We start from the raw sequence: 54,777 nt of genomic DNA on the forward strand, positions 1-54,777 counted from the left end.
GGCAGGGACAATCCTGACGCCTGCAACAACGTCCGCAGCAGGCCGAACAGCGCTGGCGCAAACGCGTAGGCGCCCTGCGACAGCGCGACGATCAACGGCACTACCCGCGCCGCATCCTCTCGCGCGAACTCCGATTGCGCGATTAAAGGCGGCAGGGATGTCGCGTTGCCGATGCCCGAACCGAACAGCACCACGCCCGCCCACACGGCCCAGGCGTGGTCCGCCGCCAGCATCAGCGTCAGCGATCCTCCGATTTGCACGGCATAGGCCACGCCGGCGACCATGCGCCGGTCCGCGTCCGGCGGCATCAGCAAGCCGACCAGCGTGCGGCCCGCGATGGCGCTGGCCGTAGCCAGACCCATCGCCAGTCCCGCGGTCTGCGCGCCCAGCAGTGGAGCCAGCAGCGAAAGCAGGTGCGCAATCAGGCCGATCTGGGCGAAGAGCCCCAGCGCCATGCCTGCTGCGAGGGTGAGAAAGGCGCGGTCGCACCACAGATTTCCGACCCGGGCGGGGGGCGTTGCGCCGAGGCTTGCGGATTCCGCTGGCGCATCGCCGTCGGGCGCCTGCCCCAGTTGCTGCGGCGTCACCGCAAACACCTTGCGCGACAACACCGCGATCACCACCACCATCGCCAGACCGACCCACAGGGCCGCCTGCGCGAAGCCGGCGTGCGCAATCAGGAACACCCACAGCGGCGAGAACACGATGCCGCCGACGCTGGCGCCGTTATAGGCCATGCCCAGGGCGGCTGGCCGCCGGCGGACGAACCAGGGTGCGATCAGCGCATTCACGGCCGCCGCGCCCAGGGTGACCCAGCCCATGCCGCTGAACAACGCCGCGGCGTACAGCTGCCAAGGCGACTGCGCCACGGCCCATCCGGCCACGCCCAGCGCCAGCAGCGCCGCGCCGCCCAGGGTCGTGCGGGGGATGCCGGCCCGCCGGTACAGGCGCGGCAGGTTGGCCACGACCAGCGTGCCCGCCAGGAAGTGCAGCGTGACGGCCCCGGACACTAGCGCGACACTCCAGCCGGTGCGCTGCGCCACGGCGTGCAGGAACACGGGCGGGCCGTAAAAACCCACGCCCCAGCCGAAGACGGCCAGGATGAACGTGGCGTAAAGGACTTTCCAGCCGAAGAATGGGGGGGAGGAGGGCATGGCGCCGGATGTCTCGTTGCGATGACTCGCAGTATGCTTACGGTTTGCACACAACACTTTGGCCGATAGCGAATCATGGAATCCGAATTCGCCGACATCAACCTGTCCGCCGTGGCCGGCGCCATCGCCGATCCGGCGCGGGCGCGCATGCTTTGCCTGCTGCTGGATGGCCGGGCGCGCACCGCCACCGAGCTGGCCGCGGCCGCCGACATCGGCGCGTCCACGGCCAGCAGCCATTTCCAGCGCCTGCGCGAGCAGGGCCTGGTTGAAATGGCCGTGCAGGGCAAGCACCGCTATTACCGGCTGGCCAACGGCGAGGTCGGCCATGCGCTAGAGGCCTTGCTGGTGGTCGCCGGCGCAGAACGCGCGCCGTTCAAGCCCAGCACGCCGTCGGCTCTGCGCGAAGCCCGGACCTGCTATGACCACATGGCGGGCACGCTGGCCGTGCGCATTCACGACGCCATGGTCGCGCGCCGCTGGCTGGCGCCCGACGCACGCGACTACGTGCTTACGCCGCTGGGCGAGGCGTCGCTGGCCCAGGTAGGGGTGGACGTTGCGCGGGCGCGCCATCGACGCCGCCGCTTTGCGTGCGCCTGCCTGGACTGGAGCGAGCGCCGCTCGCATCTTGGCGGAGCCCTGGGCGCGGCGCTGCTTGATGCGCTGCTCGAGCGCGGCTGGATCAGCAAAGACCTGGATTCGCGGGCGTTGAGCGTGACGCGCAAGGGCGAGCGGCAGTTTCCCGCCTTCTTTGGCCCGGCCGGCGAGCAGCCCGCCGCGCAAAGGGACTCGCATGCCGCGGCATAGCCTTTTCCTCGCCGCAACGCCCAGCGCCCGCCACACCCTCAGGCGGCGGATCCGCACACAACCATTCGAGCCGCGAATGCGGCTTTTTTTTCGTCTTTCCGTCCTACGTGGACGATTTTCTCAACCCTGTACAGGAGGTGGCCTTGCCTACGCTGGCCTTGCACGCGTTCCGTCATGTCATGCAGATCGTGACGGAATTGCGCATCGACGTTAACCATTGTCCGCAAGAGGTGGACAAGGAACTCGATGCCATCCATAACCGTATGAATCGTCCGCTGGACCGCTTGCATGGATTGCCGGAGGTCAAGACCGACATCCCTGGCATCGTGCTTCGCTATCGCGAAGCGGACGGCGAGTATTACGTGTATGTGGTGGACGTGCGCCGCGGCAGGCTGGCGGGCTATACCGTGTTCAATCGGCTGATCGAAGTGGGCCGGCGCGCGGATCCCCACGTGCGCGCGCCGCATTCCAAATACGCTCAGCCCTACCAGGGTATGGGGCTGGCCACGGCGGTCTATCGCTGGGGGCTGGACGCGGGGCTGTGCATCATCAGCGGCGCGCGCCAGTCGGTCGGAGCGCACCGGCTCTGGATGGGTCTGGCGCGCGACTACGAGCTTGGCTACGTGGACCTGCGGGGCAAGCAATTGAGCTATCTGGGCCAGACGGTCTGTCCGGGCCTGCAGGAGGACCTGCACACGCGGATGATCCTGCTGGGCAGGGGATGGTCTTTGGCCGATTACATGAGGGCGACAGGCATGAATCCGCGCAAGGATGCGCTTTCGCAACAGGCCTTAGGGTAATCCCCGCAGAACGGCGCCGGGCGGCGTGGCGCGCCCGTCCGGTGCTTGGCTCAGGCCGCGCCAGCGTTGGCTATCCGCCGAATGGCGGATTGCTTTCCCGGTATTTGAGAAACGGGGACGCTATTCTTTTGATGCAACAGTGTTTCCAGTTTCTGCTTGAGTTACAAAACTTATCCTAATTGTCATGGAATCAGGGAGTATGCTCGACAGCAGATAGAGGACTTCCGAAGTGCATCAGAACAATTTGATCTATAAGGGATACCGGCTAACGGCCAAGGTCTCCCGGGCCGGTGGCGCTATCCAGCTTGAGGCGCAGCCCAGCGGCCCCGTCTTCACCGCATCAATCACGGTGGTTCAGGCCGGCGCCGTCCAGGAAGGCGGCGACGAATATCCGGTTCCCCAGTTTGCCGAGGGCGGCTTTGTCTACAGCCCGCGCGAAGCCGTGCATGCGGCGATCCTGCATGGGCGCGAAATCGTCGACGGCCTGACGAACACGCCGTCCTGACGCGCGTCAGGCCGAAAAGACTTCTCGCCAGTCGCGGGTCTTGGCCAGCGTCTGCACCGTGGCCGACTGCTCCAGGATGGTCACGGCCTTCTTGAATTCCTCGGCCGACGCGCCGTCTTCCAGGATGACCATGCGCGAGTTTCGCGCGTCCGCCATCTTCACGTCGGACATCTTCCCGTGGGTCTGGTAGACCTGCGTCCAGTCCATTTTCTTGCCGGCCTTCAGGGCGATCGGTTCGATGTAGGTCAGCGCAGTGCTGCCGGCCGCACGCACCGCGAACGCAAAGTCCGCCGTATGGCCGCTGCTGCCCTTGGCGCGCGCGCCCTTGACCATGCGGTTCACGCCCACGCCTTCCGCCAGCGCGCGGCCCACCTGGGCGCGGAACCGCAGCTGGCTGAACCTGGGCATCCATTTCGCGCACTGGAACGACAGCGCCATCGCCAGTTTCACCGCGTCCCAGAGCGCTTCCTGCAACTGTTCGTTCGGACCCGACGCCACGATGGCGCCAGTCCGGTCGAAGTGCGCCAGGCTGACGCCGGGCGTCTCGTTCAGGATGTCGATACGCTTGGCCGCCAGGTCGATGCCGAAGCTGGACGCGTGCATCGCGGTCTCACAGGCATCGGTCAGGTAGAACGTCGTTTCGTCGGGGTGCGCGATGAAGAAGGCGGCGTGCTGGCCGTCCAAGCCCAGCGTCATCGGCGACACCGCGCGAATGGCATGCTCGCCGGCGGGAACGACGGTCCAGCCGGAGGCTTCCAGAAAATTGCTCATAGGATTAGTTCGATTTGGCGGCCTTTGAGGGGATGCGCAAAACCGCCTGCAAGCGTCAGGTTCGCTCGCGGCAGGAAATACTGCATCAGCGCGCCGATGGTTTCCAGGGCGGGCACGATGGGCTCGGCATAGCCTTCGCCTTCGTCCACCCAGATGTGTTCGTGGCTGCGGTCCGCGAGCGGCTTGCGGAACTGCGGCCGGCCCAAGCCCACCAGGCTGGTGTGGAAGGCGTCGTCGGTATCCACGCCGAATACGCGATGCGGGCCGACGAAAAGGCTGGCGCAAAAGGCCTCGGTCAGAAAGATGGTGGCTTGGCCGTGCACCGCAGTGCGCGCGCCCCGGTAGATCGTGCGGAAGATCACGTCTTCGCGGACTTCGCCCTTGATCCGGCAGGGGCTGGTGAATTCCATCCATTGGCTGGCCGCCGCGGCGGGCTTTGGCGTCCAGAGGACCGGCTTCACGGTTTCCTTGGGTTCGGCAAGAATTTCTTGCACCTCATCAACGGTGATTAACGGTTCGAACTTATTGGCCATGGAAACTATCTAGGGTCTTGGGTGTGCGCGCGGGTAATGCTTGCGCTTTGCAGGCGCTGCGGCCTGCCTCGGGGCGGGCGCGGCACGCGCGCGCTGCACTGCGAGGGGGCGTAATCTTACAAGATGAAGGCGGCGCAGGCTTGGTTGCTGTATGGATATACAGCTGATGGCTATTGAAAGGCACGCGTCAGAGCGTAGCGGCGCCAAACGTGTCGCATTGCTTGAGGCTGCCGCTTTCCAGGCCGCGCTTGAACCACCGAACGCGCTGGGCCGACGTCCCGTGGGTGAAGGCGTCGGGCACCACGTAGCCCTGCGTTTGCTTCTGCAGGCGGTCGTCGCCGATGGCCGTGGCGGCCGCCAGCGCTTCTTCGATGTCGCCGCCTTCCAGGATGTTGCGCGCCGCGTTCGCCCGCTGGGCCCATACGCCGGCAAAGCAGTCCGCCTGCAGCTCAAGGCGCACCGACAGCGCGTTGGCCTGCGACGGATTGCGGCGGCGCAGATTGTCCACCTGATCCGAAATGCCCAGCAGATGCTGCACATGATGGCCGACTTCGTGGGCGATCACGTAGGCCTGCGCGAAATCGCCGGGGGCCTTGAAGCGGTTCTGCAATTCATCGAAGAAGGCCAGGTCGATATACACCTTGCTGTCGCCGGGGCAATAGAACGGCCCCATCGCGGCCTGGCCGGTGCCGCATGCCGTGGGGGTGGCGCCGCGGAACAGCACGAGCTTGGGCGCCGCGTACTGGCGGTTGAGTTCTTTCTGGAAAACGGCCGACCAGACGTCTTCGGTTTCGCCCAGCACCTTCGACACGAAGACGGCCTGGGGGTCATTGGCCGGCGGGCGCGTGGCGGGCGCCTCCTGCTGTTCGGTGGCGGGCCCTTCCGCCATCTGCAGGACCACATTCGGGTCCACGCCGAAATACATGGCCACCAGCGCAAGTACTATCGTACCGATGCCGATGGTGCCGCGTCCGCCGATGCGTGGGCCACTGGAACGGCGGTCTTCCACATTGTCGCTTTGGCGCGAGTTATCGAGGCGCATGTTGTTTCTCCCGGCGGTTCGGCATTACCGCCATTTTGCATCGCCGCCCTATTGAGCGGCCTTCAAGAGTGTTAGGATAAACCCATGGCCCTGTTTCTCTCCATCCATCCCGCGAATCCCCAGCCCCGCCTGCTCAAGCAGGCCGCGCAATGGCTCAACGACGGGGGCCTGGTCGCGGTGCCCACCGACTCCAGCTACGCCGTCGTCGCACGCCTTGACGACAAGAGCGCCGCCGACGGGCTGCGCCGTCTGCGCGGACTGGATGAACGCCATCACCTTACGCTGCTGTGCCGCGACCTGGCCGAAATCGGCCACTTCGCGCGCGTCGACAACAAGCAGTACCGCCTGCTCAAGGCCGCTACGCCCGGTCCCTGGACCTTCATTCTTGAAGCCACCAAGGAAGTGCCGCGGCGCGTGTCCCATCCGTCGCGCAAGACCATCGGGATCCGCGTGCCGGACAACAGCGTCATCCTGGGGTTGCTGGAGCAGGCCGGGGCGCCGTTGCTGTCCACGACGCTCATCCCCAAGGACGAAACCGAGGCGCTGAACGACGCCGAGGACATCCGCGAACGCTATGACCACGACCTGGCGGCCATCATCGACGCGGGCGCCTGCCCGCAATCGCCGACCACGGTCATCGACCTCACCGGCGATGATCCGGTTGTGGTGCGCGTCGGTCGCGGCGATCCCGCCACGCTCGGACTTGTCTGATTCCTATCTTGTCTCCGCGTTGCGTGCCGGCGTGTGCCGGCGCGCCGCTCGTCTACAATCCGGTTCGCCATGAATGACATCATCCAAACCATTGCGGTCTACGCGATACCGGTCATCTTCGCCATCACCCTGCACGAAGCCGCGCACGGCTACGTGGCGCGCATGCTGGGCGATCCGACCGCCTATCAGGCGGGCCGAGTCAGCCTGAACCCGGCGCGGCATATCGACCCGATCGGCACGCTGCTCGTGCCGGTCGCCATTCTGCTGGCCTCCAAGCTGATGGGCAGCCCCGGCATGCTGTTCGGCTGGGCCAAGCCGGTGCCGGTGGATTTCGGACGCCTGCGCCGTCCCAAGAAGGACATGGCGTGGGTGGCGCTGGCGGGGCCGGCGGCCAACCTTTTCATGGCGATCCTGTGGGCGCTGTCGCTGCGCTTGTTCATCGAAAGCGGCCTGCAGGAAAGCTTCTGGTTCGAAATGGCCGTGGCCGGCGTCAACGTCAATCTGGTGCTGATGGCGCTGAATCTGCTGCCCATCCTGCCGCTGGATGGGGGACGCATCCTTTTCAGCCTGCTGCCCAACCGCCTGGCCTGGCAGTATTCAAAAATTGAGCCGTATGGGCTGGTGATCGTCATCGTCCTGCTGGTCACCGATGTGCTTTGGCTTCTGATGCGGCCGGTGCTGGGGCTGGGGACGACGATCGTCCAGTGGTTTCTGTAGGATTTCGGCCAATATCCGTTAAACTCAGCGGTTTCACTGATTCTGGCCCTGAGGCATCCCGCCGCGGGGCGCTGGAGCCCTATATTTATGGCATCCCCTGCAACCGCCGCAGGCGTTAATTTCCAGGGCAGCATGGTGGCCCTGGTCACCCCAATGCAGCCCGATGGCAGCCTTGACTACGCTGCCTACCGGTCGTTGATCGACTGGCATGTCCAGGAAGGCACCGACGCACTTGTGGTGGTGGGCACCACCGGGGAGTCGCCCACGGTCTCCATGGAAGAGCACGCGGAACTCATCCGCGTCGCCGTCGAACACGCGGCGGGCCGCATCCCGGTCATCGCCGGCGTGGGCGCCAACTCCACCGACGAAGCCATCCACCTGACCCGCCACGCCAAGGCTGTGGGCGCGCAGGCCGGCCTGTCGGTCGTTCCGTACTACAACAAGCCCTCGCAAGAAGGCCTGTACCGCCACTTCCGCACCATCGCGGAAGCCGTCGACCTGCCCACGATCCTGTACAACGTGCCTGGCCGCACCGTTGCCGACATGAGCAACGAAACGGTCCTGCGCCTGGCGCAGGTGCCGGGCATCATCGGCATCAAGGACGCAACCGGCGACATCGCCCGCGGCGGCCTGCTGCTGCGCGAAGCGCCGGCCAGCTTCCAGGTCTTCAGCGGCGACGACCCCACCGCCGCCGCCCTGATCCTGCTGGGCGCGCGCGGCAATATTTCGGTCACCGCCAACGTAGCGCCCAAGCTCATGCGCGACCTCTGTGCCGCCGCCCTGGCCGGCAACGTGCCGAAGGTCCGTGAACTTAATGCGTTCCTGGCGCGTCTGAACAAGGCTTTGTTCGTTGAAGCCAATCCTATCCCCGTCAAGTGGGCTCTGGCCGAAATGGGCCGCAGCGCACTGGGCTACCGGCTCCCGCTGGTCGAACTGGGGGCGCAGCATCACGCAACGGTGCGCGGCGCGCTCCAGGAAACGGGACTGCTTTAAATATCGTGAGGATACGTATGAACAAACGTCATGCCGGTTTGTCGGCATTGATGTCTCTGGTGTTGTTGGCCGGCTGCTCCGAGGTCAACCAATTCCTGGGCAATGAAGAATCCGTCAATTACAAGAGCGCCGTCACGCAACGCGGGGAACCGCTGAGCATCCCGCCGGATCTCACCCAGGCCAACGCCGACCCGCGCTATCGCGCGCCGGCGTCGGGCTCCACCACCTACTCGCAGTTCCAGCAGCAGGGCCAGGCCCAGGCCACCGCCCCGAAGAGCAGCAATGTGCTTCCCGGCCGCCAGGACATGCGCGTCGAGCGCGATGGCGACCTGCGCTGGCTGGTCGTGGACCGTCCGCCCGAAGACATCTTCCCGCGCCTGGTCGACTTCTGGACCGAAAACGGCTTCACCGTGGCCAGCAACAATCCCGCCGCCGGCCTGATCGAAACGGACTGGGCCGAAAATCGCGCCAAGATCCCGGAAAGCTGGCTGCGCCAGGCGCTGGGCGCCGTGCTGGAATCGGCCTGGGATAGCGGCGAACGCGAGAAATTCCGCACCCGCGTCGAACGCGTCAACGGTCACACCGAAATCTACGTCAGCCACCGCCAGATGCTCGAGAAGCGCGTCGGCGCGGACGGCGGCCAGGTCCAATGGCAAAACGGCAAGGAAGATCCCGGCCTGAACGCCGCCATGCTCGCCCGCATGATGGTCTACCTGGGTTCCGACGTCGACAACGCCCGCAAACTGGTCCAGCAGGCTGAAGCCTCCCCGCAAAAGCCCGCCGTGCAGCAGGACGTACGCACGCAGGGCGCCGCGCTCATCGTCAGCGAACCCTTTGACCGCGCATGGCGCCGTGTTGGCGTGGCGCTGGACGGCGGCGGTTTCGCCGTCGAAGACCGCGACCGCTCCGCTGGCGACTACTTCGTGCGCTACGTCGATACCGACACGGGCGAAAAGATGGAACAGCCGGGCTTCTTCAGCCGCATGTTCTCGGGCGACAAGAAGGCCCAGGCGCCGCAGTACCGTATTCACCTCGTCAGCAGCGGCGATCAGACGACGGTTTCGGTGCTGGACGCCAATGGCGCGCCCGACAGCAGCGCCACCGCCCAGCGTCTGCTGAGCGTGCTGAAGGACAAGATGTAGTAGTCGAGGCCCGCGCTCCGGCGCGGGCTTTCCCGGTCTCGGCCGGGCTCATCGAACCAACGAAAAAGGCCCGTAAGGGCCTTTTTCATGCGCGTTCGATATCCGGGGGGCCACGGCGTCCGCCGAGCCTTCCTGGCAGACCGTGTACCCGGGGCACGCACAATAAAAAACCCTGGCATATGCCAGGGTTCTTCACGTCTTCAAGGCGGGGGTTCGTGCCTGATTGATTACGACGCGGGGGTGGTCGATCCGCCCGGGGTGGTCGAGCCGCCTCCAGGCGTGGTGCCCGGCGTGGGAGCCGGTGCAGGGGACGTGGCCGGCGGCGTGGTGGACGGTGCAGGCGTGCTGGCGCCCGGGGCGGGGGTGGTCGCGGGCGCCGGGGGCATCTTCCTTCTTGTTGCAGGCGCTGAGCGCGACGGCCAGCACCGAGGCAATAATCAAGGTTTTGCTCATCATTATTTGAACTCCTATAGATGACGACTCTTGAAACCCCGTTAGGGGAAACCAGAATTCAGGCTACAGGAAGGTTCAGCGCCATCACGTATGAAAGTTAAAAAGGTGGCATCCCAAAGGCAACAAACCTTTCAGCTTCGTGTTATGTCTTTCTTGATGTGACCCGGCTTACAGACCTGATTTCTTTCTGTGCGACACGGATACGCCCAGGTTTCCAGATACTACTCAGGCCGATAATGGATCCATCCCGCATCCAGCCAGTCGGCCAGGCACGAACGGGCATCGTCAGATAGGCGCGCGCAGGCGGGGTCGGCGCAATCCAGGCTGCGCGCATCCGCCAGCTTGCGCAAGGCGGCATCGGCGGGAACCATGGCCGTTTCGCCGTTGATGAAGAGCTGCTTGCCGCGGTACAGCATGCGGCTGCGCCGATCGAGCATCAGGCGGCCGGACGCGGGCCAGTCTTCTTCCAGGTCCACATCCATGCCCTCGGGCGCATCGAACACGCTGAGGTTGCTGGGCTCGGTCAGCCAGCAGCCCAGGAAGCGCGAGGCCAGGGCGTCGTCAAAGCGCAGCTTTTCCACCGTTTCCAGCGTGGCGGCGACCAGGCCGTCGGGCAGGGCCGCAGGCGTGTCCACGGCCGGCTGGGCCGGGTCGCGGTAGATGGCGGTCAGCTTGGGGCCGGGCAGGGCGGGTTCGCCGTAGGGGCCGCCCAGGAGGTCGACGCGCGCCATGACCTGGTCGGCGGCCGCTTCCAGCAGGCCGCGCGCCAGCGTCGCCTGCGTGGGCGCCCGGAAACCGATGGAGATGGTCATGCAGCCGTCGCCGACCGCAATGCCGTCGTGGGCGGCCTGCGGGGGCAGGTAGAGCATATCGCCCGGGACCAGCACCGCCGTTTCCTCGGGCTGGAAGTTGCTCAGGATTTTCAGCGGCAGGTCGGGCGTGAGCGACAGGTCTTTTTGGCGGCCGTAGCGCCATTCGCGTTCGCCGGCGGCCTGCAGCAGGAACACGTCGTAGCTGTCGAAGTGCGGCCCCACGCCGCCGCCGTGGCTGGCGACGCTGATCATCACATCGTCCAGGCGGGCGTCGGGAATGAATCGAAAGAGCCCCATCAGCTCGGACGCCGCGTCGCTATGCAGGTCCACGCTTTGCACCAGCAGGGTCCAGTCGCCTTCGTTGTCCTTGGGCAGGCGCGCGAAGGGGCCGTTTTCCATCTGCCATTCGCCGTTCTCGCGCCAGATCAGGCGCGACTCCACGTCGTCGCGGCGCGCCAGCTTCTTGATGGCCGCAATGGTGAGCGGCGGCTTGAAGGCGGGAATGGCCTGACGGATCAGCAGCGGCTTCTTTTGCCAGTAACGGCGCATGAAGTCGTTCGGGCTTTGGTCGCCCAGCAGCGGCAAGGGTTGGTCGAGGTTCATTGGAGGTGCTTCTTCAGGCGGTAAAGGGCATCCAGCGCTTCGCGCGGGGTGAGGCTGTCGGGGTCGATGCCGGCGAGTTCCTCGCGCAGCGTGTCCAGCGCTTCGATGGCGTCCGAGCGTTCGGCCTGGGCGTAGGCCTGGGCATCGGCTTCGGCCGCGGCCGAGAACAGGCCGAGCTGCGGCGTGGGCGCGCCCTGGGCTTCCAGGCGTTCCAGTTCGCGCGTCGCCTGGCGGATAACGGCGGCGGGTACGCCCGCGCGCTGCGCCACCTGGATCCCGTAGCTGCGGCTGGCGGGGCCCTCGCGCACTTCGTGCAGGAAGACGATGCCGCCCGCCGATTCGGCGGCGGCCAGATGGACGTTGGCCGAAGCCGGCTGTTCGGCCGGCAGGCGGGTCAGTTCAAAGTAGTGGGTGGCGAAGAGCGTCAGCGCGCGATTGTGCGACAGCAGGCGGCAGGCGATGGCCCATGCCAGCGCCAGGCCGTCGTAGGTGGACGTGCCGCGGCCGATCTCGTCCATCAGCACCAGGCTGTTGGGCGTGCTGGCCGACAGGATGGCGGCGGCCTCGGTCATCTCCATCATGAAGGTCGAGCGTCCGCCCGCCAGGTCGTCGGCGGCGCCGATGCGGGTGAAGATGCGGTCGATCCGGCCGATCCGCGCGCGCGACGCGGGTACGAAGCTGCCGATGCGGGCCAGCAGCACGATCAGCGCCACCTGCCGCATGTAGGTCGACTTACCGCCCATGTTCGGGCCGGTGATCAGCAGCATGCGCCGCGCCGGGTCCAGGCGGCAGCCATTGGGCGTGAATCGCTCGATGGCGCGCTCGACGACCGGATGGCGGCCGGCCTCGATGTCGATGTCCGCCTGCTCGGACAGTTCCGGGGCGATCCAGTCGTGGCGCTGCGCGTGCTCGGCCAGCGCGGCTAGCGTGTCCAGCTCGGCCAGCGCCGCGGCGCAGTCGGACAGCGGACGCACATGCTCGGCCAGCACGTCCAGCAATTGTTCGAACAGCCATTTTTCTCGGGCCAGCGAGCGGTCCTGGGCGGACAGCACCTTGTCTTCCCAGGTCTTGAGTTCGGGCGTGATGTAGCGTTCGGCGTTCTTGAGCGTCTGGCGGCGGCGGTAGTCTTCAGGCACCTTGGCCGTCTGGCCCTTGGTGACTTCGATGTAGAAGCCGTGCACGCGGTTGAATTCCACGCGCAGGTTGCTGATGCCGGTGCGCTCGCGCTCGCGTGCTTCCAGCTGCACCAGGAAATCGCCGCCGTCGGCGGCCAGGCCGCGTAGTTCGTCCAGTTCGGCATCAAAGCCCGCCGCCAGCACGCCGCCGTCGCGGATGGCCACGGCGGGCTCGGCCGCGATGGCGCGCACCAGCAGCGCGGCCAGGGCGGGGTCCACCGACAGGTGCGACACCAGTTCGCCGATACGGGGCGAGGCCGCCATGGGCTCGACCAGGTCGGCCAGGGCAGGCAGCGCCTGCAGCGCATCGCGCAGGCTGGCGAGTTCGCGCGGGCGCACGGAACGCAGCGCCAGGCGGGCGGCGATGCGTTCGATGTCGGGGAACGCATTGAGCGCCGTGCGCAGGGCTTCCAGCACGCCGGCCGAACCGAAGGTCTGCTCCACGTCCATGCGGCCCGCGATCAGCGCCGAGATGGCCTGCTGGCGCGCCAGCGCCTGATCGTTTTCGCGCAGGGGATGGTGCAGCCAGCGGCGCAGCAGGCGGCTGCCCATGGGCGTGCGGCAGCCGTCCAGCAGCGAGAACAGCGTGGGCGAGTCTTCGCCCGCCAGCGTCTGCGTCAGTTCCAGGTTGCGGCGCGTCACCGGGTCCAGCAGCACGTACTGGCCGGGGCGCTCGGCCGACAGGCTTTGCACGTGCGCCAACGCCTGCGACTGGGTGCGCGCGGCATAGCGCAGCAGGGCGCCCGCCGCGCAGATGCCGGCCGGCATGTCTTCGATATCGAAGCCCGCCAGGGTGTCCGTCTTGAAATGCGCCAGCAGATGCGCACGCGCGCCATCGCTTTCGAAGTGCCAGTCCGGCACCCGGGAGCGCGCGCCTTCGAACGCAAAATCGAACTCGGCGCTGTCGGCGCAGACGATCTCGGCGGGCGCGATGCGGTGCAGTTCCGATTCCAGCTGGGCGGGCGCGCATTCGGTCACGCGGAACTCGCCACTGGCCAGGTTCAGCCAGGCCAGCCCGGCGCGCGGCGCGCGGGCGTTGCCGCTGACGAACACCGCGGCCAGCGCGCGGTCCGCCTTGGCGGGCAGCAGCGCATCGTCTGTCAGGGTGCCGGGCGTCACGATGCGCACGATGCGGCGCTCGACCGGCCCCTTGGACGCGGCCGGATCGCCGATCTGCTCGCAGATGGCGATGGATTCGCCCATGGCCACCAGCCGCGCCAGGTACTGTTCCATGGCGTGTACGGGCAGGCCGGCCATCGGGATCGGCGTGCCGTTGGACGAGCCGCGCTTGGTCAGCGTCAGATTGAGCAGGCGCGCGCCGCGCTCCGCGTCTTCGTAGAACATTTCATAGAAGTCGCCCATGCGATAGAACAGCAGCAGCGGTCCGGCCTCGGCTTTGAGGCGGAGGTACTGCTGCATCATGGGAGTGTGGCCCGCGTGGGCGTCGGCGGCGGTGTTTTGCATTGCTGAATTCATGCCCGTGATTGTATCGGGGCGGGCGAGGGTTCGCCGGGCCGGGGGGCGTCGATTTTGCCCTGGCTTGTCATTTTCGGGGTCAGCGTCGCTTGGCGTGTGTTGGTTCGGACAAGTCCGATAGCAGGATGGGCAGTGGCTAATGTCGGCGCTTGCCGATGCTTCCAGCAGCGAAAATTTTCACAGTGGATTCAGACAAGGCTGATCGACAGCGCTCTTTATATTCTGGATATTCGTCGCACTACCGTTGGATCGGGCGAAATCGTGTACGACGAGTCAAGCATTGCCATTGCGCTCGCGACTGTGCAATTGGCATTGAACCCCTGTCACGGTCCTCGCGCGTGCTGAAGCGCAACCTCCGCCAAAAGACGAAATGAGAGCTCTATCTGCCATTCTGGCAATAATCGCGGTCCTGTACGGATGCTCAGATGCGCCGAGGGGGCGATGGGAAGTTACTGCGCCGGTAAAAGTCTACGCAGACGATGACGATGCTGCCCCGGTTGCCTTTTTCCTTCGACCCGGAGACAAGTGTGCCTTAAGCGAGGCTTGGGACTATGACAAGGCGTTCAGGTTTAAACGCGTCTCGTGCAGCAGGGGCGAAGGGTGGATATTGATCGACAAGGATTTCAAACTGATAGCCGCTGCGCCCTGAATAAGCTGGCAATAGGGCCGATCGAAAATCGAGTCGCGTTGGCGCCCGAGCAGCCGCCCGGCGAACCTGGCGTGATGCGCTGGTCGCTGGATTCAGGGACGATGGCCTACATGAAGTGCCGCTACCGGAACTCGCGGCATTACCTGGTCCTGGTGGCCGAAGGCGCCACGCACTGTATCGCCAGGATGGCGCCCGAGCAGCTCTTTCAGGCGTCATGTTCCGGCCCCTGAGCCTTGCTTGCAGAATCAGGCGCGTGGCCAGGAGCCTGAGCACCGAATCTGAAAGGCTTGCCCATCAGCAAGATCGGGGCGCTCTTGCACTCCTCGCTGCCGCGCGGGCACAATCGCACGTCGCGGCGCGTGTCGATGCCGCCGGAGCCACTGATCCATGCCAGATATTTCCGTTCCCGCCGTTCTGGACGCCAGCGAGCGCGTTTCCATCGCCAGTGGCGCGCACCGGGCCGAGTTCGCGCCGGGCGGGGGCGGGCGGCTGACCCGGTTGTCCACCGGCGAGCATGACTGGATCGTGCCGCTGACCGCCACGGAATGGCCGGCGGGCAAGTGGCCGCGGGCGGGGTCGTATCCTCTGGCGCCGTATTCCAACCGGATCCGCGACGGCGTGTTCACGTTCAATGGCGCCCGGCATGCGCTGCAGTCGATGCCGGGACGGCCGCAGGCGATCCATGGCGCGGGGCTGTTCCAGGCCTGGCAGGTCCGCAACCAGACCGAAGACAGCGTCGATCTGGTCCTGGACCAGCCCGCGGGCGTGCTGGGCTGGCCCTGGCCTTTCGAATGCGTGCAGCGCTGGCGCCTGGACGGGCGCGGGCTGAGTCTGGCGCTGGCCATCGTCAACCGGGGCGACACGCCGATGCCGTTTGGCCTGGGCATCCACCCGTATTTCACGGCCCAGCGCGTGACGATGCATGCGCGGCGTATTTGGCCGGCCGATGCGAATGGCCTGCCGACCGGCAGCCAGGTGACGCACGTGCGTGAACTGCGCCAGTCCGCCGAGGGCTGCGATACGTACCTGTCGCAATGGCAGGGGCGCGCGACGCTGCATTGGGCGGATGGCCACGAGCTGGCGCTGCATGCCGATCCGGCGTTCGACCATGTCGTGGTTTACACGGCGCCGGGCGCGGACTTCCTGTGTGTGGAGCCGGTGACGAATGTGGCGGACGCCTTCAACCTGGCGGCGGCCGGCGATACGCGTACCGGGATGCGGGTGCTGGAGCCCGGCGAACGCTTCAGCGCTACGACCCTGCTGGGCCTTATGCCGCGGCGGGGCGCATAAGCCTGCTGCCGGGCGGCGGCATGACGCGCGTGCGCGCGGGGCTTGGTAAGCACGGTGCGCTCCGGTGATAATCCGGTCAAACCAGAAAACCAGGAGTCGTTACGTGAAAAAGCTCAGCACCGAACAATTGCAGGCCGCGGCCGAGACGCTCCGCCGGACGCAGGCCAAGCTGGCGCGCGCGGGCAATCTGCCGCTGGAACCCACCCTCTACGCCAGCGCCAAGGGCTTTCGCCGCAACGTGCCCGAGTACGTCTGGTCCTGGCTGTCGGGGCTGCTGGCGCCGCACAAGAGCCTGTCGTCCTGGATGGATACGCACCAGCCGGGCTGGCGCGAAGGCAAGACGCCCGCGGCCGTGGTGTATGCCCGCACGGAGAACGGCTGGTTCGACTGGCTGATCGCCGAACTGGAAGCCGAGATCAACGATCCGCACGCGCGCGCCAAGCGCGACGGGCGCGCCTGACGCAAGCGGCCCAGTCCGGGCGGCCGCGCCGCTTGGGCGCTGACCTGCGACCGCGCGTATGGGCCTTTGGCTGCCCGGGCAGGGCGGCCAGCGCACAGCCCCGCGCCGCCGCAGGCCATCCCCTCTGTTAGAACCCCTCCAGCACGATCTTCCCGCGCGCCTTGCCGCTTTCGATGAAGGCGTGGGCGCGGCGCAGGTTTTCGGCGTTGATCTTGCCGTAGTGCTCTCCCAGCGTGGTGCGCAGCGTGCCGTCGTCGATCAGGCGGGCGGCCTGGTTCAGCAGTTCGTGCTGGGCAATCATGTCGGGCGTGCCGTGCAGCGGACGCGCGAACATGAATTCCCAGTGCAGCGAGGCCGACTTGCCCTTGAGCAGCCGCACGTCGATGGCTACGGGATCGTCGATCAGTGCGATCTTGCCCTGGGGCGCGATCGCTTCCGCCATTTGCGGGAAGTGCTTGTCGGTCTGGTTCAGGCCGGCGATGTAGCTGACCTCGTTAAAGCCGATGCGTTTCAGTTCTTCGACCAGCGGCTTGCTGTGGTCGATGACGTGGTGCGCGCCCAGGTCGCGCACCCAGGCCTGGGTTTCGGGGCGCGAGGCCGTGCCGATCACGGTCAATCCGGTGAGCTGGCGGGCAAGCTGCACCAGGATAGAGCCCACGCCGCCGGCTGCGCCGATGACCAGCAGGCTGCGTTGGCTGGGGGCGGCGTTGTCCAGCACCTGCAGGCGGTCGAACAGCAGTTCCCAGGCGGTGATGGTGGTGAGCGGCAGGGCGGCGGCCTGCGCGAAGTCCAGGCTCTTGGGCATGTGGCCGACGATGCGCTCGTCCACGAGGTGGCGTTCGCTGTTGGCGCCGGGGCGGTTGATGGCGCCGGCATACCAGACGCGGTCGCCCGGCTTGAACAGGCTGGCTTTGGCGCCGACGGCGCGCACGATGCCGGCGGCGTCCCAGCCGATGATCTCGGGCTGGCCGTCCTTGGCTTTGCGGTTGGCGCGGATTTTGACGTCGACCGGATTGACCGAGATGGCGTGCACGTCCACCAGCAGATCGTGGTCGCCAGGCGCGGGTTCCGCGGCGGTGATGTCCAGCAGCGCTTCGGCGTTGCTGGCGGGAAGGTTCTTGTAGTACGCGATGGCTTTCATGGAATGGGCTCGGGACGATGTAAGGAAATGACAGGAGATCAGATGATGGAGCGGACGACGCCGCCATCCACGCGCAGCGCGGCGCCGTTGGTGGCGGACGCTTGCGTGGAGCAGGCGTAGACGACCATGTTGGCGACTTCTTCGACCGTGGCCAGCCGGCGCAGCAGCGAAGTGGGCCGGTGCTGGGCGACGAAGTCGCGTTCCATCTGCTCCTGCGTGACGCCCTGTTCCTTGGCCATTTCCGCGAAGAAGTCCGATACGCCTTCGGAACGGGTAGGGCCCGGCAGCACGGCGTTGACCGTGACGCCGGTGCCGGCGGTCAGCTCGGCCAAGCCGCGCGATACGCCCAGCAGGGCTGTCTTGCTGACGCCGTAGTGGATCATTTCGGCCGGGATCTGCACGCCGGATTCGCTGGAGATGAAGATGATCCTGCCCCAGTTGGCGGCCAGCATCCGCGGCAGGTAGTAGCGCGACAGGCGGATGCCGCTCATGACGTTGGTGTCCATCATTTCCTGCCAGTCGTCGTCGGTGATTTCCGTGAACGACTTGGGCGTGAACGTGCCGGCGTTGTTGACCAGGATGTCCACGTCCGGATGCGCGGCGCAGATCGCGGCCGCGCCGTCCGCAGTGGCCACGTCCGCCTGCACCGTGCTGACCTGGGCGCCGGGCGCCTTCTCGGCCAAGACTTGCGCCGCCCGGCCCAGCTTGTCGGCGCTGCGGCCGTGCAGCACGACTTGCGCGCCGGCTTCGGCCAGCCCGATGGCGATGGCCAGTCCGATGCCGCCGGAGGATCCGGTGACCAGCGCCTTCTTGTCCTTCAATTCGATTTTCATGGGTGACTCCATGCGTGTCGGGGGAATGACTGCATCATTACCCAGCCCGCGACACTGAAAAACGGGCTAGCATCGCAGTCAGTTTCAATAAATTTTTGAAAATGAGGCGGGAATGGTCCGATTCGAGGACTTGCGCATCTTTGTCGCGGCGACGGACCTGGGCAGTTTTTCGGCGGCCGCGCGCGAGCTGGACCTGACGCCTGCGGTGGCCAGCGCCGCGCTCAAGCGCCTGGAGCTTGAACTCGAGACACGGCTGTTCGTCCGATCCACGCGCAGTCTGCGCCTGACGGGCGACGGCGAGCGCTACCTGGAGTACGCGCGTTCGGCCATCGCCGCGCTGGAGGCGGGCAAGAACGCGATGGCGCGCGACAAGACCGGCATTGCCGGCACCCTGTCGGTGTCCATCCCTTCCGACCTGGGCAGGAACGTGCTGCTGCCCTGGCTGGACGACTTCCAGCAGCAGCATCCGCGCGTGAGCTTCCAGCTGCGCATCAGCGATCGCCTGGCCGATCTGTACCGGCAGCCCGTCGACATCGCCGTGCGCTACGGCACGCCCAACGATTCCGGCCTGGTGGCCTTGCCGGTGGCTGAGCACAACCGCCGCGTGGTCTGCGCGGCGCCCGCGTACCTGGCGCGCCACGGGGTGCCCCAAACGCCCGCGGACCTGCGCCGGCACAACTGCCTGTCCTTCGTGCTGGGCGAAACGCTGCACGACCGCTGGACCTTCGAGCGCGACGGATCGAGCGTCACCGTGCCGGTCAAAGGCGACCGCGTGGGAGACGACGGAGACCTGGTACGGCGCTGGGCGCTGGCCGGCCACGGGGTGGCCTACAAATCGCGCTACGACGTGCTGATGGACCTGCGGGCGGGCCGGCTGATCGAGTTGCTGGGCGACTACGCCAGCGAGCCGTCGCCGCTGTATCTGCTGTGTGTCCATCGCATGCTGTTGTCGCCCGCCGTCAGGCGCCTGCGAGAGTTTCTGCAAGAGCGCTTCCGGACCTTCGAGGCGGGATAGGCGCCGCGCTTCGCGCCCCCCGGCACGCCGGATCAGTGCGCGGCGTGCTGCTGCCCGCTGGCGGCCCGCTTGTTCGCCGCGCGCGTGCGCGCAGCCTTCTTGGCGGCGGCCGACCGGCCTGCGGCGCCTTTGGTAGCGGCGGCCTTGCGCGCCGCGGCCGAACGGTCCGCAGCGGTGCGCTTGCCGGCGGTCTTGCTGGCGTTGCGTGACAGGGCGGCGTGCGACACCGGCTTGGCGCTTTCCTTCTTCAGCGCCTTGGTGGTGGCCTTGGCGCGGGTGGCCGATTTTGCGTGGCCATCGTGCGCTGCCTTGCTGTCCTGCTCGGCCTTGCGTTTGGTGGCCGCGCTGGCCTTCTTCGGGGCGTCCAGCTTGACGCCCGCGCGGCGCGCCTTCGACAGTCCGATCGCAATGGCTTGCTTGGTGGATCGCACGCCGTGCTTGCCTTCGCGCACATGGTCGATTTCCTCGCGCACGAATTCGCCGGCCTGGGTGGATGCGGATTTTCCCTGTCGCTTATCGCGCGCGGCGCGTTCCAGGGTTTTTCGTTCAGGCATGACTACCTCCTTTGCTTCGCGTTGCAAAAGCGGATTCCGTCGCGAGCCGAGACCGCGCGACGGAACTCGTAACACCACTCTAGCGCCGCGGGGGTATCCTGTGTGTTCGAATGGATTGCCGGTCGTAAGCGCCGGAACAAGGCCAGCGCACCGACGATTCACGACTCACCCCCCTTTGCGGAGACGAGCTATGTCGAATCATGTCTACAAGCAGATCGAACTCGTGGGCTCTTCCACCAAGTCCACCGACGATGCAATTTCCCAGGCCATCGAGCGCGCGTCCGAGACCTTGCGCAACCTGGACTGGTTCGAGGTCACCGAGGTGCGTGGCCATATCAAGGACGGCAAGGTGGCGTACTGGCAGGTCGGCTTGAAGATCGGCATGCGGCTCGAAGGGAACGGTTGACGCCGACAGCCTGGGCATTTCTTGAGCGCCCCTTCCAAGTGTTTGACGCGTAAGGGGTTTCTCGACTTGTTGTGCCACTGTTCAGAGGCTTGTCCACATTCCATGGGGACAAGCCTGCGTCCTTTTCCCCAACGGCCGGACGTTGGCTCCAGCCCTGCGGTTCAGGCGCAGGGCTGATCGTTTCTTGCCCGCGCCTTCCAAGTCCTTGGCCTGTAAGGTTTTTTGAGGACTGCCCTCATGCTGTCCTCAGGCTTATCCACATTTGACGGGGACAACCCGCAGCCCCCGGAACACCGTTTGGGCCTTTCTTGATCAGCCCTTGCAGGGCATTGATATGCAAGGGGAATCCAGACCTGCCCTCATGCTGTCCTCATGTTTTTCCACAGAACGCGGGGACAAATCCACACAGGCTCGCGGCCTTGCCCGCCGGACCGGCGATTCAGCCCTTTGCATGGGGATAACCGAGGCAAAAATCATCCAAAAGGATGATTGCGCAATTTTTGACCGCAGCTTGCAAGTGCTTGGCGGGGCAGGGGATTTTGCACCTGCCCCAAGGCTGTCCTCAGCGTTCTCCACAGTTGAAGGGGATAAGTGCGCGTCATCGTGCAGCAAAAAAAAAGCCCCCCGACGCATCGGGGGGCTTGATCGCCCGGAGGTAGAGCGGGCGATCGGCGCCGGCCCGGGCGGACCCGGCCGGCGTCGGCGGCAATCAGGCATTCAATTTCTTGATCCAGTCCACGTAGCGGTCGATCCAGCCTTGCAGGAACTTGCGGGTGCCTTCGTTGGTGATGGTGAACTGGTCGTCGACCAGGCCTTCGGTGTACTGCAGGAAGACTTCCGGCGTGGTCAGGGCATTGGCGCCTTCGGCGGCGAGGATGTTGCGCAGGTGCTGCTGCATCATTGCCGTGCCCGCGGCGCTGGGCGATGCGCCCACGATGCCGACAGCCTTGCCGGGCCACGAGTTCTGGCCCCACGGACGCGAGCCCCAGTCGATGGCGTTCTTGATGGCGGCGGGCAATGAGCGGTTGTGTTCTGGAGACACGAACAGGATGCCCTGCGCATCGGCGATCTGCTGCTTGAGCTTGGCGGCGGGAGCGGGCAGGTTGTTCTCGTTGTCCTGGTTGTAGAGCGGGATGTCGCCCAGGCTCACATACTCGAATTTGAAGTCGGCCGGAACCAGCTTTTCAAGCGCACGGGCCAGGCGCAGATTGATCGAGGCGGCGCGCAGGCTTCCGACGAAAACCGCAATCTTGTATGTGCTCATGTGCATGTGCTCCATCAGGAGAATGGGAACAGCCAGTGTAGACCTGCTCATCGGCGTGCTCAATGCCGATTGCGCATATCGTTATGGCTCCGCGCGGCCGCCAGTGTGGCGCGGGCCGATGACAGGCTCATGTCATCAGACTCACGTCATCAAGCTCACGTCATCAGGCTTACATGCGCGGACACCACACGCCAGCCTTGCGGCGTGCGCATCCAGGTCTGGCTCTGGCGGCCGATGCGGTCGCTGCCGTCGCGCTGGAACTCGATGTTGGTGGTGGCGAAGTCCGTCCCGTAGGTGGTGATGGCGGTGCGCAGGACGCGGCGCGCCAGGCCTTGCGGGGAACGTCCGGCGCGGAATTCGCGTATCGCGTCGTAGCCGTACAGGTTTTCGCTGGCGCCGTAGCGCAGCGTGTGCGGGCTGTTCCAGAACAGGGTGTCCAGGACCTCCACGTCGTTCGACACCAGGGCGGTCTCGTAGCGTTCGAAAGCGGCCGTCACTTCGGCCACGACGTCAGGCAGGTTGATTTCCATCCATCTCTCCGGAATGCACCAATACGGTGCGTTAACTAGGGGTAATCACCAATATGGTGTGTGTTGCGGTGCGAAAAAACCGGCGGCTGCCGCCATGAATCCCCGTCGCAGGGGGCAAATGCTGCGCTGCAAGGCTGGCACGCGCCTTGCTAGGGTAAACACTGCATAACACGCTGCACGCTGCCCCAGGAGTTTCGCCATGTCCAGTTCCGCTGTTTCCGCCCCGGTCACCATGCTGGTGACGCGGCACATTGCGCCCGAGCGCTATAGCGATTTTCTGTCCTGGATGCGCCAGGGCGAAATCCTGGCTGCGGGCTTCCCCGGGTTCCTGGGGTCTGGCGTGCTGCAGCCGCCCGAGGGCGGCGACGAATACCAGATCGTGCTGCGCTTTACCGATGAGGCCAGCCTCAATCGCTGGGAGAAATCCCTGCCGCGCCGCATGTGGCTGGAACGCGGCGCGAGCCTGGTGCGCGCCAGCCGCGAGCACCGCGTCAGCGGCACGCAGGAGTGGTTTGCCACGCCCAAGGCCAGTACGCCGCCGCGCTGGAAGCAGGCTGTCAGCATCTGGCTGGCCTATTTTCCGGTACTGCTGGTGTTCTCCATCCTGGTCAATGAGCACCTGAGCATCCTGCCGGTCTTCTGGCGCGTGCTGATCACCAGCGTGATCCTTACGCCCATCATGGTGTTTGTCTGCATTCCGGTCATCACGCGCGTGCTGCACCGCTGGCTGCGCGCCGGCTGAAGCGGCAATACCTGCCGCGACACTTGCCGCAATACCCGCGCCGCCGCCCTCAGGCGGCCTTGGCGCGGCGCGTGGAGTACAGGCGGTGCAGCGTGATCTTGCGCACGGCGTCCTGGCTGTCCTGGATATGGGCCTGCAGCAGCCGGGCCGCGCCGGCGCCGTCGCGCGCGAGAATGGCGGACAGGATGGCGCCGTGTTCGTCATAGGTGCTGTCGATGCGGTCGGGCTGCGTGAAATCGAGCCGGCGCACGATGCGGATCCGCTCGGTCGCCGCGCGATGCACGCGCGCAATTTCGGGGTTTCCCGCGGCCGCCACCAGTTCGATGTGAAAGCGTTCGTCCAGGTCGGCCAGCCACTCGCAATCGGTGGAGCGTTCGCTGGCGTCCACCAGCCAGATGTCCGCCAGCGGCTGCAGGGCATGCATCGGATCGGGGCCCTGGCCGGGCGCGCACAGGGCGTGCACCGCCGCCGCCTCCAGCACGCTGCGCAGTTCATAGAAGTGGTCTAGCGTGTTGAAGTCCAGCGGCCTGACCAGCCAGCCATTGCGTTGGCGGACTTCCAGGTAGCCTTCGCGTTCCAGTCGGAAGAGGGCTTCGCGCACGGGCGTGCGGCTGACCTGCAGGCGCTCGGCGATCTCGGTCTCGGTGAAGCGGTCGCCCGGCGCCAGCCGGAAATCCAGGATGTCGCGCTTGAGCGAACTGTACGCGGAGTCGGCCAGCGTGCGCGGCATGTCGATGGCGGCGAAAGCGGATTCCATGGCGAGACCTTTTGACGTTGCGGTGCGTAGGATGCGTTGCGGTTCAGATCGGCCGTGATTGCGCCGCGCCGGCCTGCTCCAGCGCGTGGGCGACGCGCAGGCAGTCGGCTTCGCGCCAGGGCGCGCCGATCAGTTGCACGCCCAGCGGCAGGTGGCCGTCCTGTTCCAGCCCGGGCCAGGTGGGCGCCGTGACGACCGGCAGGCCGATGGCCGAGATCGGTTGCGTCAGCAGCCCCATGCTGGCGCGCGCGGGCAACTCCTTGCCGCCCAGCGTCAGCCAGTCGGCGCCGATCGGCGTGGCGGAAACGGGCGTGGCCGGGGCGATCAGCACGTCGAACTGCTTGAACAGGTCCAGCGCCTCGAGATAGGCGCGATGGCGGATGCGTTGCGCCTGCTGCACCCATGCCGCGGGCACAAGGCTGCCGGCCACGAGGCGGTCGCGCGAATGCGGCTCGTAGTAGTCGTAGTGGGTGACGAGGCGGCGGCGATGCAGCGCGCCGCCTTCGGCCGCGGTGATGATGAAGGCCGCCGCGCGCGCCTGCGCGGCGCCCGGCAGTTCGACGACGGCGGTGGCGTTCAGGGCGCGCGCGGCGATCTGCACGGCGCGGCGCGCCTGCGGGCTGGCCCATTCCGAAAAATAGCCGCCCAGCACCCCGATGCGCAGATTGCCCGCGCCTTGCGCCAAGTCTGGCAGCGTGGGCGCGGCTTCGTGCTGCGCGCAGGCGACGTCGTCGGCGTCGGGCCCCTGCAGCGCGTCGTAGGCCGCGGCCAGGTCGCTGACGCTGGCCGCAAAGGGCCCCAGGTGGTCCAGGCTGCCGACAAAGGGAAACGACCCCGTGCGCGGCAGGCGCCCGAAGGTGGGCTTCAGGCCGAATACGCCGCACAGCGAGGCGGGCACGCGGATCGAACCGTTGGTGTCCGACCCCAGCGTCAGCGGCACCAGTCCCCCGGCGACGGCGGCGGCGCTGCCGCCCGACGAGCCGCCCGCGATGCGGGACGTGTCGTGGGGATTGCGGCACGCGCCGTAGTGCGTGTTTTCGGTAGTGAAGCCGTAGGCGTGCTCATCCATGTTGAGCGCGCCGACCAGCACCGCACCGGCGTCGCGCATGCGCTCGACCAGCGCCGAGTCGCGCCGCGCGGGCGGGTTGGACGCGTTGACGCGCCCGCCCGCCAGCGTGACTTCGTCGGCGATGTCGAACAGGTTCTTCACCGCGTAAGGCACGCCAGCCAGGGGCGGCAGCGTTTCGCCGCGGGCGCGGCGGGCATCAATGGCGGCCGCCTCCTGCCGGGCCCGGCTTTCCGTGATGGCGGTGAAGCAGTTGTAGCGGGGATCGCGCTCGCGCACCCGGGCCAGCGTGGCGTCCAGCACCGCGGCGGCGCTGCGTTCGCCGCTGCGGACCTGGCGGGCGATGTCGTGGGCGGGGCCGCTCACGGACGGAACACCGAAGCGGATTCCAGTTCCACGGGCAGCGGTTCGTCCGCGAAGCCGGCCGCGATGTCGTGGATGCGGGAGAACTGCTGCACCACCTGTTCAGTGGTGGACTCGCGCAGGGCGTACCCCGACAGCGCCAGCGCGCTGCGCACGTATTGGTCGATGGTTTCCTGGGTCATGGCGGATTCTCCCGGTGAAAGCGATGGATTACTTGCGCACTTCGCGCTGGAAGATTTCCAGGCTCAGTTTCTTCATCTGGATGAAGCTGGGTTCGGACAGCGTTTCGACGGTGCGGGGGCGCGCGTCGCCGTAGTCGAGGATTTCCGCGACGCGGGTGGGGCGCTTGGTCAGCAGCAGCACCTGGTCCGCCAGGTACACGGCCTCTTCCAGGTCATGCGACACCAGCAGCATCGTGGTGCCGGTCTGCATGAACACTTCCTGCAGCTTTTCGCGGATGAACAGCGTCATCTCGAAGTCCAGCGCCGAAAACGGCTCGTCCAGGAACAGCACTTCGGGCCCGGGAGCCAGCGCGCGCATGATGGACGCCGTCTGCTGCTGGCCGCCGGAAAGCTCGTAGGGATAGCGCTTGAGGTCGAACTTGACGTCGAACGAGGCGACCAGCTCCTCTACGCGCGCATCCACCTCGGCCTTGCTGCGGCCTTCCAGGCGCAGCGGGTAGGCGATGTTGTCGATGGTGCGCAGCCACGGGAACATGGCTTCGCGGTAGTTCTGGAAGACGTAGCCGATCTTGGTCTGGGCCAGCGATTTGCCGTCGAAGAGGATTTCGCCGGAGTCGATGGGGATCAAGCCTGCGATCATGTTGATCAGCGTGGACTTGCCGCAGCCGTTGGGGCCGAAGACCGAGACGATCTTGCCCTTGGGAATGTCCAGGTTGAAGTCTTCATACAGCGGCCAGCCCGCAAAATACTTGGTCAGGCCGCGGATCGTGATGTGGGTGCCTAGCGGGCCGGGCTGGAAGGGGGCCGTGGCCGGGCCGGGCGCAATGACGGGATTGATGACGGTGGACATTTAACGGCCGCTCCAATGGACCACGCGCTTTTCCAGCACGAGAAAAAGTATGTTCAGCACGTAGCCGAGCGCGCCGGCCGCCAGGATGGAGGCGTACATCTCGCGCACGTTCAGCACCTGCTGCGCATTGATGATGCGATTGCCCAGGCCGCTGTCCGACCCGATGAACATTTCGGCGACGATCACGATGACCAGCGCCATCGACACCCCGCTGCGCAGCCCCACGAACGTGGGCTGCAGGCTTTCCCAGATCAGGACGTCCTTGAAGATCTGCCAGCGCGAGGCGCCCATGACGCGCGCCGCCATCACGCGCTGCTTGCGCGCATTGATCACGCCGTAGGCGCTGTTGAACAGGATCACCAGGACGGCCGCGAAGGCCGCGATGGCGATCTTGTTCATGTCCGTCACGCCGAAGATCATCAGGAACAGCGGTATCAGCGCGGAAGAGGGCGTGGACCGGAAGAAGTCGACCAGGAACTCGACGCTGCGGTAGGCCTTTTCATTGCTGCCCAGCAGCACGCCCAGCGGCACGCCGATCACGCCCGCGATCAGGAAGGCCTGCAGGGTGCGGTTCAGCGATGACAGGAAGTCGCCCAGCAGCGGCCCGCCCGCCATGCCCTTGACCAGGGCCACGATGGTGGCGCTGGGCGTGGGCAGCAGCACGGGGCTGACGAGGTTCAGGCGCACCACCAGGTCCCACACCACGAACAGGGCCAGCGGCCCGATCAGGGGCAGGAGGCGCGAGGCGTCGAACTTGCGCGGCGGCTTGGAGACGGGGGCGCTGGCTGCGCCGTTTGCCGTGGTTGCGCTCATGGTTCAGCCTTTGTAGAGCATGGTCGACACATCGACCTTCTGCGCGAAGATGCCCTTTTCAGTGAAGAGGTCGAAGAATTTCTGGAAGTACTGGATGTCGCTGGGCGTGAACTCGTTGTGCAGCGTGTAGGCGGCCAGGGGCACTTCCTCGGTCATCGGCCCTTCGATGGCGGTGTAGCCCTTCATGAAGGGGCGCGCCTCTTCGGGCTTGGTGCGGATCAGTTCGATGCCGCGCGCGTACGCGGCGATGAATTTCTTGCTTTCCTCGGGATGCTTTTTCAGGAAGGCGGTGGTCAGCGAGGCCGATCCGCCGAACCACGGCGCCATGGGATCGCCCAGGACGTACTTGGCGATGACGCCGGTTTCCAGAACGCGGGTCGTGCCGTTCAGGCGGCCCACCGTGCCCGTGGGTTCCAGCGTGTAGCACGCATCCAACTGGCCGGCGGCAACCGCGGCGACGTGCTGGCTGATCGCCAACTCGACCACGGTTGCCCCGGTTGCGCCGGCGCGCTCCAGTACTGCTTTGGCCAGCGTGGAATTCTGGATGCCGGGTCCAGATCCGACCTTTTTCCCCTTGAGGTCTGCAATGGATTTGATGGGACTGTCTTTCGCGACGATGAACTCGTCCAGCACGTTCTTGGCGTTGCTGGGGTTGGACGCAAAAATCTTGAACAGGCCGGGCGAGGCGATTTCGCCGATGGCCAGGTTGGCCGAGCCCGTGCCGTTGGCGCTGCCGTCGGCGCGGCCGGCCAGCATGGCTTCCATGACCTGCTGCGCGCCGGCGAACTTCAGCGGCTCGACGTTCAGGCCGGCTTCCTTGAAGTAGCCCTTTTCGATGGCGGCGTAAAACGGCAGGCCGGCCGCGACAGGCCAGAAGCCGATGCGGATGACCGGGCCGGATTGCGCGCGCACCAGCGCCGGCGCGGCCAGCGTCGCGGCGCCCATGGCGGCGCCCTGGATCAGCCGGCGGCGGGTGGCATTGAAGGCGTAGGACGCATTGCGGTTGATCATTCGTGGCTCCTGGTCTGCTGGAAGGTGGGTGCTTGTAGACAAGCTTGCATACCAGTCCATCAAGCAAGACCCGTGCCAGCTTTTGTCCGGCAAGGGTTTCCCTGTGGCGCGGCGCGCCGGGGCGTCAGCCTGGTGCTGGCCATGATCCAAATTGGTGCATGGCGCACCACATAAGGGGGACGCCGACCGGCAACGCCGCGGCGCCCGCGATGGCGGTAGCATCTGGACCATGAACACGCGCTTTGTAGAAGCCTTCCTGTGGTCGGCCCGCCTGGGCAGTTTCCGGGCGGCCAGCGACCGCCTGCACATCACCCAGGCGGCCGTGGCCAACCGCATCGCTTCGCTTGAAGAAGACATCGGCGCCCGCTTGTTCGAACGCGACGCCAAGGAACTGAAACTCACCGCCGTCGGCACGCGCCTGCTGGACTATGGCGAACGCCTGCTGGAAATCCGCCAGCAGATCCTGTCGCTGGGCAAGCGCGGCGACGAGGTCGCCGGGCTGGTGCGCATCGGCGCCATCGAAACCGTGGTGCACACCTGGCTGATCGGCTTCCTGACGAACCTGCGCTCCACCTATCCGGGCATCGAGGTGCAGTTGACGTCCGAGACCACGCGCGCGCTGCATCGCGGGCTGCGCGAAGGTACGCTGGACATCGCCCTGCAGACCGATCTGCTGAACGACACCGGCATCATCAGCATGCCCTGCCTGCCCATGGAGATGGGCTGGGTGGGGCCGCCGGGAGGCGAAGAATCATTGACCGCGCACCAGCTGCTGAGCGAACCCGTGCTGACCATGAGCCCGGGTTCGCAGCCGCACGAAGCGCTCAAGGCGCTGTACCGCGAAGTCGGCATGCCGCAAGGCAAGGTGCATTTCGTCAGCTCGATCTCGGCGCTGGCGCGGCTGGTGCGCAGCGGCTTCGGGCGTGCGCTGGTGCCGCTGCCTCCCATCTATGAATACGTCGCGCGCGGCGAGCTCCAGGTGATCCGCACCGACATGCCCGTGCCGCCGCAACTGCTGGTGGTCAGCTACCTGGAAAGCGGCGGATCGGACGCCATCCGGCTGGTCGCCGAACTGGCCAGCCGCGCCTCGGATCAGTTCACGGCGGCCGTGGTGGCGCCCCGCATGGGTTCGGCGCGCTGACTGGTTCAGACCTTCCCCAGGGCGGCGTTCAGTAATTCTGTTGCCGCGCGCAAGAATTATTTGTTTGTGCCGGGCCCCGAGGCGGCTGAAGATGATGGCTTCCGCCAACCTGGACCTTCCTCTTGCGCTTATGAGCCTGCATATCGAATCCCCGCTTGCGCCCCACGGGCTGCTGTTTGTCGCGACCGACGTGGACGCCGCCGACGAGGCCGACTTCAATCGCTGGTACGACCGCGAACACGTCGAAGAGCGCGTGCGCATTCCCGGCTTTCTGTCGGGGGCGCGCTATCAGTCGCGCGATGGCGGCCGCAAGCACCTGGGCCTGTACCGCACGTGCTCGTTGGACGCCTTCACCAGTTCCGCCTATCGCGCGGCGTTCGAGCGCCAGACGGCCTGGTCGGTGACCAACCTGGGGCGCATGCGCGATCCGATGCGCCGCGTGTGCGCGGTGGAAGCCGTGACCGGTTTCGGCAGCGGCAGCCAACTGGTGGTGCTGCCCCTGGCGGCGGATGGCGCCGGCGCGCCGCTCGCGCGGGCGCGCAACGCGGGCGCCGAGCTTTCCGGGGCGGATGGTTTTGTCCAGTCCTACCTGCTGGTTCCAGACGCGGCGTTGAGTACGCCGCTGCCGCGCGAGGCCACGGAAGGCCGGGTCCTGGCCCCGATGTTCGTCGTCGAGGCCAGCACGCCGGCTGCCGCGGCGGCGCTGCGCGCCGGGGCGGCCGCCGCATTCGACGCCGATCCGTCCGCCGCCTGGCAGTTCGAGCTGGGCTGGAAGCTGGACGCTTCGGACTTGCGCTAGGGAAGGTCTGAACAACTCAGACCCTCCCTAGGGGCGCGGCGAGCCTGCCCCCGATCGGCCGCGTTAATGGGCCTGCGGATCGAACTTCTTGACCAGCACGGCCCACTTGTCATGCTCGCCCTTGATGAACGAGGCGAACTGCGCGGGCGTGCCGCCCACGGGCTCGGCGCCTTCGCGCAGCATCTGCTCGTTCAGCGCGGGCAGGCTGGCGTTCACTTCGCGGTTGACCAGATCCACGACCTGCTGCGGCGTGCCCTTGGGCCCGAAGAAGCCGAACCAGGACCCCGCGTCGAAGCCCGGATAGCCGGATTCGGCGATGGTGGGCAGGTCGGGCAGGGTGGCGGACCGCTGCGAGGTGCTGACGGCCAGCGCACGCAGCTTGCCGGACCGGATATGCCCGATGACCGACGGGATGGTCGCAAACATGAAGTCGATGCGTCCAGCCAGCAGGTCGTTGACGGCGTCGGCGCCCTTGTACGGGATGTGCGTGGCCTTCACCTTCAGTTCGTCCATCAGCATGTAGCTGGACAGGTGGGACGAGGTGCCCACGCCGGTCGAGCTGTAGTTGAGCTGGCTAGCGGTCTTCACGTATTTCAGGAAGCCCTGGATGTCCTTGGCCGGCGAGGACGGCGGCACCACCAGCACGTTGGGTACGGTGGCGATCTGCACCATCGGCACCAGGTCGGTCAGCGGGTTGTAGGGCAGCTTGTTCAGCGACGGGTTGACGGCGATGGGGCCGACGGAGTTGACGATCAGCGTATGACCATCGGGCGCCGCTCGCACCACGTATTCGGTGCCGATGTTGCCGCCCGCGCCTGGTTTGTTCTCGACGACGAAGGGCTGGCCCAACTTCTGCGTCAGCGTGTTGGTGACGCTGCGGGTGAGCGTGTCTGTGGTGCCGCCGGGCGAGAAGGCCACGATGACCTTGACGGGCCGGTCGGGATAATCCGCGGCGCCGGCGGCCGGGGCCATACAGGCGGCCGCCAGCCCCGCGCAAGCGATCAAGGCTTGGGCAGTATTCATGATGTCTCCTCGCGTGGTCGTTGTCGTGTGATTGAGGGCGCCGTGCCGCCACGCCGGCCGGCGCCAGATAAAGCGGGAATTCAGTCGCGATAGCCCGGGTCGATCCGGTCCAGCTTGCGCAGCAGGGCGGGCCACTCCATCACGCCGTAGGGGCGGCGCGTGCCGGGCTGGTAGTTGTTCCAGGTGGCTTCCAGCACGGGCCGGGGCACGGCCTGCAGCGGCGCGCCCGTCGCCATGGCGGCCAGCTGCGAGCGGCAGGCCAGTTCCAGTCGGTGCATCCAGTTGAAGGCCTCGCCCACGGTGCGGCCCACGGTCAGCGCGCCGTGGTTGCGCAGGATGAGCGCTTCGCCGTCGCCCAGGTCCTCCAGCAGCGATGCCTGTTCTTCCGTGCCCAGCACCACGCCCTGATAGTCGTGGTAGCCGATCTTCAGGAAGCGCATCGCCGTCTGCGTGATCGGCAGCAGGCCGCACTCCAGGGACGACACGGCCATTGATGCCCAGCTGTGCGTGTGGATGACGCAATCCACCTCGTGCCGGTGCGCATGCACTGCGCTGTGGATCACGTAGCCGGCCTTGTTGATGCCGTAGTCCAGGTCGCCGAAATCGGGCTTGGACAGGATGGTGCCGTCCACGTCGACCTTGATGAGGCTGGAGGCGGTGATTTCCTCGTACATCATCCCGTAGGGGTTGATGAGAAAGGCGTTGTCCTCGCCGGGCACGCGGGCGGAAATGTGGTTGGCCATCATGTCGGCCATGCCGTAGAGCTCGACCAGCCGATAACAGGCGGCAAGGTCGACGCGGGCCTGCCATTCCGCGTCCGAGCAGTGCGCACGCATGGAGGAAATGCCCAGGCGTCCTGGGCGTGGGGTAGGAGTTGTCATCGGAATTCGTGAAGGTCGCTCGCCATCGCACCATGCAATGGCTTGATGCAGGTCAATTTATCTGCAGATAAAGCGCCCGGCTAGGCATGCCGGGGGCATGGGGGCATCACGAATCGAGAAGGGTTGCGCCCGGCCACCCGCCATGGCGGACCAGCGCGCGCATCGCGTCCAGCAGCACCACTCGGGCGGCCAGGGCGGCCGGCGACAGTTCGTCGTCGCTGATGCAGTAGATCTGGTTGCGGCGGAAAAGAAAGGGGTCGTCGATGGGGTGCATGTTCAGCACACCGGATTCGACGCGGGCCACGGCGGCCCCGGGCTGGATCGTGGCGATGGGATGGGCCTGCACCAAATCCATCAGCGTCGTCAGGCCGTCCACTTCGACGCCGATCCAGGGTTCGATGCCCGCGCGCTCGAAGGCCGCTTCGACCCAGGCGCGCAGGCCATGCGCCTTGCTGGTGACGGCCAACGGCAAGCCGGCCAGCTGCTCCATGCGGGCGGGCTCGCCATCGGGCAGGGGCAGCATGCCGCGCGGCGCCAGCAGGAACAGCCTTTCGTCCAGCACGGGGACGACGCTGCGGCCCTGCGCGGTGTCGTTCTGGAACAGCACCGCCAGGTCCAGGCGCCGGGCGTTGAGCAGTTCGCCCAGGTTGCCGGACAGTCCTTCGACCAGGTGCAGGCGCACATTGGGATAGCGCTCGGTCATGGCGGCGTACAAGGGGCGCGCCAGGAGCGAGGCCGTGGTGGGCGCGAAGCCTACGCTCACCGTTCCCGCCAGGCGGGCTTCGCGCGCGGCCGCCACGGCGTGTTCCGCGTGCCGCAGCGTCAGTTGCGCCTGGCGCAGGAAGGCCGCGCCCGCGGGCGTGGGCGCCACGCCGGTGGGGCTGCGCGTGAGCAGCCGGGTCGCCAGCTCGCTTTCCAGCCGGCTGATCTGCTGGCTGAGCGCCGACGCGACCACGCCCAGGTCGCGGGCGGCGCGGCCGATGCTGCCAAGTTCGGCGACGCGGACGAAATAGCGGAGTTGGCGCAGTTCCATGGGGACGGGGCGGGTGCGGCGGAAAAGTGGGCGGGAGGGCTGAATTATGCGTGCGGCAGCAAAATTTTTCGTTCAAAAAAATGTCAGCTATCTGAATTCCGCCTGAATATCAAACGAAAATTGTTTACACTCGCATCCACAAAATTTCAAGCTGGATGGGTCCGCCGCGGGGGCGGGGCCGTCCGATTTACGGGAGAAAGTCGATGCGCAAGTTGCTATTGGGTGCGGTGCTGGCCGCCGCGGTGTACGGCGGAACGGCGCATGCCGCGGTTGAGCCCAAGGCCGTGGTCGCCACCTACTCGGACCTGGCGCTGGCGGGTTACGAAGATTCGCTGGCGGCCGCCAAGAAGCTGCGCACCGCCATCAATGCCCTGGTCGCCAAGCCCAGCGCCGAAACGCTGAAGGCCGCGCGCGAAGCGTGGATTGTGGCGCGCGTGCCCTACCAGCAGACCGAGGCCTACCGCTTCGGCAATCCCATCGTCGACGACTGGGAAGGCCGCGTGAACGCCTGGCCGCTGGACGAAGGCCTGATCGACTACGTCGACGCGTCCTACGGCACGGGGAACGACGAAAACGCCTACTACGCCGTCAACGTCATCGCCAATTCCAAGATCTCGGTTGGCGGCAAGACGGTCGACGTGACCAAGATCACGCCCGAACTGCTGTCCGACGTGCTGCACGAGGCCGATGGCAATGAAGCCAACGTCGCCACGGGCTACCACGCCATCGAATTCCTGCTGTGGGGCCAGGACCTGAACGGCACCGGCGCCGCGCCCGCGGACCGCAAGGGCACGCCGCAGGAACGGCACTCGGGCAATCGTCCGCACACCGACTTCGATCCGAAGCAGTGCACGGGCGGCCACTGCGAGCGTCGCGTCGAGTTCCTGAAGGCTGTGACTGATTTGCTGGTAACCGATCTGGAAGAAATGGTGGGCAACTGGAAGAAGGACGGCGCCGCGCGCAAGGCGGTCGAGGAAGACCCCAAGGCGGGCCTGATCGCCATGCTGACCGGACTGGGCAGCCTGTCGTACGGCGAACTGGCGGGCGAACGCATGAAGCTCGGCCTGATGCTGCACGACCCCGAAGAAGAGCACGACTGCTTCTCGGACAACACGCACAACTCGCACTATTACGATCAGATCGGCATCCGCAACGTCTATCTGGGTTCGTACACCCGCATCGACGGCAAGACGGTGTCGGGCGCGAGCCTGTCGGAACTGGTCAAGGCCAAGGACGCGAAGCTGGACGCCGAAGTGCGCGCCAAGCTGGACGCCACGGTGGCCGCGATGCAGGCCATGAAGACCCGCGCCGAGACGGTCGAAACCTACGACCAGATGATCGCGGACGGCAACAAGGAAGGCAACGCCGTGGTGCAGGCCGCCATCGACAGCCTGGTCGCCCAGACGCGCAGTCTGGAGCGCGTGATTGCGCTGCTGGAACTCGGTAAGGTCGCCATCGAAGGTTCCGACAGCCTGGATAAACCCGACGCCGTATTCAAGTGAAACTCGTATTAGCCGCCGTACTGGCGGCGTCGGCCCACGCCGGCGCCGCCGCAGCGCCCGCCGCTCCCGGCGGGCGTGACGATCTTACGCCCGAAGACCTTAAGCGCGTCACAGCCATCACCGCGCCCACGCGCGACTTCTCGAAGGTGGAAACCTTCGAGTCCATGCAGGCCGGGGCCGCCACCACCAATAAGCTCATCAACGCCGATATTTTTTCGCAGCCGTCGGCCAATATGAGTTTCGAGGGGCGCCAGGAATTCCAGGTCGGCAACGGCCTGTTCCGCAAGGACTGGGTGTCCGCGCCATCGTCGACGCAGGCGTCCGACGGGCTCGGGCCGCTCTTCAATGCGCGCTCCTGTCAGGCCTGTCACACCAAGGACGGACGCGGCACGGTGCCCGGCTTCGATCCGCTGGAGCGCACGGACGCCGTGGCGCTGCTGCTGCGCTTGGCCGTGCCGGAAGGCGCCGACCGTGGCCATCCAAAGCTCGCGGCCGGGGAAATCGCAGCGCTGCCCGAACCCGTGTACGGCGTGCAGCTGCAGAACTTCGCCGTAGCCGGGCTGCCCGCCGAAGGCCGCATGGAGATCGAGTACGAGCCCGTGCCGGTGGCCCTGCGCGGCGGCGAGACCGCCACGCTGATGAAGCCCACGTACCGCATCGAGAACCTGGGCTACGGGCCCATGCGCGCGGATACGCAGATCTCGCCACGCCTGGCGCCGCCCATGATCGGGCTGGGCGTGCTGGAATCCATCCACGAAGCCGACATCCTGGCCAACGTGGGCGCGGACAAGCGCGACGGCATCGTCGGCAAGGCCAACTGGGTCACCGATGCGCGCACCGGCGCGCGCGTGCTGGGCCGCTTCAACCTGAAGGCGGGGCAACCTACGGTCGAGCAGCAGAGCGCGTCGGCGTTCTCCAACGACATGGGGCTGTCCACGCCCATGTTCCCCAAGCATTCGGGCGAATGCACGCCCGCGCAGGCGCAGTGCCTGGATATGCCGCACGGCGCGCAGCCGCGCTTCGGCGCGGAGGAAGTGCCGGCCAAGCTGATGGACTTCGTCACCATCTATTCGACCAACCTGGCGGTGCCGGCGCGCCGCGACGCGGACGATGCGCGCGTGCTGGCCGGCAAGAAGCTGTTCTATGAGGCCAATTGCGTGGCCTGCCACGTGCCCAAGTACGTGACCAGCCGCAATGCCAAGCAGCCCGAGCATCGCTTCCAGCTCATCTGGCCCTACACCGACATGCTGGTGCACGACATGGGCGACGACCTGGCAGACGGCGTGTCCGACGGGCTGGCCAATGGCCGCGAATGGCGCACGCCGCCGCTGTGGGGCATCGGCCTGACCAAGACCGTGAACCCCAACGCGACGTGGCTGCACGACGGACGCGCCCGTACGCTGCTGGAGGCCGTGCTGTGGCACGGCGGCGCGGCCAAGCCGTCGCGCGACCGCGTCGTGGACATGACGCCCGAAGAACGCGCGGACCTGATCCGCTTCCTGGAGTCCCTGTAATGGCCCGATCCGTCAAACGCGTGTTCAAGCAGGCCGTGGCCGCGGCGCTGATGCTGGCGGCTCCGCTGGCCGCGGGCTCCGCCTTGCCGGCCGATCTGGGCGAGCGCCTGGCGCGCGATTACGCGCGTCCTGCGGTTGCCAGGATGACGGACGCGGCGGCGGCGCTGGAAGGCGCGCTGGGAGGCTGGTGCGCCAAGCCGGATGCCGCGGGAGCAAAGCGCGTCGGCGAGGCGTTCGCGACGCTGGCGCAGGCCTGGTCCGGCGTAGAGATCTTGCGCTTCGGCCCGCTGGTGCAGGCCAACCGCTTTGAGCGACTGGCGTTCTGGCCCGACACGCGCGGCGTGATGCCCAGGCAGGTGCAGGCGCTGATCGCGGCCAAGGACGAAGCGCTGCTCCAGCCCGGCGCCCTGGCCGGCCGCAGCGTGGCGGTGCAGGGCCTGCCCGCCCTGGAATACGTGCTGTACGGCGAGCCGGACCTGCTCAAGCAGGGCGGCGCGCCCGGCTTTGCCTATGCCTGCGGCTACGCGCTGGCGGTGTCGGCCAATGTCGCGGCGATTTCGCGCGATGTGGGAACGGCCTGGAGCGCCCAGGGTGAGTTCGGCCGGCAGTTCGCCAAGCCCCAGCCGGGCAATGACCTGTATCGCGATCAGCAGGAAGTGGCGGCCGAGGCCATGAAGGCCCTGTCCACCGGACTGCAGTTCGCGCGCGACGTGAAGATCGTGCCGGTGCTGGGCGACACGCCCGAGGCGGCGCGGCCCAAGCGCGCGGCGTTCTGGCGCAGCGGTCTGTCCACGCGCCTGCTCGCCGCCAACGTGGATGCGTTGAAGGCGTTCTACGAGGCGGGCGGCTATTCCATGCCCGCCGGCGGCGAATGGATGGATGCTTCCGTGCGCGGCGAATTGTCCAGCGCCGCGCAGACCCTGCGCGCCGTGCCGGTTCCGCTGGACCAGGCGCTGGTGGGCGAGGAGGGGCGCCGCCTGCTCCTGCTGGCGTCGCTGACCATCAAGAATGCCAAGGCTATCGTCGACCAGGATCTGGCTCCGGCCCTGGGCGTCACGATCGGATTCAATGCGCTCGATGGCGATTGACCGGCGCCGCTTCCTGTCGCTGGCGGCCGCGCTGGGGCTGCCGCCCAGCGTTGCCCTGGCCGCCGCGCCCGCCAGGAACGAACGCCTGTACCTCAGCGCGCGTAAGCGCGGCGGGCGCGACGAAGCCGTGCTGCTGGACGAGGCCGGCCGCGACAGGCTGGCGGTCCCCATGCCGGCGCGCGGCCACAGTTTTGCGATCGACCCCGCCGGCCAGCGCGCGGTGGTGTTCGGCCGCCAGCCCGGCTTCTTCGCGCTGGGCTTCTCGCTGGCGGACGGCGAACCTGTCGCCTTGCCGTTGCCCGAAGACAGGCACTTCTTCGGGCATGGCGCGTACGTGCAGGGCGGCCGCCTGCTGGCCGCCACCGAAAACGACTTCGAGGCGGGACGCGGCGTGCTGGGCCTGTACGACGCCACGCCCGGCGGCGGCTACCGGCGCGTGGGTGAATACGACTGCGGCGGCATCGGGCCGCACGAGGTCGTGCTGATGCCCGACGGCAAGACGCTGTGCGTGGCCAACGGCGGCATCCTGACCCATCCCGACTACGGCAAGCTGGAGCTCAACCTGGACACGATGCGGCCGTCCCTGGCCTATATCGACGCGGCCAGCGGCCAGCTGCTGGAAAAGGTCGAACTGGACCCCGCGCTGCATCGGCTGTCGATCCGGCATCTTGCGCTGGCCGCCGACGGCGCCGTCTGGTTCGGCTGCCAGTACATGGGGCCGGCGGCCGACCGGCCCGCGCTGGTGGGCAGGCATCGCCGCGGCGCCGCGCTTGAACTCTTCGAGGGTCCGCACGAGACGCTGCGCAACATGCGCAACTACGTCGGCTCGGTGGCGGTCGACGCGTCGGGCGGCATCGTGGCCACGTCCAGTCCGGTGGGCGGACAGGTGATCTACTGGGACGCCGCGAGCGGCAAATGCCTGGGAACCACGTCGCTGCCCGACGGCTGCGGCGTCGCGCCCGCCGCGCAGACGGGCTTTCTGGTAAGCAGCGGTCTCGGCGCCATGCTGCGCACGGATGCCGCGGGCCGCGAACAGCCGGTGCTGCCGCCGTCGCGCGAGCTGTCCTGGGACAATCACTTCCGCATCGTGCCTGCGTGATTGCACTCCTTACAAAGCCTGACATTCAGGCCCTGCGCCGCACCCCATCGTGCAAGCCGCTTCTGATACAGTCTTCGGTCGATTTTTCTCGCAGGAGGTCCCCATGGATGAGGCCGTAAAAGAGTTCTATGTCTGGGCGCCCAGGCTGATGGATATGGGCGTCAATCTGCTCATCGCGTTGCTGATACTTGGCATCGGCTGGTGGGCGTCGTCGCTGTTGGGCGGCTGGGTGCGCCGGGCCGCCACCCGTTCCCCCAAGGTCGATCCCACCATCGTGCCCATGTTCTCCACCACGGTGATCTGGGCGGTGCGGATCTTCACCGTTATCGCCGTGCTGGCGCGCTTCGGGGTGCAGACGGCCAGCCTGATCGCAGTGCTGGGCGCCGCCGGCCTGGCGGTTGGCCTGGCCTTGCAGGGCACGCTGCAGAACATCGCCGCGGGCATCATGCTGCTGATGCTGCGCCCCATCCGCGCGGGCGAATACGTCGCGCTGAGCTCGGGCTCGGAAGGCACGGTAGAGGAAGTCGGCCTGTTCCTGACCCGCCTGATCCAGGGCGATGGCATCCACCTGACGCTGCCCAACAGCACCGTATGGAACGCCACCATCATCAACTACAGCCGCAACAAGACGCGCCGCCTGGATATCCCGGTGCCGGTCCGTTATGGCGATGACCTGCAGGCCGTGGTGGCCAAGCTGCAACAGATCGTGGACGCGCGGCCCGACGCGCTGAAGGATCCGGCGCCGCAGGTGAAGGTGTTCGACTACAAGGAAAACGGCGTCACCGTGAACGTGCGCGTCTGGGCCGAAGTCGGCAAGTACTGGGAGCTGCGCTGGAGCCTGTACCAGCAGATCCGCAGCGAACTGGAAGAGGCGGGCTTCCAGCCGCCGATCCCGCTGCGCGAGATCCAGAATCCCAAGACCGGCGCGGCCGCGACCTGATCCCCCATCTGTCCGCCGCAATGCAAAGGCGCTCCATCGGAGCGCCTTTTTTCTTCGGCCGCGCGGCGGCGTTTGTCAGGTCGGGACGGCCAGCCTGGCCAGTTCCGTCTTGATCCAGCCCGCGATCTCGCGCTGGCGCTGGGCCGGCATGCGGTCGATGATGGCGGTGACGCTGACGGCCAGCAGCGGCGCGCCTTGCGGATCCAGCAGCGCGCAGCCCACGCCCAGCGCGCCGCGCACGGCATGGTTGCCCACCACCGAATAGCCGCGGGCCCGGGTGTTTTCGATCAGGCGGTACATCTCCTGGGGCGTCATGCCGCCGTATTCGTCCAGCCTGCCGGAATTGCGCTCGACGATGCCGCGCGCCACGTCGTCGGGCAGGGCGGCCAGCAGCGCCATGCCGCCTGAGCCCACGCCCAGCGGCTGGCGCTTGCCCGCATAGGTGGCCAGGATCTGCACCGGGTAGCTGCCGATCTCGCGGTGCAGGCTGATCGAGTCGTCCTCTTCCCGCACCACCAGGAACACGGCATCGCCCGTCCGGTCGGCCAGGCGGCGCAGTACCGGCAGCAGCTGGCGCACGCGCGGATCGCGCGAGCGCGTGTCGGGATCGACCGCCAGTTGGGCACGGTATTTCTTGGTGCCCGTCACAGGCAGGACCAAGCCGGCGTCCAGCAGGGCGGCCAGCAGGCGGTAGATGGTGGGACGCTGTATGCCCGTAAGGCGGGCAATGTCAGTCACGCTCAGGCCGTCAGGACCCTGGTCCCGCAGGGCGGCCAGGACGGCCAGACCGCGCCGCAAAGTGCGTGGGCCTGCGGCCGCGGCATCGCTGTCTTGCATGCAAATCTCTGAAAACTAAGGGTTATCAAGGGGCGGACAAGGGAAAACCATTGTCCGTAGGGTGGACTCTACCTTGATGTAATCCATGTGTATAGCGCAGAATGCGACCATCCAATAATTCGAATCGTCCATCTAATGGACAGTACCTGCACGGAGACACTATGACTACAGGTCAAAAGCCTGGCCTGCGGCGTCTGGCCGCCACCCTTCTGGCCACCGCCGCAAGCGCATTCGCAATGGGTTCCGCCCACGCCGCCTATCCCGACAAGCCTGTCCGCATCGTGGTCGGGTTTTCCGCTGGCGGCACCACCGACGTGATCGCCCGCATCATGGCCAAGGAACTCACCGAGTCCCTGGGCCAATCCTTCGTGGTTGAGAACAAGCCGGGCGCCGGCAGCAACATCGCCACCGACCAGGTCCAGCGCGCCACGCCCGACGGCTACACGCTGCTGTTCGTGGCCGTCACCAGCGCCATCAACCAGACGCTGTACAAGAACGTCTCGTTCGACCTGACCAAGGACTTCGCGCCGGTCGCCCTGGGCGCCAAGGTGCCGAACATCCTGGTCGTGAATCCCCAGGTGCCCGTCAAGTCCGTGAAGGAACTGGTGGACTACGCCAAGAAGAATCCTGGCAAGCTGGCCTTCGCGTCGTCGGGCAGCGGCACGTCCATCCACATGGCCGGCGAGCTGTTCAAGATGAAGGCGGGCATCGACGTGCTGCACGTGCCCTACAAGGGCAGCGCCCCGGCCATGACCGACCTGATCGGCGGCCAGGTGCAGTTCATGTTCGACAACATGCCGTCGGCGTGGCCGCACGCCCAGTCGGGCAAGCTGCGCGCCCTGGCCGTGACCACCCAGGAACGCTCCAAGAGCGCGCCGGACCTGCCGACCATGCAGGAATCGGGCTTTGCCGGTTTCGACGTGTCGTCGTGGTTCGGCCTGCTGGCGCCGGCCGGCACCCCGCCGGAAGTGATCAACAAGCTCAACGCCGCCATGCAGAAGGCGCTGGACAAGGCCTCGGTGCAGGAAAGCTATGAAAAGCTGGGCGCTGTGGGCGTGAAGACCACGCCGGCCGAATTCGGCCAGTTCATCAAGTCGGAAGTCGAAGGCTGGGCCCCGGTGGTCAAGGCTTCGGGCGCGAAGGTCGACTGATCGGGCGGGCGGCCAGCCGCCCTTGTTTCGGTCAGCAAAAAGGGACGGGCAATGGCCCGTCCCTTTTTTATATCTGCGCAATGCCTGCGGCGCAGGCTACTTCTTTTTTGCCGCGTTTAGCATCGCCGTGCAGACACCGCGCATCATGTCGACTTCATCGCGGGTCAGGGACAGCCGGGAAAACAGGTGCCGCATGCGCGGCATCAGCTTCTTGGGATGGGCAGGGTCCAGGAATTGGACGCCGATCAGCGCTTCCTCCCAGTGCGCCAGGAACGCCTGGACGGCCTCGCTGGAGGCGGGCGCGGCGCCGCGCGCGGGCTCCTGGGCGGTCGACTGGGGCAGCAGGGCGGCCCCCTGGTCGACCAGCAGCGCGTAACGCAGCTCCCAGGCGGCCAGTTGCAGCGCCTGGGCGACGTTCAGCGAGCTGTACTCGGGGTTGGCAGGGATGTGGCAGATGCGGTGGCACAGCGCGATCTGAGCGTTCGTGAGGCCGGCGCGCTCGGTGCCCAGCACCACGGCGGTCACGCCCTCGGCCGTTTCGGCCAGGTGGGCGCAGGCCAGGTCGGCCGCCTGGCGGATGTCGCAGGGCGGGGGGCCCAGGTCGCGCACCCGGGCGGTCAGGGCGAACGCCAGGGTGACCGGCGCCAGCGCTTCTTCAAGCGAGGGGTAGATCCGGGCGTTCTCCAGCACGTCCAGCGCGCCGCTGGCCAGCGCCACGGCTTCCGGCTGGGTGGTTACATCCGGGAATTTGGGCTCGACCAGCACCAGTTCCGAGAAGCCCATCGTCTTGATCGCGCGGGCCGCGGAACCGACGTTTCCGGGGTGGCTGGGGTTCACCATTACGAAGCGAACACGTGAAAATGCTTGAGTCATTTAAAATGGCACGTTTGGCTTAGTGCCTTCCTGGTTTTTTGGGTCGATTTCCCCGGTTGGGGCGACGGCGCGCCGGGGGGGCGGAAAGCGGCCTATCATCAAGCCAACTCACCGCATACGTACGGAATTTTATGCACCCGATGCTCAACATCGCCATCAAGGCGGCCCGGCGTGCCGGCACCATTATCAACCGTGCCAGCATGGATTTGGAACGACTCAGCGTGGCACGCAAGGGGCCGCGCGATTATGTCACGGAAGTCGATCGCGCCGCCGAAGAGTCCATCGTCGAGACGCTGCATGCCGCCTATCCGGACCACGCCGTGCTGGGCGAGGAATTCGGCCTGCAGGGCCCCGACCAAGCCGAATTCCAGTGGATCATAGATCCCCTGGACGGCACCACGAACTTCATCCACGGCCTGCCCAACTACGCCGTGTCGATCGCGCTGACGCAGCGCGGCCAGGTCACGCAGGCGGTCATCTATGATCCGTCGCGCAATGAACTGTTCACGGCCAGCCGCGGCAGCGGCACCTTCCTGAACGACCGCCGCGTGCGCGTGTCCGGCCGCACCCGCTACCACGACGCGCTGCTGGGCGCGCACTGGCCCAACGCCGGCGATCCCGAACAGGGTTCGCAGCGTTTCCGCCAAATGGCCGAAGGCGCCACCGGCGTGCGCCGCCTGGGCTCCACCGTGCTGGACCTGGCCTACGTGGCCACCGGTCGCCTCGACGGCTTCTGCGGCGTGGGCCTGAAGCCTTGGGACCTCGCGGCGGGCAGCCTGATGGTCCTGGAAGCCGGCGGCCTGGTCGCTGATTTCGACGGCGAGCAAGGCTGGATGGACAGCGGCAACGTGCTGGCAGCCAGCCCGAAGATCTTCACGCAGATGCTGTCGTCGCTGAACCCCCCGTCGGCGGCCTGATCGGCTTCGGCGCAAAGAAAACCGGCCTGGGGGCCGGTTTTTTTTCACGATCGTCGAATCCGAGCAGAATGGCAGGCGACGGGCCGGTTACGGCGAGCGGTTGATGGAACGATTGTCCGCCGACCTGACGGCGCGATATGGGCGCGGGTTCAGCCCCGACAACCTGGAGAACATGCGGCGATTCTTTGTCGCTTACCCCCTTGAGGCAATTTCCGAGACACTGTCTCGGAAATCTGGCGGAGGACTCAACGCTTGTTCAAGTGCGGCCGGCCAGGTGCGACCGGCTAGGAGCCGCCCGTCTGCGTTACCAGTCGGCCATCCGGCAACACCATCCACGCGCTGACGCCCAGGCTGCGAACCACGGCGGCGGTGTCCTTCAGCGGCATGTTCGAAAAGGCGGTGGACAGCGCATCGGCGGCGGTCGCGGTGGACGCCATGACGGATACGCTGCGGTAGAGCGGGCGCGCGTGGCCGCTGCGCGGATCGAATAGGTGCGAGAACCGGCCCGCGGCGTCCAGCGGCGTTCCATAGCCGCCCGAAGTGGCCAGAGCCTGGTTGTTGACGGGCACCTGCGCCAGGATCTGGTCCGGGGCCAGGGGATCGGCCAGCCCTACGCGCCAGCCAGTCGCGCCTGCCGCGGCATCCAGTCCCCGGATCTCGCCCATGTCGATGAGGGCGCGTTCCAGTCCTGCGTCACGCAACAGTTCCGTCACCCGGTCGGTGATGTAGCCCTGGGCGATGCCATTGAGCGTGACGGCCATGCCGGGGCGCAATTGGATGCGCTGCGTATCCACGTTGACCGCCTTGTACGAAACGTGCTTGAGCGCCTGGGCGACGGCGGCTTGCGCCGGTCCATGGGGCGCGGCATCCGGCCGCGAGAAGTGGTCGGCGTACACGCGCCACAGCGGCTGCACGGTGGGATCGAACAGACCACCCGTCAGCGCGGCGTAGTGCCGGCTTTCGCTCAGCAGGCGGACCAGATCGGACGGCGGGTCAACCAGATATCCCTGGCGGTTCAGGATCGACAAGGCGCTGTCTTCGCGGTACAGGCTGAACACGCCTTCCAGCCGGCGCAATTCCCGCAGCGCCCGTTCGATCAGCCGTTCGGCGGCCTGCCGGTCGGGGTGGTAGAGCCGCAGCTCGGCGTCCGCACCCAGCGCCACGCCTTGCCAGGAGGTAGGCGCAATGGCGGCGTGCGCGCGGCGCAGCAGGCTGGGAGCGAGCGCCAGTGCAGATGACGCGGCGACGATGCCGATGAAGCGGCGGCGGGCGGAATGGATCATGGCTGTCTGTAATGATGAAAGGCTGAGGGCGGAGCGGCGCGCCCCGCGCTACTGAGCGAAAACATAGTCCTCGGGCACTTCGGAGAAAGTCACGACGCGCCCGCCGTGGGCCTGGGCGAATTCGAGCGCTCGGGCTTTGTCCGAGAACGGCATGGCGTCCTCGGCTCCCATGCCGCCGATGAAGGCGCTTCCGATCACATAAAAGGCTTGCCGCGCGTCCACCCAGGACTGCGGATCGGCCGCGCCGTCCGCCTTCGTGGCGGCCATGTCATTGACGTAGATGGCGCTAAGGCCCTTGGGCTCTTCCGGCAGCATGGTGTATGCGAACACCTGCTTGACCGACGAGAACCACACCGGCGCGGCGCGGCCCTTGACGAAGATCTGCCCCTTGGGACCGGCGTGGTCCAGCAGCGCCATGCCGCAATAGTGGCCAACGGCCTCGGCGGTGACGGCCTGCGGCGCGGGCGGGGGCGCGGCGGGTTCATCGCCGCCGCAGGCCGACAGCGACAGCAGCAGGAACAGCATCAGGATCAGGCCGGGCGCCAGCCTCAGGGCCAGCATCGCGGCCAGGCGTTGCGGGTTCATAGCTGTTTCCTCCGGAAGCAGACGGCCGCCAGCACGAAGGGAACGGCGATCCACAGCAATTGCGCGGCCAGCAGCAGCGGCACCGGCAGCCGGGCCTGGTCGCTTACGCCGGCCATGCCCGAGTACATCGAAATGTTCTCGAAGCCGGTCAGGTTCAACAGCCGGTACACGTCGGACGGGTTGGCGAGCAGCAGCGCATTGAGCAGGCCTGGCGTCACGTGCCGTCCCTGGTCGGCGGCCAGCACGCCCAACAGGCCCATGTCGTAGATGACGACGAAGAAAAGCCACACGCCCAGGGCAATGCCCGCGGCGGTGGCGCGCTCGCGCACCAAGGTGCTGATCAGGTAGCCCATCGCCAGGAAGCTCGCGCCCAGCAGCACGCTGGCGCCGATCAGCATGGCGAAGGGCCGCCAGGCGCCGGCGTCCATGCCGCCGTACACCCATTGCAGCGCCAGTCCCGCCGACCCGTAGCCCGCGCCGGTGGCGATGGCCAGGATGGCCAGGTGCCCGATGAATTTGCCCATGATCACCTGCCACCGCGACACGGGATAGCTCAGGAGCAGGGCCATGGTGCCGCGGTCGACTTCGCCGACGATGGCGTCGTAGGCCAGCAGCATTGCAATGAGCGGCACCAGGAAGATGGACAGGCTGGACAGGCTGACGACGGTGACCGTCAGCGGATCGACCTTCACGGCGCCGGTGGGAGCGCTGCCCAGAAGGCCAAGCGCCAGGGCCAGTGCGGCCAGCAGCACCGACGTCGCCAGCACCCAGCGGTTGCGCAGGCCGTCGCGGATTTCCTTGCCGATGATTGTGCTTACCGCGTTCATGCGTCTTCCCGTTCAAGCAGGTGGGCGTAAATGTCGTCGAGGCCGGGCACCTGGATGTCCAGGTCGCTGATGGGCGCGGCGATGGCGCCGATGCTGCGGATGGCGTCCACCTTGTCCGACTCGTGGCACACCAGTTCATAGCGTCCCGGTTCGACCCGGCGCCATGCCGGGGAGGGCGGGGCGTAGGTGTCCGACTGTCCGAGCGTTATGTTGATGCGGATCGGCAGGCCGGTGTCCCGGCGCAACGCGGACATGGCGCCGTCGGCGATCTTCACGCCCGCCTTCATGACCACGATGCGGTCGGCGTGGCCGGCCAATTCGGACAACGCGTGTGTGCTGAGCAGGATCGTCGCGCCGCTGGCGCGCAGTTCGTGCACGATCTCGTAGAACTTCAGGCGCGATGCGGGGTCCAGGCCGGTGGTGGGTTCGTCGAACAGCAGGATGCGGGGTTCTCCCAGCAGCGCCTGCGCCAGCGCCAGCCGCTGGCGCATGCCTTTCGAGTAACCGCCGACGCGGCGGTGGGCGGCGCCCGAAATGCCCACCTTTTCCAGTAGTTCCGCATTGCGCGACAGCGGCTGGCATTTCAGCCGCGCGTAGAACGCAAGGGTCTCGGCGCCCGTCATGGCCGGATGCAGCGCCACGGTTTCCGGCAGGTAGCCGATCCTCGCGCGCAGGCGCGCGGCGGCCGGGCTGTGGGCGTCGTGGCCGAACAGCGTGACGCGGCCGTGCGTGGGGCGTATCAGGCCCAGAATCAGCTTGATCAGCGTGCTCTTGCCGGCGCCGTTGTGCCCGGCCAGCGCCACGCATTCGCCTTCGCGCAGGTCCAGGTCCAGGACGCTCACGGCCCGGTGTGTTCCATAGTGTTTGCTGACGCCCGAAAGCGTCACCAGGGCATTGCTCATTGGGTTTCCTTGGCGGTCTGCACGGCGCGTGGCGCGGGTTTCATCAGCGGCGCGCTGTCGATGACGCCTCCGGGCAGGATGGCGGGGAACTGGGATTGCGCCCAGCGCACCACCGAGATGGCCGGGCTGTTGAGCAATATGCGCGCCGCCGGGGCGCGCCACAGCAGCTGGTCCACCACGTCGTTCGGGCGGTAGGCCGTGTCGGCGATGCCGTCGCCGTCCAGGTCGAAGGCGGTGTTGTCGCTCCAGTAGTTGCCGCGTCCGCCGTCCGACCATTCCAGCACGCGGGTGCCCACGTACTTGACCTGGTTCCGGTTGTTGATGAAGGCGTTGCCGGTGATCCGGTTGCCTTCCGAGCCCGCGGTGAAGTGGATGCCGATGCCGCAGTTCGAGAAATGGTTGTCCGCAAAGCGGTTCTTGTTGGCGTTGTAGATGAACACGCACTTGTCCGCGCCATCCACCGTGTTGCCGGAGATGTCGGAGTTGTTGGCGTAGTTCATCATCAGGCCCTGTTCCACGTTCTTGACCGCCACGTTGTCCGTGACGACCAGGCGGTGGGAATACATGATGGCGTAGCCGATGTCATTGCCGGTGGACACGTTGCCGCTGATCTCGCTGTCGTTGGTGTACATGTAATGCACGCCGTAGCGCAGATCGTGGAAGCGGTTGCCGACGAACCGGTTCTTCTTGCTGGTGTTGACGAAAACGCCGTCGCGGCCGGCGGAGATGTCGTTGTCCACGACGGCGCTGCCGGGTGTGTTCCACAACGAGACGCCGTTGCCGCGTTCGGCCACGCGCAGCTCCCGGTTGCCCACGATGCGGTTGCCGCGCACCATCGCGTCGTCCGGGCCCCAGACATAGACGCCGAACAGGTTGTCCAGAATGTCGTTGTGTTCGACCAGCGCACGGTGCGCGCTGCGGTCCAGGAACACGCCCGCGTCCATGGCCGGCAGGTCCAGGCCGGAACGCGTGATGGTCAGGTTGCGCACCGCGACGTCCGCGGCCTTGATCCACAAGGTGCGGCCCTGCCGGTCGCCGGCGATGATGGCGGAGCGGTCCCCAGGGCCTTCCAGCGTCAGGGGCTTGTCGATGACGATGGCGCCGGCATAAGTGCCCGGCGCCAATCGCAGCGTGTCGCCGGGCTGCGCCGCGGCGACCGCCCGGGCCAGATCCGCGCCCGCGGCCAGGTCCACCGTGGCGGCTGCGGCCGCGCCGTGCAGGACCGGGCCCAGGCCGGCCAGCGCAAGGCTGGCCGCGGCCCGCACCGCGTGTCGCAAGGTTGCGATGAAGACCATACGTCGCTACGCGGACTTCTTGGGATGCACGATCATCTGGCCGGACATCTCCATGTGCAGCGCGTGGCAGAACCACTGGCAGTAGTACCAGTACACGCCCGGACGGTCCGCCTTGAACGTGACCGACGACGTGGCCTGCGGCCCGATCTCCATGGCGATGCCATGGCCTTCCAGCGTGAAGCCGTGCGTCAGGTCTTCGATCACTTCCATGTTGGTCACGAACACCGTGACCTCGTCGCCCTGGTTCACTTCGAACTTCTTGATGCTGAACATGGGCGCGACGGCCATCATGTACACGCGGACCTTGTTGCCGTCGCGCACCACCTTGGCGGCGTCCTCCAGCGACACGCCGTCCTTCTTGGCGATCTGGCGGGCGTCTTCCCACATTGGGTCGTCGCGCTTCCACACGCTGACCGGATTGACCTTGGACCGGTGCACCAGGCACATATCGTGCGGCTCGGCGAAGCTGGGGCCGTCATGCACGAGCTTCATTTCGTCGCCGGAGATGTCGATGAGCTGGTCGTTCTCGGGCTTGAGCGGGCCCACGTTGAGGAACCGGTCCTTCGAGAACTTGTTCAGCGACACCAGCCACTTGCCGTCGGCTTCCTTGGTCTCGCCCATCGTGGAGTGGTTGTGGCCGGGCTGGTAGTGCACGTCCAGCTTCTGGATGATGGGGTCGACCTTTTCGCCCTTGTAGGCGCGCTTGGCCTTGTCGATGTTCCACTTGACCATCTGACTGTCGATAAACAGCGTGGTGTAGGCGTTGCCGCGGCCGTCGAAGGCGGTGTGCAGCGGGCCCAGGCCCAACTGGGGCTCGGCCACGACGCAGTCGCGCGGCTTGATCTTGTCGGCGAACAGATCGTCCAGCTTGCGCACGTCGATCACCGTCACGGTGGGCGACAGCTTGCCGTTCAGCATGAGGTGGATGCCGTCGGGCGCGGCATTGCAGCCGTGGGGCGAGTTGGGCACCGGGATGTAGCGCGTGTACTTGGAACCATGGCGGCCATCCACGACCGGCACGCCGCCCATGGTTTTGAAGTCGCCGTCCTTGATCGCCTGCTCGATGCGCTTGATGTTGAAGACGACGACCCAGTCCTGCTCGTTGGCCGACATTTCCTCGACGGTCACGCCCTTTTCCGAGTTGTAGCAGGTGGCGAAGGAGTACTTGCCTTGGTAGTCGGCGTCGCCGTTGTCCAGGTTGCCGTCCACCAGCACCTGCCAGGCGACCTTCATCGTGTCGCCGTCGATGGCGGAGTAGATGGCGAAGAAGTTCTTCTTGGGATCGTCGATCAGCTTGCCGTCGTTGGGCAGCGGCACGATGTGCTCGCCGTTGGCGAACACATAGCCGGTGCGCGGATAGCGCTGCGGACGCAGGCCGTGCACGCCCGAGACGTTAGGCAGCTCGGTGATCTTGTCGGTCTTCATCACGTCCAGGCGGATGCGGGCCACGCGGTTGTTGGCCTTGTCGTTGATGAAGAGATAGCGGCCGTCGTAGGTCTGGTCAGTGAACGACAGGTGAGGGTGGTGCGCGTCGCCGTTCGGGAACACGCCGCCCTTGTCCTTCAGGAATTCGCGGGTTTCGGGCGTCAGGCCTTCCGTGAGGATCTTGCGGCTTTCATTGGTGCGGCCCCAGCCCGTCGCGCTGCAATGGTTGAAGACGGGGATGCGCACGAGTTCGCGCATGGACGGCAGGCCCAGCACGCGCACTTCGCCCGATTGGCCGCTGGAGTTGAACGCGTAGTATTCGTCCAGCTCGCCCGGCGCGACATGCCCCAGCACGCCCGCGCCGGCTTTGCCCTCTTTGCCGTGCGCGGTGGGGATATGCGCGCCGGCAACGAGGCCAGCTGCGCCGGTGATGGCGGCGGTTCCCAGGAAGCCACGGCGTGTAAGGCCGGTTTTTTCGGGGGTCTTCTCGGACATGGATAACTCCTTGGTAGGGACGGCGCGTCGCGCCGTGGAACGAAAATCGTGTTTCACGATTCGTGGTTGGGGCGATTCGCCGGGGTAATGTTGGGCATGCGGCGCATCACGACCTCCTGCACCGCCGGTTCCGGAGGCGGCGCCGGGCGCCGTTCGCGCTTGGCCCGCTTCTGGATCAGGTGAGGGCACTTCTGGTCGTGGTGGTAGAGCATCTGGCAGTGCAGGCATTGAATGCACTCGTTCGGATTGATTTCTCCTGTGGGCTCGATGGCCTGCACCGGACATTCGTTGTTGCAGCGCTGACAGGGGTTGCCGCAATCGCGATAGCGCTTGAGCCAGTTGAAGATGCGCAGCCGGGCGGGAATGGCCAGCGCGGCGCCCAGCGGACAGAGATAGCGGCAGAAGAAGCGCTCGATGAACAGGCCCGCGGCAAGCAGCGCGACGGCGAACAGTACGAATGGCCAGTGGCGCACGAAGTGCAGGATGATCGCCGTCTTGAAGGGCTCGACTTCGGCAAGCTGCTCGGCCACCGCCAGGTCGTATAGCGAGAACCCGAAGAGCAGCAGGAAAATCACGTACTTCAAGGTGGACAGCCGCTGGTTCACGCCGTGGCGGACCTTCAGCTGGCGCACGCCCAGCCGGCGGGCGACGCGATTGGACAGTTCTTGCAGGGCGCCGAATGGGCAAAGCCAGCCGCAGAAGGCGCCGCGGTTCCAGAAGACCATCGAGATCGCGGTGGCGCACCACAGGATGAACACCATGGGATCCATCAGGAAGTATTCCCAGCGGAAATCGGTGCGCAGCGCCGAGAAGAACGTAAGCACGTTGACAATGGACAGTTGCGCCTGGCCATACCAGCCGATCCAGAACAGCGCGAAGGCCAGGAACGCCAGGCGCAGACGGTCATGCAGCAGGGGGCGGGCGGCAAGCTGGTCCTGGAAGAAGAAGATGCCCACCAGCACCACCAGCGCCACGGTCAGGATGGCGATCTGTCCGGACTTGCCGCGCCAGATCTGCTTCCACAAGGCCGGCGCCGCGTCGGGGGCCTCAACCGCAGGGGCCGTAGCTGCAGGCGCGGCCTGCGCCGCCGCGGGGGCGGGGTCTACGGCGCGCGTGTAGGCCTTGGGCAGCTCGTAGGGCAGGTCGAACGTGACGAAGGCCTTGTCGGACACGGTCAGCACGCGCTGCACCATGAGCTGCAGGCGCCAGGGCCTGACCGGATCCAGCGCGGCGTCGTCGGGCACGACAAACAGCGCGACCTCTCGCAGCGCGGGCGCGCCCGCGGCGCTGATGTCCGCCAGCCGCTGGTGGTTGCGGTCGCGGAAGCGGAAGCTGCTTTCGTCCTGGATGATCTCGACGCGGTCGAAGATGCCGCCGCGGACATAGCCGGACCCCTTGAACGAATACAGGCCATTGCCCGCGACCAGCACGGCCTGCTGGCCGGGCTTGAGCCGTTCCTTCAGGCGCTGCCAGCCGGTATCGCCCAGCAGGCTGCGGCCGATGGAGGGCGCGCTGACCAGCGCGGCGTACAGGTCGATGAAGGTGTCGTCGGGGTCGCCTTCACTGTGTTCGGCGGCGTCCTTCCTGCCCGACCGCAGGAATGCCTGATTGACATCGGCGGGCGTCAGGCGCAGGTTGCGCACCGCGCCAGAGTCCAGCAGCGCCTGCCAGGACTGCACGGTGTCCTGGGCTTCGTCCAGCACGCGGGTGGCCGCCGCGGGCGCGGCCTGCCGCAGGGCGCCGGCCTTGTCGATGCCGTGGGCGCGAGCCACCAAGATCGCCGATCGCGTGATGGTGTCGCCGATCACCATCAGCGTGACCGTCGCGCCGCTGACGATGTCCACGGGCGGCGGGGCGCCGTGGCGGGGCGGCGACTCTACGAAGTTCAGGCCCACATAGCCCTGGATGAAGTGATCGACCTTGGATTGGGGAATGCCGATCAGCACGATGGGCTCGTGGTGTTCGACGAGCTTGGCGCCCATGATGCGCCCGCTGTCGGAAAGGCCCACCAGCACGTCGATCGGTTTGCTGGAGTAGCCGCGCGTATTGACGACGTCGGTCGTGAGATACACCAGGCCGAGCTGTCGGTCTCCCGCATAGACGCGGGCAACGGCGGGCTTGCCTTCGGCCGGGCCCACGCGGTCTGCGCCGGGAAACACCGCGTCGATGGGCGTGGACGCCAGGAACTCAGGCAGCCGCTGGGCCTGCGCCTGGCTGATAAACACGCACCACATCAAGAGGAAAAGGAGCGCGGCTTGAATGCACCATAAGAACCCGCGATTTGATGCCGTACTGCCGCGCATGCTGAACTCTGTTGGACGTGTTTGCTTACGGGCATCCTACGAACTCAAGACAGGAACGCGATTGCGGTATGTCAAGCTGTGCATTTGAATGACTAATACCCCTACGAAATGTAGGGGATGTCCCGTGAATGCGGCATGATTGCGAGGGGCGGCTTGATGCAAGTCAATAGTGCGAATGCGGACTGGTCCTACACTGGCCCGCGGCGGCAACGGCGTCTGCATATGGCTGGCGCACGTGCATCGACCGCTGTGTCATCGGAGAGATTCATGCTGGCAAAAGCCACCCTAGCCATTCTTCTATCTGCAGCCAGCCTGCCCGTGCTGGCCGCGCAATGCGAAGCCACCGTCGAAAGCAACGACGCCATGCAGTTCAACACCAAGGAAATCGTTGTTGACAAGAGCTGCAAGGAATTCACCGTGCATCTCAAGCATGTCGGCAAGATGGCGAAGGTCGCCATGGGCCACAACTGGGTGCTCACCAAAGACGCGGACAAGCAGGCCGTCGCTACCGACGGCATGGGCGCCGGCCTGGCCCAGGACTACGTGAAGGCGGGCGACACCCGCGTCATCGCCCATACCAAGGTCATCGGCGGCGGCGAAGCCGACTCCGTGAAGTTCGATGTTTCCAAGCTCGCCGCTGGCGAGAACTATGCTTTCTTCTGCTCCTTCCCCGGCCACTGGGCCATGATGAAGGGCACGCTGAAAATCGGCGGCTGATCCCCGCCAGAGGTTCGTTGAGTGATGCCAAAGCCGGCCGGGGGGCCGGCTTTTTCATGGCCGGCGCGAACGCGGCGCGTCCTAGTCCCTAAGGCCCAAAGCCTCTGTCCATCAGGCTTACGGAGGGGATGCGTCACCGGCATGTCATGGATTTTCCATGTACGATTACCGGTCGTGTAACTTCTGGAGCTCCTGATGGAGTGGCTGCTGGACCCCGCTGCGTGGGTCGGCTTGCTTACCCTGGTCGTCCTTGAGATCGTCCTGGGCATTGATAACCTGATTTTCATCGCCATCCTGGCGGACAAGCTGCCCCCGGCGCAGCGCGATCGCGCTCGGATCATGGGGCTGAGCCTCGCGCTCATCATGCGCCTGGGCCTACTGTCGGTCATGTCGTGGCTGGTCACCTTGACCACCCCCCTGTTTACCATCGGTCCCCTGTCTCCCTCGGGGCGCGACCTCATCCTCATGACGGGTGGCCTGTTCCTGCTGTTCAAAGGCACCATGGAGCTGCACGAACGCCTGGAAGGCGGCGTGCACAGCGGCACGTCCGGGCCGCGCGTATACGCCAGCTTCTGGGTGATCGTGACGCAGATCGTGGTCCTGGACGCCGTGTTTTCGCTGGACTCCGTCATTACCGCGGTGGGCATGGTGGATCACCTTGCAATCATGATGATCGCTGTCGTCATCGCGATCGGCATCATGCTGCTGGCCTCCAAGCCCTTGACGCGCTTCGTCAACGCGCACCCCACGGTGGTGGTGCTGTGCCTGGGCTTCCTGCTCATGATCGGTTTCTCGCTCCTGGCCGAGAGCTTCGGCTTCAAGGTGCCCAAGGGCTATCTGTACGCGGCCATCGGCTTTTCGGTGGCCATCGAGGCGCTTAACCAGGTGGCCCGCCGCAACCTGCTCAAGCTGGACGCGCGCCGCCCGATGCGCGAACGCACGGCGTCGGCCGTCCTGCGCATGCTGGGCAAGCGGCCCCCGGCCAGCGACGAGCCCGACCTGCCCAGCGCCGACGGCCCGTCGGTGCCGGCCTTCGGCGTGGAAGAGCGCAACATGGTCAGCGGCGTGCTGACCCTGGCCGAACGTTCCATCCGGTCCATCATGACGCCGCGCACGGACGTCTCGTGGATCAATATTGATGACGACCCCGAAACCATCCGGCGCCAGCTCACCGAGGCCCCGCACAGCTTCTTCCCGGTCTGCCGGGGGTCGCTGGACGAAGTCCTGGGCATTGCGCGCGCCAAGGATTTGGTGGCGGACCTGATCACCGACGGCCGCGTGCGCCGCAACCGCCTGCGCGATCCCATCATCGTGCACGAGTCCATCGGCATCCTGCGCCTGATGGACACGCTCAAGCGCTCGCGCGGCCAGCTGGTGCTGGTAGCCGACGAGTTCGGCGCCATCGAGGGCCTGGTGACCCCGATCGACGTCTTCGAGGCCATCGCCGGCGAATTCCCCGACGAAGACGAACTGCCCGACATCGTGGCCGACGGCGAGAACATCTGGAAGATCGACGGCGCGGCCGACCTGCACCATGTCGAACAGGTGCTTGAAACCGAAGGCCTGGTCGACGACGCCCAGGACTTCTCCACCCTGGCGGGCTATCTGCTGTCGCGTTTCGGACACCTGCCCAAGCCGGGCGACGTCTGCGAGTACCAGATCCACCATCAGCATTTCCGCTTTGAAGTCCTGGAAATGGATGGCCGCCGCATTGCGCTGGTGCGCGTCGAAAAACGGCCCGAAGAGCACTTTTCCGACGAAGCATCCCTGGCCAACGACTAACCGAGAGCCCCAAGAACCGTGACCGAGAACTCGCTCTATCTCTTTAAAGCTTTCATCCTGGGCATTCTGGAAGGCCTGACGGAGTTCATTCCCGTGTCCAGCACGGGCCACCTCATCCTGGTTGGCGACTGGATCAATTTCCAGTCCAGCGACGCCAAGGTGTTCGAGGTGGTGATCCAGCTGGGGTCGATTCTGGCGGTGATGTGGGTCTTCCGGGCGCGGCTGCTCAGGCTGGTCCGCGGTACGCTGACCGGCGTGCCCAGCGAGGTGGCGTTCACGCGCAACCTGCTCCTGGCGTTTCTGCCGGCCGCGGTGATCGGCGCGATCTTCATCAAGACGATCAAATCGGTGTTCTATCACCCCGCCGTGGTGGTGGTGACGCTGGTGCTGGGCGGCTTGATCATGCTGTACGTGGAACGCCGCACCCGCCATACGCCGGGCGATGCGCCGGGCGCGGCCGACGACACGGCTTCGGACGAGCGGGCGTCGGCACACACGCTGGAGCAGATCACCTGGAAGCAGGCGCTGGGCGTGGGCGTGGCGCAGTGCTTCGCGATGATTCCCGGCACGTCGCGGTCGGGCGCCACCATCATCGGCGGCATGATCGCGGGCATCCAGCGCAAGACGGCCACCGAATTCTCGTTCTTCCTGGCCATGCCGACCATGCTGGGCGCGGCGGCCTACGACATGTACAAGAACTTCGGGGTGCTAACCCAGCATGACCTGTCGGGCATCGCGGTGGGCTTCG

The 54,777-nt window shown here is 66.4% G+C and carries 55 protein-coding genes and 1 pseudogene (1 of these 56 only partly in view); 26 read left to right on the forward strand and 30 right to left on the reverse strand.

From position 1 onward, the window contains the following. Positions 1-1,154: MFS transporter (locus tag KYC_RS20500; protein ID WP_008165927.1), on the reverse strand; the 1,154-nt coding region annotated here is incomplete at its 3' end. A gap of 75 nt (positions 1,155-1,229) precedes the next feature. Here KYC_RS20500 and KYC_RS20505 point away from each other — a divergent pair. The 3 genes from KYC_RS20505 to KYC_RS20515 all read left to right on the forward strand — a co-directional run bounded on the left by KYC_RS20505 (position 1,230) and on the right by KYC_RS20515 (position 3,263). Further along, positions 1,230-1,958: an ArsR/SmtB family transcription factor gene (locus KYC_RS20505; protein ID WP_008165929.1), complete on the forward strand. Its 729-nt coding sequence runs from the start codon at positions 1,230-1,232 to the stop codon at positions 1,956-1,958. Positions 1,959-2,101: 143 nt separating this feature from the next. Continuing rightward, positions 2,102-2,758 carry a hypothetical protein gene (locus tag KYC_RS20510; protein ID WP_008165930.1) on the forward strand — a complete coding sequence of 219 codons (657 nt, stop codon included), beginning with the start codon at positions 2,102-2,104 and terminating at the stop codon, positions 2,756-2,758. A 229-nt stretch (positions 2,759-2,987) separates the two neighbouring features. Further along, the gene (locus tag KYC_RS20515; protein ID WP_008165931.1) at positions 2,988-3,263 is read left to right on the forward strand and encodes a hypothetical protein; all 276 of its coding nucleotides are present in this window, start codon (positions 2,988-2,990) and stop codon (positions 3,261-3,263) included. 6 nt (positions 3,264-3,269) lie between these two features. On the opposite strand, the gene KYC_RS20520 is transcribed toward KYC_RS20515, so the two are convergent. The 3 genes from KYC_RS20520 to ypfJ form a co-directional block, all read right to left on the reverse strand. Beyond that, on the reverse strand, positions 3,270-4,034 hold the full coding sequence (locus KYC_RS20520) for a DUF1828 domain-containing protein (RefSeq protein WP_008165932.1): 765 nt from the start codon (positions 4,032-4,034) through the stop codon (positions 3,270-3,272). Continuing rightward, complete coding sequence (locus KYC_RS20525; protein WP_008165933.1) at positions 4,031-4,567, reverse strand: hypothetical protein; 537 nt, start codon at positions 4,565-4,567, stop codon at positions 4,031-4,033. Before KYC_RS20525 ends, KYC_RS20520 begins: the two co-directional genes overlap by 4 nt. Before the next feature lie 187 nt (positions 4,568-4,754). Then, entirely contained in the window at positions 4,755-5,609 is an 855-nt protein-coding gene (gene ypfJ, locus KYC_RS20530; RefSeq protein ID WP_008165934.1) for a KPN_02809 family neutral zinc metallopeptidase, read from the reverse strand. 84 nt (positions 5,610-5,693) lie between these two features. Between ypfJ and KYC_RS20535 the strand changes: the two genes are divergently transcribed. The 4 genes from KYC_RS20535 to bamC all read left to right on the forward strand — a co-directional run bounded on the left by KYC_RS20535 (position 5,694) and on the right by bamC (position 9,172). Then, positions 5,694-6,320, forward strand: a complete 627-nt coding sequence (locus KYC_RS20535; RefSeq protein ID WP_008165937.1) for an L-threonylcarbamoyladenylate synthase — start codon at positions 5,694-5,696, stop codon at positions 6,318-6,320. Positions 6,321-6,389: 69 nt separating this feature from the next. After that, a complete protein-coding gene (locus KYC_RS20540; RefSeq protein ID WP_008165940.1) occupies positions 6,390-7,037 on the forward strand; it encodes a site-2 protease family protein in 648 nt (215 codons plus the stop codon). Positions 7,038-7,124: 87 nt separating this feature from the next. Beyond that, positions 7,125-8,030 carry a 4-hydroxy-tetrahydrodipicolinate synthase gene (gene dapA / locus KYC_RS20545; RefSeq protein WP_008165942.1) on the forward strand — a complete coding sequence of 302 codons (906 nt, stop codon included), beginning with the start codon at positions 7,125-7,127 and terminating at the stop codon, positions 8,028-8,030. A 17-nt stretch (positions 8,031-8,047) separates the two neighbouring features. After that, positions 8,048-9,172 (forward strand): outer membrane protein assembly factor BamC, encoded by a 1,125-nt coding sequence (gene bamC, locus KYC_RS20550; RefSeq protein WP_008165944.1) that lies wholly within the window; start codon positions 8,048-8,050, stop codon positions 9,170-9,172. Positions 9,173-9,364: 192 nt separating this feature from the next. Here the strand turns inward: bamC and KYC_RS20555 are convergent, their stop codons facing one another. The 3 genes from KYC_RS20555 to mutS form a co-directional block, all read right to left on the reverse strand. After that, positions 9,365-9,628 carry a hypothetical protein gene (locus KYC_RS20555; RefSeq protein ID WP_008165946.1) on the reverse strand — a complete coding sequence of 88 codons (264 nt, stop codon included), beginning with the start codon at positions 9,626-9,628 and terminating at the stop codon, positions 9,365-9,367. A 218-nt stretch (positions 9,629-9,846) separates the two neighbouring features. Then, positions 9,847-11,040: a ribosomal protein uL16 3-hydroxylase gene (locus KYC_RS20560; protein WP_008165948.1), complete on the reverse strand. Its 1,194-nt coding sequence runs from the start codon at positions 11,038-11,040 to the stop codon at positions 9,847-9,849. After that, complete coding sequence (gene mutS, locus KYC_RS20565) at positions 11,037-13,691, reverse strand: DNA mismatch repair protein MutS (protein ID WP_081478078.1); 2,655 nt, start codon at positions 13,689-13,691, stop codon at positions 11,037-11,039. Before mutS ends, KYC_RS20560 begins: the two co-directional genes overlap by 4 nt. Before the next feature lie 600 nt (positions 13,692-14,291). On the opposite strand from mutS, the gene KYC_RS20570 reads away from it, so the two are divergent. From KYC_RS20570 to KYC_RS20580, 3 genes are all read left to right on the forward strand, one after another. Next, positions 14,292-14,570: an STY0301 family protein gene (locus tag KYC_RS20570; RefSeq protein ID WP_337999279.1), complete on the forward strand. Its 279-nt coding sequence runs from the start codon at positions 14,292-14,294 to the stop codon at positions 14,568-14,570. 157 nt (positions 14,571-14,727) lie between these two features. Continuing rightward, positions 14,728-15,630, forward strand: coding sequence for an aldose epimerase family protein (locus KYC_RS20575; RefSeq protein ID WP_008165954.1), 903 nt, complete (start codon positions 14,728-14,730; stop codon positions 15,628-15,630). A gap of 103 nt (positions 15,631-15,733) precedes the next feature. Then, entirely contained in the window at positions 15,734-16,090 is a 357-nt protein-coding gene (locus tag KYC_RS20580) for a hypothetical protein (RefSeq protein WP_008165957.1), read from the forward strand. A gap of 127 nt (positions 16,091-16,217) precedes the next feature. Here KYC_RS20580 and KYC_RS20585 read toward each other — a convergent pair whose 3' ends face one another. Next, on the reverse strand, positions 16,218-17,231 hold the full coding sequence (locus KYC_RS20585; protein WP_008165959.1) for a zinc-binding alcohol dehydrogenase family protein: 1,014 nt from the start codon (positions 17,229-17,231) through the stop codon (positions 16,218-16,220). A 38-nt stretch (positions 17,232-17,269) separates the two neighbouring features. Next, positions 17,270-18,064: an SDR family NAD(P)-dependent oxidoreductase gene (locus tag KYC_RS20590; RefSeq protein WP_008165961.1), complete on the reverse strand. Its 795-nt coding sequence runs from the start codon at positions 18,062-18,064 to the stop codon at positions 17,270-17,272. A gap of 112 nt (positions 18,065-18,176) precedes the next feature. On the opposite strand from KYC_RS20590, the gene KYC_RS20595 reads away from it, so the two are divergent. After that, positions 18,177-19,079 carry a LysR family transcriptional regulator gene (locus KYC_RS20595; protein ID WP_008165963.1) on the forward strand — a complete coding sequence of 301 codons (903 nt, stop codon included), beginning with the start codon at positions 18,177-18,179 and terminating at the stop codon, positions 19,077-19,079. Between the two features lie 32 nt (positions 19,080-19,111). Here the strand turns inward: KYC_RS20595 and KYC_RS20600 are convergent, their stop codons facing one another. After that, a complete protein-coding gene (locus KYC_RS20600; protein WP_008165965.1) occupies positions 19,112-19,633 on the reverse strand; it encodes a DUF6496 domain-containing protein in 522 nt (173 codons plus the stop codon). A gap of 190 nt (positions 19,634-19,823) precedes the next feature. On the opposite strand from KYC_RS20600, the gene KYC_RS20605 reads away from it, so the two are divergent. After that, positions 19,824-20,039 (forward strand): dodecin, encoded by a 216-nt coding sequence (locus KYC_RS20605; RefSeq protein WP_008165967.1) that lies wholly within the window; start codon positions 19,824-19,826, stop codon positions 20,037-20,039. Positions 20,040-20,748: 709 nt separating this feature from the next. Here KYC_RS20605 and KYC_RS20610 read toward each other — a convergent pair. After that, the gene (locus KYC_RS20610) at positions 20,749-21,303 is read right to left on the reverse strand and encodes an NADPH-dependent FMN reductase (protein WP_008165969.1); all 555 of its coding nucleotides are present in this window, start codon (positions 21,301-21,303) and stop codon (positions 20,749-20,751) included. A gap of 155 nt (positions 21,304-21,458) precedes the next feature. Next, a complete protein-coding gene (hpxZ, locus tag KYC_RS20615) occupies positions 21,459-21,833 on the reverse strand; it encodes an oxalurate catabolism protein HpxZ (RefSeq protein ID WP_008165971.1) in 375 nt (124 codons plus the stop codon). A 199-nt stretch (positions 21,834-22,032) separates the two neighbouring features. Here hpxZ and KYC_RS20620 point away from each other — a divergent pair, with 199 nt between their 5' ends. After that, positions 22,033-22,575: an antibiotic biosynthesis monooxygenase gene (locus KYC_RS20620; protein ID WP_008165973.1), complete on the forward strand. Its 543-nt coding sequence runs from the start codon at positions 22,033-22,035 to the stop codon at positions 22,573-22,575. A gap of 49 nt (positions 22,576-22,624) precedes the next feature. Here KYC_RS20620 and KYC_RS20625 read toward each other — a convergent pair whose 3' ends face one another. The 6 genes from KYC_RS20625 to KYC_RS20650 are packed head-to-tail and all read right to left on the reverse strand — an operon-like array spanning position 22,625 to position 27,617. Then, positions 22,625-23,332, reverse strand: coding sequence for a GntR family transcriptional regulator (locus KYC_RS20625; RefSeq protein ID WP_008165975.1), 708 nt, complete (start codon positions 23,330-23,332; stop codon positions 22,625-22,627). A 43-nt stretch (positions 23,333-23,375) separates the two neighbouring features. Continuing rightward, a complete protein-coding gene (locus KYC_RS20630) occupies positions 23,376-24,764 on the reverse strand; it encodes an AtzE family amidohydrolase (protein ID WP_008165976.1) in 1,389 nt (462 codons plus the stop codon). Continuing rightward, on the reverse strand, positions 24,761-24,943 hold the full coding sequence (locus tag KYC_RS20635; protein ID WP_008165977.1) for a DUF4089 domain-containing protein: 183 nt from the start codon (positions 24,941-24,943) through the stop codon (positions 24,761-24,763). The genes KYC_RS20630 and KYC_RS20635 overlap by 4 nt, the downstream gene beginning before the upstream one ends. A 28-nt stretch (positions 24,944-24,971) precedes the next feature. Next, on the reverse strand, positions 24,972-25,793 hold the full coding sequence (locus tag KYC_RS20640) for an ABC transporter ATP-binding protein (RefSeq protein WP_008165978.1): 822 nt from the start codon (positions 25,791-25,793) through the stop codon (positions 24,972-24,974). Continuing rightward, on the reverse strand, positions 25,794-26,606 hold the full coding sequence (locus KYC_RS20645; protein ID WP_008165979.1) for an ABC transporter permease: 813 nt from the start codon (positions 26,604-26,606) through the stop codon (positions 25,794-25,796). It lies immediately after the preceding gene. Positions 26,607-26,609: 3 nt separating this feature from the next. Beyond that, complete coding sequence (locus tag KYC_RS20650; protein ID WP_008165980.1) at positions 26,610-27,617, reverse strand: ABC transporter substrate-binding protein; 1,008 nt, start codon at positions 27,615-27,617, stop codon at positions 26,610-26,612. 229 nt (positions 27,618-27,846) lie between these two features. On the opposite strand from KYC_RS20650, the gene KYC_RS20655 reads away from it, so the two are divergent. Both KYC_RS20655 and KYC_RS20660 read left to right on the forward strand, forming a co-directional pair. Further along, positions 27,847-28,758, forward strand: coding sequence for a LysR family transcriptional regulator (locus KYC_RS20655; protein ID WP_008165981.1), 912 nt, complete (start codon positions 27,847-27,849; stop codon positions 28,756-28,758). A 91-nt stretch (positions 28,759-28,849) separates the two neighbouring features. Beyond that, entirely contained in the window at positions 28,850-29,557 is a 708-nt protein-coding gene (locus KYC_RS20660; RefSeq protein WP_008165982.1) for a DUF4286 family protein, read from the forward strand. 63 nt (positions 29,558-29,620) lie between these two features. On the opposite strand, the gene KYC_RS20665 is transcribed toward KYC_RS20660, so the two are convergent. The 3 genes from KYC_RS20665 to KYC_RS20675 all read right to left on the reverse strand — a co-directional run bounded on the left by KYC_RS20665 (position 29,621) and on the right by KYC_RS20675 (position 32,494). Then, complete coding sequence (locus tag KYC_RS20665; protein ID WP_008165983.1) at positions 29,621-30,580, reverse strand: Bug family tripartite tricarboxylate transporter substrate binding protein; 960 nt, start codon at positions 30,578-30,580, stop codon at positions 29,621-29,623. Between the two features lie 80 nt (positions 30,581-30,660). After that, on the reverse strand, positions 30,661-31,461 hold the full coding sequence (locus KYC_RS20670; protein WP_043519025.1) for a class II aldolase/adducin family protein: 801 nt from the start codon (positions 31,459-31,461) through the stop codon (positions 30,661-30,663). Between the two features lie 106 nt (positions 31,462-31,567). Further along, positions 31,568-32,494, reverse strand: coding sequence for a LysR family transcriptional regulator (locus KYC_RS20675; protein ID WP_008165986.1), 927 nt, complete (start codon positions 32,492-32,494; stop codon positions 31,568-31,570). Between the two features lie 203 nt (positions 32,495-32,697). Here KYC_RS20675 and KYC_RS20680 point away from each other — a divergent pair, with 203 nt between their 5' ends. The 5 genes from KYC_RS20680 (at position 32,698) to KYC_RS20700 (ending at position 38,637) form a co-directional block, all read left to right on the forward strand. Beyond that, positions 32,698-33,996: an imelysin family protein gene (locus KYC_RS20680; RefSeq protein ID WP_008165988.1), complete on the forward strand. Its 1,299-nt coding sequence runs from the start codon at positions 32,698-32,700 to the stop codon at positions 33,994-33,996. Further along, positions 33,993-35,510 (forward strand): di-heme oxidoreductase family protein, encoded by a 1,518-nt coding sequence (locus tag KYC_RS20685; protein WP_008165989.1) that lies wholly within the window; start codon positions 33,993-33,995, stop codon positions 35,508-35,510. The genes KYC_RS20680 and KYC_RS20685 overlap by 4 nt, the downstream gene beginning before the upstream one ends. Further along, on the forward strand, positions 35,510-36,598 hold the full coding sequence (locus KYC_RS20690) for an imelysin family protein (protein WP_008165992.1): 1,089 nt from the start codon (positions 35,510-35,512) through the stop codon (positions 36,596-36,598). Before KYC_RS20685 ends, KYC_RS20690 begins: the two co-directional genes overlap by 1 nt. Beyond that, a complete protein-coding gene (locus KYC_RS20695) occupies positions 36,588-37,697 on the forward strand; it encodes a DUF1513 domain-containing protein (protein ID WP_008165993.1) in 1,110 nt (369 codons plus the stop codon). The genes KYC_RS20690 and KYC_RS20695 overlap by 11 nt, the downstream gene beginning before the upstream one ends. Positions 37,698-37,800: 103 nt before the next feature. Next, entirely contained in the window at positions 37,801-38,637 is an 837-nt protein-coding gene (locus KYC_RS20700) for a mechanosensitive ion channel family protein (protein ID WP_008165995.1), read from the forward strand. A 75-nt stretch (positions 38,638-38,712) separates the two neighbouring features. On the opposite strand, the gene KYC_RS20705 is transcribed toward KYC_RS20700, so the two are convergent. Beyond that, on the reverse strand, positions 38,713-39,474 hold the full coding sequence (locus KYC_RS20705; protein ID WP_008165997.1) for an IclR family transcriptional regulator: 762 nt from the start codon (positions 39,472-39,474) through the stop codon (positions 38,713-38,715). A gap of 161 nt (positions 39,475-39,635) precedes the next feature. On the opposite strand from KYC_RS20705, the gene KYC_RS20710 reads away from it, so the two are divergent. Further along, on the forward strand, positions 39,636-40,625 hold the full coding sequence (locus KYC_RS20710) for a Bug family tripartite tricarboxylate transporter substrate binding protein (protein ID WP_008165999.1): 990 nt from the start codon (positions 39,636-39,638) through the stop codon (positions 40,623-40,625). Positions 40,626-40,721: 96 nt separating this feature from the next. On the opposite strand, the gene KYC_RS20715 is transcribed toward KYC_RS20710, so the two are convergent. After that, positions 40,722-41,498, reverse strand: a complete 777-nt coding sequence (locus KYC_RS20715) for an RNA methyltransferase (RefSeq protein ID WP_085945498.1) — start codon at positions 41,496-41,498, stop codon at positions 40,722-40,724. A 131-nt stretch (positions 41,499-41,629) separates the two neighbouring features. Between KYC_RS20715 and KYC_RS20720 the strand changes: the two genes are divergently transcribed. Together KYC_RS20720 and KYC_RS29030 are read left to right on the forward strand one after the other, a co-directional pair. Then, on the forward strand, positions 41,630-42,415 hold the full coding sequence (locus KYC_RS20720; RefSeq protein WP_008166003.1) for an inositol monophosphatase family protein: 786 nt from the start codon (positions 41,630-41,632) through the stop codon (positions 42,413-42,415). A 49-nt stretch (positions 42,416-42,464) separates the two neighbouring features. Beyond that, a pseudogene (locus tag KYC_RS29030) lies at positions 42,465-42,647 on the forward strand (DUF1016 N-terminal domain-containing protein); the annotation flags it as partial. A 52-nt stretch (positions 42,648-42,699) separates the two neighbouring features. On the opposite strand, the gene KYC_RS20725 reads toward KYC_RS29030, so the two are convergent. From KYC_RS20725 to KYC_RS20755, 7 genes are read right to left on the reverse strand one after another with little or no spacing between them, the layout of a single operon-like run. After that, entirely contained in the window at positions 42,700-43,698 is a 999-nt protein-coding gene (locus KYC_RS20725; RefSeq protein ID WP_008166005.1) for an FAD:protein FMN transferase, read from the reverse strand. A gap of 48 nt (positions 43,699-43,746) precedes the next feature. After that, the gene (locus KYC_RS20730; protein WP_008166007.1) at positions 43,747-44,283 is read right to left on the reverse strand and encodes a nitrous oxide reductase accessory protein NosL; all 537 of its coding nucleotides are present in this window, start codon (positions 44,281-44,283) and stop codon (positions 43,747-43,749) included. Next, complete coding sequence (locus tag KYC_RS20735; RefSeq protein WP_008166009.1) at positions 44,280-45,110, reverse strand: ABC transporter permease; 831 nt, start codon at positions 45,108-45,110, stop codon at positions 44,280-44,282. The genes KYC_RS20730 and KYC_RS20735 overlap by 4 nt, the downstream gene beginning before the upstream one ends. After that, positions 45,107-46,012 (reverse strand): ABC transporter ATP-binding protein, encoded by a 906-nt coding sequence (locus tag KYC_RS20740; protein WP_008166012.1) that lies wholly within the window; start codon positions 46,010-46,012, stop codon positions 45,107-45,109. The genes KYC_RS20735 and KYC_RS20740 overlap by 4 nt, the downstream gene beginning before the upstream one ends. Further along, complete coding sequence (locus tag KYC_RS20745) at positions 46,009-47,307, reverse strand: nitrous oxide reductase family maturation protein NosD (RefSeq protein ID WP_008166015.1); 1,299 nt, start codon at positions 47,305-47,307, stop codon at positions 46,009-46,011. The genes KYC_RS20740 and KYC_RS20745 overlap by 4 nt, the downstream gene beginning before the upstream one ends. Before the next feature lie 6 nt (positions 47,308-47,313). Continuing rightward, positions 47,314-49,227: a TAT-dependent nitrous-oxide reductase gene (nosZ, locus tag KYC_RS20750; RefSeq protein ID WP_008166018.1), complete on the reverse strand. Its 1,914-nt coding sequence runs from the start codon at positions 49,225-49,227 to the stop codon at positions 47,314-47,316. 53 nt (positions 49,228-49,280) lie between these two features. Beyond that, positions 49,281-51,461, reverse strand: a complete 2,181-nt coding sequence (locus tag KYC_RS20755; protein WP_008166020.1) for a NosR/NirI family protein — start codon at positions 51,459-51,461, stop codon at positions 49,281-49,283. Between the two features lie 336 nt (positions 51,462-51,797). Between KYC_RS20755 and azu the strand changes: the two genes are divergently transcribed. The 3 genes from azu to KYC_RS20770 form a co-directional block, all read left to right on the forward strand. Then, positions 51,798-52,247 (forward strand): azurin, encoded by a 450-nt coding sequence (gene azu, locus KYC_RS20760; RefSeq protein ID WP_008166022.1) that lies wholly within the window; start codon positions 51,798-51,800, stop codon positions 52,245-52,247. Positions 52,248-52,442: 195 nt separating this feature from the next. Beyond that, positions 52,443-54,029 (forward strand): TerC family protein, encoded by a 1,587-nt coding sequence (locus KYC_RS20765; RefSeq protein WP_008166024.1) that lies wholly within the window; start codon positions 52,443-52,445, stop codon positions 54,027-54,029. 18 nt (positions 54,030-54,047) lie between these two features. Continuing rightward, positions 54,048-54,777: the 5' portion of an undecaprenyl-diphosphate phosphatase gene (locus KYC_RS20770; protein ID WP_008166027.1), read on the forward strand. The gene runs 134 nt beyond the window's last position; 730 of the gene's 864 nt are visible here — the first part of the coding sequence; its start codon is at positions 54,048-54,050; its stop codon lies off the right edge, out of view.

The sequence above is a fragment of the Achromobacter arsenitoxydans SY8 genome (assembly GCF_000236785.1).
Taxonomy (GTDB): domain Bacteria; phylum Pseudomonadota; class Gammaproteobacteria; order Burkholderiales; family Burkholderiaceae_B; genus Achromobacter; species Achromobacter arsenitoxydans.

What these genes read in the sequence shown, in the direction of transcription:
- KYC_RS20505 (WP_008165929.1), top strand. Translation starts at nt 1,230, where the DNA reads ATGGAATCCGAATTCGCCGACATCAACCTGTCCGCCGTGGCCGGCGCC.
- KYC_RS20520 (WP_008165932.1), bottom strand. Translation starts at nt 4,034, where the DNA reads ATGAGCAATTTTCTGGAAGCCTCCGGCTGGACCGTCGTTCCCGCCGGC.
- KYC_RS20525 (WP_008165933.1), bottom strand. Translation starts at nt 4,567, where the DNA reads ATGGCCAATAAGTTCGAACCGTTAATCACCGTTGATGAGGTGCAAGAA.
- ypfJ (WP_008165934.1), bottom strand. Translation starts at nt 5,609, where the DNA reads ATGCGCCTCGATAACTCGCGCCAAAGCGACAATGTGGAAGACCGCCGT.
- KYC_RS20535 (WP_008165937.1), top strand. Translation starts at nt 5,694, where the DNA reads ATGGCCCTGTTTCTCTCCATCCATCCCGCGAATCCCCAGCCCCGCCTG.
- KYC_RS20540 (WP_008165940.1), top strand. Translation starts at nt 6,390, where the DNA reads ATGAATGACATCATCCAAACCATTGCGGTCTACGCGATACCGGTCATC.
- dapA (WP_008165942.1), top strand. Translation starts at nt 7,125, where the DNA reads ATGGCATCCCCTGCAACCGCCGCAGGCGTTAATTTCCAGGGCAGCATG.
- bamC (WP_008165944.1), top strand. Translation starts at nt 8,048, where the DNA reads ATGAACAAACGTCATGCCGGTTTGTCGGCATTGATGTCTCTGGTGTTG.
- KYC_RS20555 (WP_008165946.1), bottom strand. Translation starts at nt 9,628, where the DNA reads ATGATGAGCAAAACCTTGATTATTGCCTCGGTGCTGGCCGTCGCGCTC.
- KYC_RS20560 (WP_008165948.1), bottom strand. Translation starts at nt 11,040, where the DNA reads ATGAACCTCGACCAACCCTTGCCGCTGCTGGGCGACCAAAGCCCGAAC.
- mutS (WP_081478078.1), bottom strand. Translation starts at nt 13,691, where the DNA reads ATGAATTCAGCAATGCAAAACACCGCCGCCGACGCCCACGCGGGCCAC.
- KYC_RS20575 (WP_008165954.1), top strand. Translation starts at nt 14,728, where the DNA reads ATGCCAGATATTTCCGTTCCCGCCGTTCTGGACGCCAGCGAGCGCGTT.
- KYC_RS20585 (WP_008165959.1), bottom strand. Translation starts at nt 17,231, where the DNA reads ATGAAAGCCATCGCGTACTACAAGAACCTTCCCGCCAGCAACGCCGAA.
- KYC_RS20590 (WP_008165961.1), bottom strand. Translation starts at nt 18,064, where the DNA reads ATGAAAATCGAATTGAAGGACAAGAAGGCGCTGGTCACCGGATCCTCC.
- KYC_RS20595 (WP_008165963.1), top strand. Translation starts at nt 18,177, where the DNA reads ATGGTCCGATTCGAGGACTTGCGCATCTTTGTCGCGGCGACGGACCTG.
- KYC_RS20600 (WP_008165965.1), bottom strand. Translation starts at nt 19,633, where the DNA reads ATGCCTGAACGAAAAACCCTGGAACGCGCCGCGCGCGATAAGCGACAG.
- KYC_RS20605 (WP_008165967.1), top strand. Translation starts at nt 19,824, where the DNA reads ATGTCGAATCATGTCTACAAGCAGATCGAACTCGTGGGCTCTTCCACC.
- KYC_RS20610 (WP_008165969.1), bottom strand. Translation starts at nt 21,303, where the DNA reads ATGAGCACATACAAGATTGCGGTTTTCGTCGGAAGCCTGCGCGCCGCC.
- hpxZ (WP_008165971.1), bottom strand. Translation starts at nt 21,833, where the DNA reads ATGGAAATCAACCTGCCTGACGTCGTGGCCGAAGTGACGGCCGCTTTC.
- KYC_RS20620 (WP_008165973.1), top strand. Translation starts at nt 22,033, where the DNA reads ATGTCCAGTTCCGCTGTTTCCGCCCCGGTCACCATGCTGGTGACGCGG.
- KYC_RS20625 (WP_008165975.1), bottom strand. Translation starts at nt 23,332, where the DNA reads ATGGAATCCGCTTTCGCCGCCATCGACATGCCGCGCACGCTGGCCGAC.
- KYC_RS20635 (WP_008165977.1), bottom strand. Translation starts at nt 24,943, where the DNA reads ATGACCCAGGAAACCATCGACCAATACGTGCGCAGCGCGCTGGCGCTG.
- KYC_RS20640 (WP_008165978.1), bottom strand. Translation starts at nt 25,793, where the DNA reads ATGTCCACCGTCATCAATCCCGTCATTGCGCCCGGCCCGGCCACGGCC.
- KYC_RS20645 (WP_008165979.1), bottom strand. Translation starts at nt 26,606, where the DNA reads ATGAGCGCAACCACGGCAAACGGCGCAGCCAGCGCCCCCGTCTCCAAG.
- KYC_RS20650 (WP_008165980.1), bottom strand. Translation starts at nt 27,617, where the DNA reads ATGATCAACCGCAATGCGTCCTACGCCTTCAATGCCACCCGCCGCCGG.
- KYC_RS20655 (WP_008165981.1), top strand. Translation starts at nt 27,847, where the DNA reads ATGAACACGCGCTTTGTAGAAGCCTTCCTGTGGTCGGCCCGCCTGGGC.
- KYC_RS20660 (WP_008165982.1), top strand. Translation starts at nt 28,850, where the DNA reads ATGATGGCTTCCGCCAACCTGGACCTTCCTCTTGCGCTTATGAGCCTG.
- KYC_RS20665 (WP_008165983.1), bottom strand. Translation starts at nt 30,580, where the DNA reads ATGAATACTGCCCAAGCCTTGATCGCTTGCGCGGGGCTGGCGGCCGCC.
- KYC_RS20670 (WP_043519025.1), bottom strand. Translation starts at nt 31,461, where the DNA reads ATGACAACTCCTACCCCACGCCCAGGACGCCTGGGCATTTCCTCCATG.
- KYC_RS20675 (WP_008165986.1), bottom strand. Translation starts at nt 32,494, where the DNA reads ATGGAACTGCGCCAACTCCGCTATTTCGTCCGCGTCGCCGAACTTGGC.
- KYC_RS20680 (WP_008165988.1), top strand. Translation starts at nt 32,698, where the DNA reads ATGCGCAAGTTGCTATTGGGTGCGGTGCTGGCCGCCGCGGTGTACGGC.
- KYC_RS20690 (WP_008165992.1), top strand. Translation starts at nt 35,510, where the DNA reads ATGGCCCGATCCGTCAAACGCGTGTTCAAGCAGGCCGTGGCCGCGGCG.
- KYC_RS20695 (WP_008165993.1), top strand. Translation starts at nt 36,588, where the DNA reads ATGGCGATTGACCGGCGCCGCTTCCTGTCGCTGGCGGCCGCGCTGGGG.
- KYC_RS20700 (WP_008165995.1), top strand. Translation starts at nt 37,801, where the DNA reads ATGGATGAGGCCGTAAAAGAGTTCTATGTCTGGGCGCCCAGGCTGATG.
- KYC_RS20705 (WP_008165997.1), bottom strand. Translation starts at nt 39,474, where the DNA reads ATGCAAGACAGCGATGCCGCGGCCGCAGGCCCACGCACTTTGCGGCGC.
- KYC_RS20710 (WP_008165999.1), top strand. Translation starts at nt 39,636, where the DNA reads ATGACTACAGGTCAAAAGCCTGGCCTGCGGCGTCTGGCCGCCACCCTT.
- KYC_RS20715 (WP_085945498.1), bottom strand. Translation starts at nt 41,498, where the DNA reads ATGACTCAAGCATTTTCACGTGTTCGCTTCGTAATGGTGAACCCCAGC.
- KYC_RS20720 (WP_008166003.1), top strand. Translation starts at nt 41,630, where the DNA reads ATGCACCCGATGCTCAACATCGCCATCAAGGCGGCCCGGCGTGCCGGC.
- KYC_RS20725 (WP_008166005.1), bottom strand. Translation starts at nt 43,698, where the DNA reads ATGATCCATTCCGCCCGCCGCCGCTTCATCGGCATCGTCGCCGCGTCA.
- KYC_RS20730 (WP_008166007.1), bottom strand. Translation starts at nt 44,283, where the DNA reads ATGAACCCGCAACGCCTGGCCGCGATGCTGGCCCTGAGGCTGGCGCCC.
- KYC_RS20735 (WP_008166009.1), bottom strand. Translation starts at nt 45,110, where the DNA reads ATGAACGCGGTAAGCACAATCATCGGCAAGGAAATCCGCGACGGCCTG.
- KYC_RS20740 (WP_008166012.1), bottom strand. Translation starts at nt 46,012, where the DNA reads ATGAGCAATGCCCTGGTGACGCTTTCGGGCGTCAGCAAACACTATGGA.
- KYC_RS20745 (WP_008166015.1), bottom strand. Translation starts at nt 47,307, where the DNA reads ATGGTCTTCATCGCAACCTTGCGACACGCGGTGCGGGCCGCGGCCAGC.
- nosZ (WP_008166018.1), bottom strand. Translation starts at nt 49,227, where the DNA reads ATGTCCGAGAAGACCCCCGAAAAAACCGGCCTTACACGCCGTGGCTTC.
- KYC_RS20755 (WP_008166020.1), bottom strand. Translation starts at nt 51,461, where the DNA reads ATGTGGTGCGTGTTTATCAGCCAGGCGCAGGCCCAGCGGCTGCCTGAG.
- azu (WP_008166022.1), top strand. Translation starts at nt 51,798, where the DNA reads ATGCTGGCAAAAGCCACCCTAGCCATTCTTCTATCTGCAGCCAGCCTG.
- KYC_RS20765 (WP_008166024.1), top strand. Translation starts at nt 52,443, where the DNA reads ATGGAGTGGCTGCTGGACCCCGCTGCGTGGGTCGGCTTGCTTACCCTG.